This is a genomic window from Baaleninema sp. (genome assembly GCF_049974805.1).
Classification (GTDB): domain Bacteria; phylum Cyanobacteriota; class Cyanobacteriia; order Cyanobacteriales; family Geitlerinemataceae; genus Baaleninema.
Map to the genome: position 1 here is coordinate 1 of NZ_JBNGCO010000030.1, position 44,383 is coordinate 44,383.

Annotated in this window: 34 protein-coding genes and 2 tRNA genes; 18 read left to right on the forward strand and 18 right to left on the reverse strand. The window is 53.3% G+C overall.

Translation table 11 applies throughout. The annotated features are described in order from the left end of the window. Nucleotides 1-37 precede the first annotated feature (37 nt). The 4 genes from ACP5D4_RS08095 (at nt 38) to ACP5D4_RS08110 (ending at nt 4,552) form a co-directional block, all read left to right on the forward strand. Nucleotides 38-1,366, forward strand: coding sequence for an ATPase domain-containing protein (locus ACP5D4_RS08095; RefSeq protein ID WP_428011123.1), 1,329 nt, complete (start codon nt 38-40; stop codon nt 1,364-1,366). A gap of 316 nt (nt 1,367-1,682) precedes the next feature. Next, entirely contained in the window at nt 1,683-2,906 is a 1,224-nt protein-coding gene (locus ACP5D4_RS08100; protein ID WP_428011124.1) for an EAL domain-containing protein, read from the forward strand. A 119-nt stretch (nt 2,907-3,025) separates the two neighbouring features. After that, nucleotides 3,026-4,387 (forward strand): ribosome biogenesis GTPase Der, encoded by a 1,362-nt coding sequence (der, locus tag ACP5D4_RS08105; RefSeq protein WP_428011125.1) that lies wholly within the window; start codon nt 3,026-3,028, stop codon nt 4,385-4,387. 78 nt (nt 4,388-4,465) lie between these two features. After that, a tRNA-Ser gene (locus ACP5D4_RS08110) sits at nt 4,466-4,552 on the forward strand. A gap of 76 nt (nt 4,553-4,628) precedes the next feature. On the opposite strand, the gene ACP5D4_RS08115 is transcribed toward ACP5D4_RS08110, so the two are convergent. After that, nucleotides 4,629-4,850, reverse strand: coding sequence for an RNA-binding S4 domain-containing protein (locus ACP5D4_RS08115; RefSeq protein WP_428011126.1), 222 nt, complete (start codon nt 4,848-4,850; stop codon nt 4,629-4,631). A 7-nt stretch (nt 4,851-4,857) separates the two neighbouring features. Continuing rightward, entirely contained in the window at nt 4,858-5,646 is a 789-nt protein-coding gene (locus ACP5D4_RS08120; protein ID WP_428011127.1) for a carbonic anhydrase, read from the reverse strand. Nucleotides 5,647-6,181: 535 nt separating this feature from the next. Here ACP5D4_RS08120 and ACP5D4_RS08125 point away from each other — a divergent pair. From ACP5D4_RS08125 to ACP5D4_RS08140, 4 genes are all read left to right on the forward strand, one after another. After that, nucleotides 6,182-6,316, forward strand: coding sequence for a hypothetical protein (locus tag ACP5D4_RS08125; RefSeq protein WP_428011128.1), 135 nt, complete (start codon nt 6,182-6,184; stop codon nt 6,314-6,316). Between the two features lie 141 nt (nt 6,317-6,457). Next, on the forward strand, nt 6,458-10,381 hold the full coding sequence (locus ACP5D4_RS08130; RefSeq protein ID WP_428011129.1) for a response regulator: 3,924 nt from the start codon (nt 6,458-6,460) through the stop codon (nt 10,379-10,381). A 152-nt stretch (nt 10,382-10,533) separates the two neighbouring features. Then, a complete protein-coding gene (locus ACP5D4_RS08135) occupies nt 10,534-11,766 on the forward strand; it encodes an RNA-guided endonuclease InsQ/TnpB family protein (protein ID WP_428011130.1) in 1,233 nt (410 codons plus the stop codon). A 41-nt stretch (nt 11,767-11,807) separates the two neighbouring features. Further along, nucleotides 11,808-13,082, forward strand: coding sequence for a sensor histidine kinase (locus tag ACP5D4_RS08140; RefSeq protein ID WP_428011131.1), 1,275 nt, complete (start codon nt 11,808-11,810; stop codon nt 13,080-13,082). Nucleotides 13,083-13,310: 228 nt separating this feature from the next. On the opposite strand, the gene ACP5D4_RS08145 is transcribed toward ACP5D4_RS08140, so the two are convergent. After that, entirely contained in the window at nt 13,311-13,622 is a 312-nt protein-coding gene (locus ACP5D4_RS08145; RefSeq protein WP_428011132.1) for a hypothetical protein, read from the reverse strand. Between the two features lie 19 nt (nt 13,623-13,641). Then, complete coding sequence (gene hpsP / locus ACP5D4_RS08150; RefSeq protein WP_428011133.1) at nt 13,642-14,835, reverse strand: hormogonium polysaccharide biosynthesis glycosyltransferase HpsP; 1,194 nt, start codon at nt 14,833-14,835, stop codon at nt 13,642-13,644. 209 nt (nt 14,836-15,044) lie between these two features. Here hpsP and ACP5D4_RS08155 point away from each other — a divergent pair, with 209 nt between their 5' ends. Continuing rightward, entirely contained in the window at nt 15,045-16,157 is a 1,113-nt protein-coding gene (locus ACP5D4_RS08155) for a metallophosphoesterase family protein (RefSeq protein ID WP_428011155.1), read from the forward strand. Here ACP5D4_RS08155 and ACP5D4_RS08160 read toward each other — a convergent pair. Both ACP5D4_RS08160 and ACP5D4_RS08165 read right to left on the reverse strand, forming a co-directional pair. Next, nucleotides 16,154-17,116, reverse strand: a complete 963-nt coding sequence (locus ACP5D4_RS08160) for a putative 2-dehydropantoate 2-reductase (protein WP_428011134.1) — start codon at nt 17,114-17,116, stop codon at nt 16,154-16,156. The genes ACP5D4_RS08155 and ACP5D4_RS08160 overlap by 4 nt on opposite strands. A gap of 19 nt (nt 17,117-17,135) precedes the next feature. Next, nucleotides 17,136-17,747 carry a hypothetical protein gene (locus tag ACP5D4_RS08165; protein ID WP_428011135.1) on the reverse strand — a complete coding sequence of 204 codons (612 nt, stop codon included), beginning with the start codon at nt 17,745-17,747 and terminating at the stop codon, nt 17,136-17,138. A gap of 331 nt (nt 17,748-18,078) precedes the next feature. On the opposite strand from ACP5D4_RS08165, the gene ACP5D4_RS08170 reads away from it, so the two are divergent. Further along, a complete protein-coding gene (locus ACP5D4_RS08170) occupies nt 18,079-18,666 on the forward strand; it encodes a hypothetical protein (protein ID WP_428011136.1) in 588 nt (195 codons plus the stop codon). Nucleotides 18,667-19,068: 402 nt separating this feature from the next. Here the strand turns inward: ACP5D4_RS08170 and ACP5D4_RS08175 are convergent, their stop codons facing one another. Continuing rightward, nucleotides 19,069-20,013 (reverse strand): spermidine synthase, encoded by a 945-nt coding sequence (locus tag ACP5D4_RS08175; protein ID WP_428011137.1) that lies wholly within the window; start codon nt 20,011-20,013, stop codon nt 19,069-19,071. Nucleotides 20,014-20,178: 165 nt separating this feature from the next. Then, the gene (gene gatA / locus ACP5D4_RS08180) at nt 20,179-21,636 is read right to left on the reverse strand and encodes an Asp-tRNA(Asn)/Glu-tRNA(Gln) amidotransferase subunit GatA (protein ID WP_428011138.1); all 1,458 of its coding nucleotides are present in this window, start codon (nt 21,634-21,636) and stop codon (nt 20,179-20,181) included. Between gatA and ACP5D4_RS08185 the strand changes: the two genes are divergently transcribed. Then, nucleotides 21,635-21,793, forward strand: coding sequence for a hypothetical protein (locus ACP5D4_RS08185; RefSeq protein WP_428011139.1), 159 nt, complete (start codon nt 21,635-21,637; stop codon nt 21,791-21,793). The two genes, gatA and ACP5D4_RS08185, sit on opposite strands and share 2 nt — an antisense overlap. Here the strand turns inward: ACP5D4_RS08185 and ACP5D4_RS08190 are convergent. The 4 genes from ACP5D4_RS08190 to ACP5D4_RS08205 form a co-directional block, all read right to left on the reverse strand. Then, entirely contained in the window at nt 21,790-22,245 is a 456-nt protein-coding gene (locus ACP5D4_RS08190) for a response regulator (protein ID WP_428011140.1), read from the reverse strand. The genes ACP5D4_RS08185 and ACP5D4_RS08190 overlap by 4 nt on opposite strands. 65 nt (nt 22,246-22,310) lie before the next feature. Then, on the reverse strand, nt 22,311-27,602 hold the full coding sequence (locus ACP5D4_RS08195) for a PAS domain S-box protein (RefSeq protein ID WP_428011141.1): 5,292 nt from the start codon (nt 27,600-27,602) through the stop codon (nt 22,311-22,313). A 230-nt stretch (nt 27,603-27,832) separates the two neighbouring features. Then, nucleotides 27,833-30,070, reverse strand: coding sequence for a Na-K-Cl cotransporter (locus ACP5D4_RS08200; protein WP_428011142.1), 2,238 nt, complete (start codon nt 30,068-30,070; stop codon nt 27,833-27,835). Between the two features lie 42 nt (nt 30,071-30,112). Beyond that, entirely contained in the window at nt 30,113-30,403 is a 291-nt protein-coding gene (locus tag ACP5D4_RS08205; protein WP_428011143.1) for a hypothetical protein, read from the reverse strand. Between the two features lie 213 nt (nt 30,404-30,616). Between ACP5D4_RS08205 and ACP5D4_RS08210 the strand changes: the two genes are divergently transcribed. Then, nucleotides 30,617-30,841: a DUF2811 domain-containing protein gene (locus ACP5D4_RS08210; protein ID WP_428011144.1), complete on the forward strand. Its 225-nt coding sequence runs from the start codon at nt 30,617-30,619 to the stop codon at nt 30,839-30,841. Nucleotides 30,842-31,237: 396 nt separating this feature from the next. Here the strand turns inward: ACP5D4_RS08210 and ACP5D4_RS08215 are convergent, their stop codons facing one another. Continuing rightward, nucleotides 31,238-31,945: a response regulator gene (locus tag ACP5D4_RS08215; protein ID WP_428011145.1), complete on the reverse strand. Its 708-nt coding sequence runs from the start codon at nt 31,943-31,945 to the stop codon at nt 31,238-31,240. Between the two features lie 289 nt (nt 31,946-32,234). Between ACP5D4_RS08215 and ACP5D4_RS08220 the strand changes: the two genes are divergently transcribed. Continuing rightward, the gene (locus ACP5D4_RS08220; RefSeq protein WP_428011146.1) at nt 32,235-32,588 is read left to right on the forward strand and encodes a hypothetical protein; all 354 of its coding nucleotides are present in this window, start codon (nt 32,235-32,237) and stop codon (nt 32,586-32,588) included. A 209-nt stretch (nt 32,589-32,797) separates the two neighbouring features. Further along, nucleotides 32,798-32,869: transfer RNA gene (locus tag ACP5D4_RS08225), tRNA-Thr, on the forward strand. A 96-nt stretch (nt 32,870-32,965) separates the two neighbouring features. Here ACP5D4_RS08225 and ACP5D4_RS08230 read toward each other — a convergent pair. Beyond that, nucleotides 32,966-33,712, reverse strand: a complete 747-nt coding sequence (locus ACP5D4_RS08230) for a dienelactone hydrolase family protein (RefSeq protein WP_428011147.1) — start codon at nt 33,710-33,712, stop codon at nt 32,966-32,968. A gap of 126 nt (nt 33,713-33,838) precedes the next feature. After that, nucleotides 33,839-36,130, reverse strand: a complete 2,292-nt coding sequence (locus tag ACP5D4_RS08235; RefSeq protein WP_428011148.1) for a transglutaminase TgpA family protein — start codon at nt 36,128-36,130, stop codon at nt 33,839-33,841. A gap of 498 nt (nt 36,131-36,628) precedes the next feature. Here ACP5D4_RS08235 and ACP5D4_RS08240 point away from each other — a divergent pair, with 498 nt between their 5' ends. Both ACP5D4_RS08240 and ACP5D4_RS08245 read left to right on the forward strand, forming a co-directional pair. After that, a complete protein-coding gene (locus ACP5D4_RS08240; RefSeq protein WP_428011149.1) occupies nt 36,629-37,378 on the forward strand; it encodes a PEP-CTERM sorting domain-containing protein in 750 nt (249 codons plus the stop codon). A 265-nt stretch (nt 37,379-37,643) separates the two neighbouring features. Continuing rightward, on the forward strand, nt 37,644-38,489 hold the full coding sequence (locus ACP5D4_RS08245) for a 2OG-Fe(II) oxygenase (RefSeq protein ID WP_428011150.1): 846 nt from the start codon (nt 37,644-37,646) through the stop codon (nt 38,487-38,489). Nucleotides 38,490-38,638: 149 nt separating this feature from the next. Here ACP5D4_RS08245 and ACP5D4_RS08250 read toward each other — a convergent pair whose 3' ends face one another. Together ACP5D4_RS08250 and hetZ are read right to left on the reverse strand one after the other, a co-directional pair. Continuing rightward, nucleotides 38,639-39,649 (reverse strand): hypothetical protein, encoded by a 1,011-nt coding sequence (locus ACP5D4_RS08250; protein WP_428011151.1) that lies wholly within the window; start codon nt 39,647-39,649, stop codon nt 38,639-38,641. Continuing rightward, nucleotides 39,642-40,823 carry a heterocyst differentiation protein HetZ gene (gene hetZ, locus ACP5D4_RS08255; RefSeq protein WP_428011156.1) on the reverse strand — a complete coding sequence of 394 codons (1,182 nt, stop codon included), beginning with the start codon at nt 40,821-40,823 and terminating at the stop codon, nt 39,642-39,644. The genes ACP5D4_RS08250 and hetZ overlap by 8 nt, the downstream gene beginning before the upstream one ends. A 223-nt stretch (nt 40,824-41,046) precedes the next feature. On the opposite strand from hetZ, the gene ACP5D4_RS08260 reads away from it, so the two are divergent. Then, on the forward strand, nt 41,047-41,550 hold the full coding sequence (locus tag ACP5D4_RS08260) for an HNH endonuclease (RefSeq protein WP_428011152.1): 504 nt from the start codon (nt 41,047-41,049) through the stop codon (nt 41,548-41,550). Here ACP5D4_RS08260 and ACP5D4_RS08265 read toward each other — a convergent pair. Next, nucleotides 41,547-42,851: an MDR family MFS transporter gene (locus ACP5D4_RS08265; RefSeq protein WP_428011153.1), complete on the reverse strand. Its 1,305-nt coding sequence runs from the start codon at nt 42,849-42,851 to the stop codon at nt 41,547-41,549. The genes ACP5D4_RS08260 and ACP5D4_RS08265 overlap by 4 nt on opposite strands. A 233-nt stretch (nt 42,852-43,084) precedes the next feature. Here ACP5D4_RS08265 and ACP5D4_RS08270 point away from each other — a divergent pair, with 233 nt between their 5' ends. Further along, nucleotides 43,085-44,020, forward strand: a complete 936-nt coding sequence (locus ACP5D4_RS08270) for a tetratricopeptide repeat protein (RefSeq protein WP_428011154.1) — start codon at nt 43,085-43,087, stop codon at nt 44,018-44,020. The last annotated feature ends 363 nt before the right edge of the window (nt 44,021-44,383 follow it).

Sequence of the window (44,383 nt, forward strand, 5' to 3'; positions counted from 1 at the left end):
GCTTTCTCTAAGAAGCTTTCGAGACTTGCCACCTTAAGTGACCCGTACCGGCGAGCGACCCCTTTACATTACGCTTGGAGAATCGGAAGCGCAAATTCGCCGCAACGGAAGTTTGATGGGATTCGATCTCGACGGAATCGAATTTCTCGATCTCAGCCCCCGTCCAGAATTTTTTACGCAGTTTCAAACTTACGATATTTTTTCAGCGGCGGAAGTCGAACGCGATCCCATCGCGCAATTGATTATCGAACGCATTGAAACCCTGCAACCCCGTCGCGTATTTGTCGATTCCATGACGCAATTTCGCTATTTAGCCAGCGACGGATTTCAATTCCGAAAACAAGTCTTATCCTTCCTGCGATTTTTACAAGAACGCGGGGCTACGGTGCTGTTCGTTTCCGAAACCAGCGCGGAGTTTCCCGACAACGACTTACAGTTTATGAGCGACGGAATTTTTAATTTCGATTTGCGCGGGGGAGAGCGGTTTGTCTCCGTTCAAAAATTCCGGGGATCGGACTTTTATAAAGGGCTTCATGCTATGAAAGTTAAAGCCAATTGCGGCATCGAAGTCTATCCTCGTCTCGTGTCGGGGAATTACGGCCAGGATTTCGTGTCCGAATCGATTCCCTCGGGAATTCCGGAAGTGGACGAACTGCTTCACGGTGGAATCGAACGGGGAACTGTTACCATTTTAACTGGACCCAGTGGCGTGGGAAAAACTACCCTCGCCGCTCAATTTATGAAAGAAGCCGCTGGACGCGGCGAGCGTTCGGTGGTGTATCTATTTGACGAAGCGGAAGAAACCTTTCTCAACCGTTGCGAGTCGATTAATATTCCCGTGCGGGCGATGAAAAATCGCGGTACGCTGTCGGTGGTTTCTATCGAACCGTTAATGGTATCGCCGGACGAGTTTACGGAAATCGTGCGCCGAGAAGTGGAACATTTCTCGGCCAAAATTGTCACCATCGATAGTATTTCCGGCTATCGTTTGTCGATTCCTACGGGGGATTTGGTACGGCGGTTGCACGTTCTCTGTCAGTATCTTAGAAATATGGGAATTACGGCAATTTTGGTCAACGAAACTGAAACGATTACCGGGGATTTTCGGGCAACGGAAATCGGAATTTCTTATATTGCGGATAATATTATTTTTTTGCGGTATTTTGAGTTCAAAAACGAAATTCGCAAAGCTATCGGCGTCCTGAAAAAACGCATGAGCGATTTTGAGAAAACACTGCGAGAATTTCAAATTACCCGCTATGGCATTAAAGTCGGCCTTCCTTTACGTCATTTGAAAGGGCTGTTGTCTGCTGCAATTCCTAAAAAGAAGTCGGAGCGCAGGAAATCTGAAACTCGAGATTTATAGATACCCGATTTGTGAGGATTTTAAACCGAACGGGTTTCTATCAAACTTTTGAAACTGTCTATCGGCTCGGAAAATACTTTTTTGACTGTCAATCCAGTAAGTTTTGTGCATAACAAATCAATCTATACCCAATTCAAAACAAATAAAAAAACAACTCAAACAAGGTTCGATCGAATAGTTTTTGGGTCGGTTAAATCGCTGGTTTCGCGGTGGCCTGCTATCATATTTATCCCAAACACGACATGAAAACAAAAACCCTGTAAAATAAAAGGGAGTGGCTTCGATGTCCGAAAAAGGTTAAACAAACGAGGAGCCGATGTCGAGAATTCTACTACTGGTCGATCGAAAAGAAAACCGACGCCTGTTAGCCGAATGGCTCAGTCTGAATTACGACGTTTGTGTGGCGGAAGACGACGAAGCGATCGAACAGTGGTTCGACTTGTGTATCGTAGACAGCCTCGCCTTTCAACGGTGTCAAAAACGCTTGCAAGCGCGACAAAATCGCGAATATCCAGTTTCTGTGCCGATTTTGCTGTTCTGCTCTCAACTCAAATCTTCGTTTCCGAACCGTCAATTGTGGCAGTTCGTCGATGAAATTATCGTAACGCCGATTCCCAAAACAGAACTGCAAGTCCACATCGCCAAACTACTTCGCAAACGCCAACAGTCGCTACAACTTAAACTCGGTTCGGTTGAAGGATTAGAACTCAACGGCTCGAAAGCCGATCGATGGCTGGTGTTATTAGAATTAGAAGCGGATTTGCGCCACGCCATCGAACGCAACCAACTGCAAGCTTACTATCAACCGATTATCGACTTGGGCGCCGATCGCTTGGCGGGATTTGAAGCTTTAGTGCGCTGGAACCATCCCCAACGGGGGCTAGTCTCTCCCGTGACGTTTATTCCGCTGGCGGAACGGACGAATCAAATTTTCGAGATCGATCGCTGGATGCTGAAAACCGCCTGCACACAACTACACCAGTGGCGATCGCGCTTTCCGGAAGCCCAACACCTACAAATGGGGGTCAACTTCACCAGTTGTCAGTTCGACGACGAGGCGTTATGCGCGGAGGTGGCGAGGCTTCTCGAGGACTTGGACTTACCGCCGCAGCAGCTCAAACTGGAGATTACCGAACGCAGTCTTCTCGAACCGACGGACATCACGCGATCGCAAATTACCCAACTGCGATCGATGGGGGTGGAATTTTATCTCGACGATTTCGGCATCGGCTACTCCTCCTTAAACTATCTCAATTCCTTTCCCGTCGATGGCTTAAAACTCGATCGCTCCTTCACCCAAAAAATCGGCATCAACACCAACAGTTCTGAAATCGTGAAATCCGCCATTGCCTTAGCCCGCAAACTCAACATTGCCGTGGTGGCCGAAGGCATCGAAACCACCATGCAGCAAACCCAGTTAAGACAGTGGGGATGTCGCTACGGCCAAGGCTATCTGTTTGCAAAACCCCTCGAGGCGGCGGCCATCGAACGGCAGATTCACCAATTGGGGGGCGATCGCACCGCCGGCCGCCCGTCTTAACGCCACCGCCGCCCCTTTTAAAAAACTCAAAAAAACAAGCTATAATGATGTGTTTGGTATTGCGATCGCGCAAGCCGTTAAACAAACTTTCCCTTCACAGAAATTTCTAGCTCCGCACCATGTCACTTCCTATTGTTGCCATTATCGGCCGTCCCAACGTCGGCAAATCCACCATCGTCAACCGCCTCGCCGGACGCAAAGAAGCCATCGTTCACGACGAACCCGGTATCACCCGCGATCGCACCTACAAACAAGCCTTTTGGCAAGACCGCGAGTTTCAAGTCGTCGATACCGGCGGCTTAGTCTTCGACGACGATACCGAATTTCTCCCCGAAATCCGCCAACAAGCCATGTACGCCCTGGCCGAAGCCAGCGTCGCCATTTTCGTCGTAGACGGTCAACTCGGTCCCACCCCAGCCGACGCCGAAATCGCCGACTGGTTGCGCCAGCAAAGCGTCCCGGTTCTCCTGGCCGTCAACAAATGCGAATCCCCCGACCAGGGACTCATCCAAGCGGCGCAGTTTTGGGAATTAGGACTCGGCGAACCCTATGCCATCTCCGGAATTCACGGCAGTGGACTCGGAGATCTCCTCGATGCGGCCATCGCCTATCTTCCCCCCATCGACGAAATCCCCGAAACCGCAGAAATCAAAGTGGCGATCGTCGGTCGTCCCAACGTGGGTAAATCCAGTCTCCTCAACGCCTTCGTCGGACAAACCCGGGCGATCGTCAGCCCCATTTCCGGCACCACCCGCGACACCATCGACACCCTCATCGAACGCAACGACACCCGCTATCGCCTCATCGACACCGCCGGAATCCGTAAAAAGAAAAACGTCGAATACGGGGCGGAATTCTTCAGCATTAACCGCGCCTTCAAAGCCATTCGCCGCGCCGACGTGGTGTTACTGGTTATCGACGCCATCGACGGCGTAACCGAACAAGACCAAAAACTCCTCGGCCGCGTCGTCGATGAAGGTCGCGCCTGCGTCTTAGTAGTCAACAAATGGGACGCCGTGGATAAAGACTCCCATACCATCTACGACTACGATCGCCACCTCGACGATCGCCTTTATTACATGAGTTGGGCCGAACGGGTGTACGTTAGCGCCAAAACCGGCCAGCGGGTTCACAAAATCCTCGATTTGGTGGACGTGGCCGCCTCCGAACACCAACGCCGCGTTTCCACTTCTGTCATTAACGAAGTTCTCGAAGAAGCCCTCACCTGGAAATCGCCGCCGACGAACCGCCAAGGTCGCCAAGGTAAGATTTACTACGGAACGCAAGTGCGAACCCAACCGCCGACCATTGCCTTATTTGTCAACGACCCGAAGCGGTTTAACGACAACTATCGCCGCTACATCGAACGGCAAATCCGCGAACAACTCGGGTTTACCGGGACGCCGATGCGTCTGATTTGGCGCGGGAAGAAAGCGCGAGATGTGGAAGATCGCGGTCTCAATCGCGCGGCGAAGGTTTAGGAGTTGAAATAAGGAGACGGAGTTTTGTCAAGGCCTTGAACCAGACCCCCGACTTGTGCTAGGATGGGGTTCGCACCTGGAGAGGTGGCAGAGCGGTTGAATGCGGCGGACTCGAAATCCGTTATGGGGTCAAACCCATCGGGGGTTCGAATCCCCCCCTCTCCGTTAGACCGCAATTTTACCCGTAGCGGCGTTGCTTGCAACGCCGCTACGGGTTTTCGGGCTTCTTCTCATCCCTTCGTCACATCATCACATCATCCCCTGGCAGTTCCACTTGATAGCTTTGTCCTTGGGCGAAGACGACATCGCCATCGACGAGTTTTCGTCCCCGTCGCGTTTCGACTTCTCCGTTGACGGCCACTTCCCCGTACTGAATCAGGATTTTGGCTTCGCCGCCCGTATTGACGGCGCCTACCCATTTGAGGAATTGGTCGAGTTTAATGCTTTGAACCGCCTCGGACATCGACTTTCTAACCACCGTAAATGCGAGCGGTTTGTTCGCTAGACAGCCAGGGCATTTCTGGGTCTTTGCGATAGTCTTCGACGGCTTCGAGTTGGTGCAGTTTGTGGGGCGACAAATCGTCGATGGAATCGGGAAGCGACAGGACACACTGCATCGGCGAGGCTTCTACGTTGGTGTTTTCGTCCGGGGTAACGAAGGCGTGACGCATGGCGTCGTACTCCAATACTTCGCCAGTTTCGATGTGGTAAACCCAGGCGTGAAGGTGCAGCTTCCGTTGATGTAGTTTAGCGTGAACTACGGGGTAGGTTCGTAGGTTGTCGATTTGCGTTAAGACGTTTTCGGCGATCGCTACGTCGAGGAGGGGTTCGCCTTCTAGGGTTGAATAGTTTTCTTTGAGCAGGCGGCGGGTGGCTTCGGCGTGTTTGAGCCACTCGTACACCAAGGGCATTTCGTCTTCTAAGCTACTGCGTTTGAGCAGTCCTTTCATGGCGCCGCAATGGGAATGTCCGCAGACGATGATATGTTCGATGCCCAAGGCTTGGACGGCGTATTCGACAGCCGCCCCTTCTCCACCGTTGGCGGCACCGAAGGGGGGGATGATGTTTCCGGCGTTGCGGATGACGAACAGTTCTCCTGCTTGTGCGTTCGTGATCAGGTTCGGGACGACACGCGAATCAGAGCAAGTCACGAACAAGATGCGCGGTTTTTGACCGTGAGACAGTTCTTCAAATAGCTCGCGGTGGGTGCTGAAGTAGGTCGATTGGAATTCCCGCAGACCTTTGAGGAGTTTTTTCATCGTTAGTTCGCGCGCGTGTCAGTCAGTTCGAGGGGGTCGGACGAAGGTATTTTATCATTCTTTCTTGTTCGCCCTGTTTTTGCCGATCAATTGGATTTGCTTATATTGACATTAAGCGATATTAAGCAATCGAGAGATGTATGCGATCGCTCCCTCGCGGTATCCCTTGAGAATTCTTACCAGCAGTGTTAAACTAGGTTAAGTTAAAAAAGTATTAAATTTTTAAAGTTTTTTTCAAAAATCCCCTGAGTAACCGTTGCGACGTTCGATCGCTTGGAGGGGGATTTTAACTGTTGTCAGTACTGTTGTCAGTTGCCAAAAACCGGAAATTTTGGAGAGAGCCAACCGGGTACCTCTTACCTGGTGTAAAGGGTCAGAAAGTGGGGATCGACCAGATATCAAATATCCGAAATCTAGCGTCTTCAAGCGATAGGGTTTCTGAAATCTATTGGTGGTCTTTACAATACCCATGATGGAATCGTCTAAAGTGGGGTGTTTCTCAAAAATTTCAGTCTCTCAACAAAAGAGTAAAAGAGTGAAGCTCCCGGTTTCTCGTGCGGTTCTCGAGTCTGAAATCACGGAATGCCCTCGGGCGTTCCCCAGTATCGGCATTGAAACCCAGTTTCTCAGTCTTCCTCCTCTTAACACGGCAGAAACGGAACGACATTAAGACACATTAAGACATTGAGGGTCTGCATCAGTCCAGTTGGAAACGCTGCCAAGCGATCGCATCCGATCGAGGCGTGAAAGCGTATTGAAGTCCGTTCGTAACCTGCGATTGTCAAACGCCAAAAAAGGATAGAATACAGTTTTGAGTTATTCCAAACTTTTTCAACTCAATTTCAAACAACTGTGGCATCGTTGGACGAAACGCCATCAATCGGGATGGCGCCCCCGCCATCTCCTGGTATATTTAATGCTCGGGAGTTTAGCCGTCGGAGTGAGCTTAACGGCTTGGCTGAGCTATCAAGTGGTGCGAGAACTGCTCCTCGACCATCTCAAACAAAGCGCCTCAACCGCCCTGCAAGAAGGCGTCAACGAAATCGACGATTGGTTTACCACCCAAAAAACCTATATCGAAGCGATTTCGAGTACTCCCACCGCCCGCAGTCTCGACTGGGAAACAATTCGCCCCTACCTCGAACAAGAAACCGAACGGCTCGATAACTTCCTCACCCTGTCCTTGGTACTCCCCGACGGCTCCTTTCGCAACCAACGGGGACAAACGGGAAATATCGCCGATCGCCAACACTTTCAAGGGGCGATGCAAGGGCAGATTCAAGTGAGCAAACCAGTTATCGGACGGGCGTCTAACGTTCCTATTATTGCCGTGAGCGCCCCGATCTGGAACGATCCCAACGATCCCGATCGCGAACCTCTCGGCACCCTTACCGGGGCGATCGGCATCGAGCAGTTTACCAAAGTGGTCAACCGCCTCAACTACGGGCCGGGAAGCTACGCCTTCGCCATCGACGCCGAAGGAGAACCCATCGCCTACCTCGAATCCCAAGAATTGGCTTGGGACGGCGATGACGCCGATCGATCCCAAGAGGATATCGCGGCGGTGATGGAAACCCAGATCGCCCGTCAAATCCGCCATAGCGATCACCGCATCGATCGCACCCAAATCGACGGTGAAGTGGTTTACGTGGCGCACCAACCCCTCGAAAACTGGTCGATCGTGTTGGTCATTCCGCGAGAAAACATCGAAAACCAACTGCGATCGCTCAACATCCTGGCCGGCGTTCTCGGCTTCATCCTGGCCGCCGCCACCGTCCTGGCGGGACAGCAAATCCAAGCCTCCGAACAGGCCAGGGCCCGGGCTGCCCGCGAATCCCTCCTCAACGGTCTGACGAGCCGCCTGCACGCTTCCCTCGACCTCAACAAAACCTTACCGCCAACCCTCAAAGACTTAGCCAACTTACTGGTTTTCGATTGCATCGCCTTCGCCTGGCACGATCGCCAACATCAAACCCTGCAAATCCTGTCCCAATATTGCCAAGTCGAACGGCCGCAGTGGGCCCAAGAGTTGCGATCGGCCAGTTCCAATACCGATCTCGATGTCGCCTTGCGTCAGGGCGATGCCGTCACCCTTATCGCCGAACCCTCCGGCGACACCATCGAACTAGCCCCCAACTGTTACTCCGCCTTTCCCATTCCCACGCGACTCGGGACGCCGGGTTATCTCATCTGCCGACACAGCCTCCCCTTCAAACTCAACAGCGACGAACGAGAACTGATGCGCCGAGTAGTGGGACAACTGGGTATCGCCGTCAACCAAGCGCACCTCTACGCCGAAACCCAACGGGCGATCGCCTCCCTGGAACGGGAACAGCAACAGTTACGCCAAGTGGTGACGAATGCCCCCGTAGCCATGGCCATGTTCGATACAGATATGCGTTACCTGGCCTTCAGCGTCAAATGGCTCAGCGACTACAACCTCGACGGCGAAAACCTCCTCGGACGCCATCATTACGAAGTCTTCCCCGACTTGAGCCAACAGCGCCAAGACGACCATCGTAACGCCCTCGCCGGACAAGTGATTTCCAATCCCGAATTGGTGTGGGAGCGATCGAACGGAGAGCGAATTTACCTGCGATCGGCCATTCACCCGTGGTACTGTCCCGAAGGAAATATCGGCGGCATCATTATCGTCACCGAACGTATCGACGATCTCGTAAAGGCTCGAGTGGAAGCCGAACGCGCCGCTCAGTTCAAAGCGGACTTTTTAGCCAACATGAGCCACGAAATCCGCACCCCCATGAACGGCGTATTGGGCATGACCAGTTTGTTGTCTCGTACCCCGCTCAAACAACAACAGCGGGAATACGTGCAAGCCATTCAACGCAGCGCCCAACATCTACTGACGTTGATTAACGACATCCTCGACTTTTCCAAACTCGAAGCCGGAGAAATGGAACTCGAGGCCATCGACTTCGACCTCGATCGCCTCATCGAAGACGTTCTCGACGTCATGGCTACCCAAGCCGAAGAAAAGGGGTTGGAGTTGGCCACCTTGCTCGATCGCGACGTTCCCCGCCACCTGCGGGGCGATCCCGCCCGCTTGCGACAAATTCTCTTGAATTTGGTAGGCAACGCCATCAAATTCACCGACCAAGGGGAAGTGGTGGTGCAAGCGGCGCTCAAAGCGGAAACCCCCGCCTGCGTTCGGATTCGCTTTGCCGTGCGCGATACGGGCATCGGCATTTCCAAAGAAGGCCAGCAAAAGCTGTTTCAGTCTTTTTCCCAAGTGGATACCTCCACCACCCGACAGTACGGCGGGACGGGGTTGGGACTGGCCATCGCCAAACAACTGGTGCAGTTGATGGACGGGGAAATCGGCGTGGAAAGCGTCGAAGGGATCGGGTCGATTTTCTGGTTTACCGTGCGCCTGGAACTGGCCGACTCGATTCCCTCCTCGGCGTTACCCATGTTGCCCTTGGACATGAGCCGCTTGCGGTTGCTGGTGGCTGCCGATAACGCCACTACTTGCCAGTCCGTGCAGTATTTGGTGCAGTCTTGGGGCATGGACGACATTACGAACGTTCAAACCTGCGATCTGGCGCTGGATAGGCTGCAAGAGGCGGCCGAGACCTCTCGCCCCTTCAATATTTTGATTCTCGACCTACAACTTTCGGATATCGATCTCGAACAGTTCCTCGACACCATCAACGAGAATCCGGTGCTGACTAAGACGAAGGTGGTGGTGATGAGTAATATCAAAGACCAGCAGATGGCGGAACGGCTTCTCGAACGCGGGGCGGCTAGTTATTTCCTCAAGCCCGTCCGCGCCTCGCGCTTGTTCGATGCCTTGATTGCGGCGATCGCGCCGGAAGTGCGCGATGACGAGGAACTGGCAGCGTCCCAACCGCCGAAACCCCTGTCTTCAATGGATTTTTCGGGGTTGACGTTGCTGGTTGTCGAAGACCATCCCACCAACCAGCAGGTGATTTTATCTCAACTGGAGGAACTCGGCTGTCACGCCGACTGTGCCTCGAACGGCCAGGAAGCCTTGGAGCGGACGAGCCAAAAACAGTACGATATCGTGTTGATGGACTGTCAGATGCCCGTTCTCGACGGTTACGCCGCCACGCGGGAACTGCGCCGCCGCGAAGGAAACCGCCAGCATACGACCGTCGTGGCGCTGACGGCTCACGCGATGCCCGCCGATCGCGATAAGTGTTTGGCTGCGGGGATGGACGATTACATCCCCAAACCTGTGGATTTGGACGTTTTGGTGAAAACCCTCGAACGCTGGACGGGACAAGAACCGGGGGACGATTCCACCCCGGACGAGATGTCGGCCACGGCGGACGACGAGGGCCAGGAGTCACAGCCGGAGAAGGTTTCGGCGGAAACGTCGGAGGCGTTTTCTGAAGGCTTTCCCCTCGATCTCGATCGCCTGCGAAAAGTTTCCCGAGGAAAAGTCAGCTTGCAACACCGATTGCTCGATGCGTTCGTCCGCTCGACGCAAACGGATCTCGAGGAATTCGATCGCGCCTTGCAGGAGGGCGATCGCCAGATGGTTATCGAAAAAGCCCACCGTCTCAAAGGAGCGGCGGCTAACGTGGGAGCGCAGGGAATGTCTGACGGGGCGGCGGCGTTGGAACAACTCGCACGACACGATAAGTTAAAGGACAATTTAGATCGCGTCGGCGCGATCGTCGATTCGTTAACGGCCGACCTCGATCGCATCCGTGCGTTTGTTCGCAGCCAAGACAACGACACTCCATAACGCCATCGGCTTTTAAAATCGCCTTTAGCCTGAACCGCGAGAATCCTACGTTTCTAATCTCCGATTGAAGCGTAGCCTGTACGCGGCGGTAAAGTGGCGGGTAAGCCGTTCGCTCTGTTATACTAGCCTTAGTACAAAGCTCGCCGTCTCTAATGAAAGTCGTCAAGCTAAGAATCTATCCCACCCCAGAACAGGAAGTTGCCCTGGCGAAAGCCTTTGGCTGCTGCCGTTTTGTGTGGAACCGTTCTCTGCAACTGACGACTGAAGCCTACCGCCAAACCGGGAAAGGCATCTCGGGGATGGCACTCAAAAAAATGCTTCCCCAGTGGAAGCGAGAGTTGGAGTGGCTTGGAGAAACTTATTCTCAGTGTTTACAAAGTTCGGTACTCAACCTCTCGAGAGCGTTTGTAAACTTCTTCGAGGGACGCGCTCGATATCCACGATTTAAAAGCAAGCACAAACGCCAATCCCTTCAATACCCACAAAACGTCAGACTCGAAGGCAATAAGTTGCATCTTCCCAAGATTGGAGAGGTGTACTGTCGCGTTCATCGTTGGTTTGAAGGGCAAATCAAAACTGTAACGGTTAGTCGCAATCCCGACGGTCGTTATCACGCTTCAATCCTTATCGATGACGGTTCTGAGAAACCGGAACCCAATGCCAGCGGCAAAGCCATTGGTATTGATTTGGGGTTGAAGCATTTTGCCGTGACTTCTGACGGTGAGAAATATAACAATCCCCGTCACCTCAAGAAGCACGAGCGCAACCTCAAGCGCAAACAGCGAAAACTTTCGAGAAAACAGCAAGGGTCGAACTCTCGTCGAAAAGCCAAGCGGTTAGTGGCGCGAGTTCACAGCAAGATTGCCAACTCTCGAGCGGATTTTCTCCACAAGCTATCCCGCAAGATAGTCAACGAAAACCAAGTGATTGTGGTGGAATCCCCCCTAACCCCCCTTAATAAGGGGGGAACTCAAGGGGGGATAAACATGGTTAAAAACCATAGCCTTGCCAAGGCGATAAGTGACGTGGGGTGGGGAATGTTTTCGACCCTGCTCAAATACAAGGCTGAGGGAGAAGGGAAAGTCTATTTGGAAGTGGATCGATTCTTTCCTAGCACTCACCTCTGTTCTGAAACTCTATTGCCGTTACCCAAGATGGGACTCGACGTGCGGTCGTTTGAATGTCCGCAATGTGGTCAGATTCACGACCGAGACATCAATGCGGCAATTAATCTCAAAAACGAAGGCTTGCGGATCATGGCCTCGGGAACCGGGGCAACTGCCAGTGGAGGGAATGTAAGGCTAAAGGGAGGTCGAATTCGTTCGACGCTTCCCGAGGCAATTCCCACTGAAGCTGGAAGCCACTCATCAATCGCCTCGCGATGATGAGTGGTAGTTCACACGCTGCTGCAAGGATCGACCCAGATATGACACGCATCTTAATTATTGACGACGAAATTACGACCCAACTCGTTTTACAGGATTTGCTCGAAACTGAAGGACACGAAGTGTTCGTCGCCGACGACGGACAGCAAGGCTGGGAACTGGCGTTAGAATACCGTCCGAATTTAATGATTTGTGATTGGATGATGCCGAAAATCGACGGACTCGACCTCTGCCGTCGTATTAAAGCCCAACCGGAGTTAGAAGCTGCCTTTTTTATTTTGTTGACTGCTCGAGAACATCTCGACGATCGCGTTCGCGGTTTGGATGCGGGAGCGGACGATTTTATTTCTAAACCCATCGAAACAGAGGAGTTGTTGGCCCGAGTTCGGGCGGGGTTGCGGCTCAATCAACTCAACCAAGAGTTAAGTCAATCTTTGAAAGAGTTACAAGCCGCTCAAGCTCAGTTAGTTCACGGTGAAAAAATGTCGAGCTTGGGGCGTTTGGTTGCCGGAATTGCCCACGAAATCAACAATCCTATTAGTTTTATTTACGGCAATTTAACTTATGTCCGAGAATATAGCAACACGCTATCAAGCTTAATTCAAAATGTTGCCAAAAACCCCAATTTTTCGAGAGATAGTTTTTTAGAACAACTCGAAGATCTCGATATTAATTTTATCGTAAAAGATATGAATAGCGTCGTGTCTTCAATGAAAGACGGTGCGGAACGAATTCGAGAAATTGTCATTTCTTTGCAAGAATTTTCTAGCAGCGATCGAGCGGGACTTCAAACGATCGACCTCCATCATTCCCTAGATTTATCCCTGTCAATTCTCGAACATCGCTGTCGAGACGAGGTGGGAGATTTCTCAGTTGAAATTATCAAGAATTACGGAGAAATTCCAAAAATTGAAGGTTACGCCAGCTCGCTCAATCAAGTCTTTTTAGGGGCGATCGAAAATGCGATCGATGCCTTAGAAGAAGCAGCGATCGTCCGAGAAAGGGATTGGAAACCCCAACTGGAGATACGAACCCAGAAAACACCAGAAAACGGCATTGAAGTCACCATTTCTGACAACGGAAACGGCATTCCAGACGCTATTAAAGATAAAATTTTCGACCCGTTTTTTACGACCAAACCCGTCGGAAAAGGCAAAGGAATCGGCTTGTCCATCGCCTATCAAATTGTCGTCCAACAGCATGGCGGAACGTTAGAATACCGTTCGGAACCAGAATCGGGAACTCAATTTTTTGTGCGTCTTCCGCTCAAACCGACTCCGGTGGAGGAGAAACAAATTTTAACTCAAAATATCTAAACTATCTATCTTTTTTTGGTAGATTTTAATACAAAAACATAACCTTTACAACTATATTTTGTAATGTTTTTGGTGTAAGGAACTGTAATCACGAACTGTAGGTTGTGCGGATCTCCGTGGAACCCAACAGCCACTCCATCGAGTAAGTCAGCTAGTCTCCGATGAATTTGCAGGGTTGAGATGCACCCGTTTGAGATGTAGCTATTAATCCGGCGACCCGCTCCACCCTTAAGATTTAGGCCGTTTAAAATAACAAGCGGTCATCGACTCGTCTCGATCGCGATCGGGAGCGTACAAACAAGTCACCATTTCAAATCCTAATTCTCCCAAATCTCGAATATCTTGTACGAACCGTTCGGCGCCGGGGTCAGTTTCTTCTGTCGTCGAAACCGATCGATATTCCCATTTTATCGGTCTCGTGGGTTGAGGCGACGGCGAAAACTGTGCTGAAGCCGGCCGAACCCATTGCAAAGTCACCACCAAGGCTAACACCGCCAACGTCACCAGGTTTAACAGCAAGTTCCAATTCCAACGTTTCATCACTTAATATCCTCGAGTCCTATCGACCCTTAACTCTCAACACTCCAGAATACGCCTCGATCGCCTGTTTCGCGATCGCATCCCAACTGTAATATTGAGAAGCATAGCGGCGAGCGTTGTTCCCCCGTTTCTGGCATTCTTCGAGATCCGATAACGCTTGAGACAGACGATCGAACACCGAATCCACCGTACACAACGATACCCATCCCGATTTCGACCCTTGTACCGCTTCCCAAATCTGCACGCGATCGGAAATCGCAACGGGGGTTCCCACCGCCATCGCTTCCGCCACCGCAATTCCGAAATTCTCGTAATACGACGGAAGAACGAACAAATCCGCCCCATGTAATAACGCCGCTTTCACCTCGCCGCCAACGAATCCCGTCACGATCGAGCGATTTTTCAAGGAGGAAGAGGCGATTCGATCGACAATACTTTTCTCGAATTGCGGATCTTGCGGGTTGCTTCCCGCTAAGGCAAACTGAAAGTCAAACCCCGCCGCCACCAACCGTTCTAACGCCGGAATCAATAAATCCAATCCCTTTTTCGGTTCGATGCGGGACATAAACAACAGCAGCGGACGAGTGCGATCGATTCCCAACTCCTGCAAAATCTCATCAGCATTTTCAGGATTCTCTGGCGGCGTCACCCCCAACGGAATCACCCAATCGGTGGTTTGAACGCCAAACCGTTCAGAAATCCTCGCTTCCTCAGAACTCGTAAAGTGAATCGCCGCCGCCTTGGCCAAATTTTCCCGTTCCAACAACGCCGCGTACAGCTTTTTGAGTTGCTGCTTCTTCCGTAAATCCGCCGGATCGAGGGTTCCCAGGGGACGCAACACATAGGGAAGTCCTCGCTGTCTCGCCACCCACGCCGAGACACTACTCAAGGGGGAAAACAAAGCGTGAATATGGGCGATGTCGTACTCTTGCGCGTGAGTCCACAGCCACCGCAGCAAGTCCAACGAAAACTTATAACGACGAAACGGAGAACAGCGGAAATAACGAACCGTGTAACCATCTTGGGAAATAGGTTGATTTAAAGGAACCTCTAGCGGCGGTTGTCCCGCGTCACCGTTCGAGTCAGTAGTGATTACCGTGACGTCGGCCCCCTGACGGGCTAACGCTTGCGAAAAGCCGCGAACCATCTGACTCGGACCGCCATACACCAGGGAAATCGACGGAACGATCTGCAATATTTTTAGAGGTTTCATTGATAATTAATAATTGATAGTTGACAATTGACAATGGATAAGAGACAGAGACCGGATTTCTTGAAATTCCAGAATTCCTCTCAACGATAATCGAAAATTTTCCCCTCGCACAGATAGTATCGCCGTTAGCGACAGGGTTCTCGCTACACTGTGGAAGTGGACTCGTCCGGTCAAACCGCGACAAGCCGACGTCGAGATCGAACAAAGATATAATGCGGAATTTTAGATTTGCGATCGTCAGCGATCTACATATCGCCCTACCCGAGACGGTATGGGACAACCCCAGTCGCTTTCACCTCGTGGAAATTTCCATTCCTGTTTTAGAGACGATTTTCGAGCGACTGCGAGACGCAGACCTCGATTTTCTCCTGATTCCCGGCGATCTCACCCAACACGGCGAACCGGAAAACCACCGTTGGCTGGCGTCTCGACTGGCGAAACTCCCCTATCCCGCCTTCGTTATCCCCGGAAATCACGATGTTCCCGTTCCCGTGGCCGACGATCGATCGATCGGACTGGGGGATTTCACCCGTTACTATGGCGATTTCGGCTATGACGATATCGATCGCCTCTACTATACTCGCGAACTGTTACCGGGATTGCACCTCATCGGCTTGAACTCCAACCAATTCGACGCCGAGGGAAACCAACTCGGCGTTCTCGACGACAAACAGCTTCAGTGGTTAGACGGCGTTCTGAACCAACTGAAAGACGAAACGGTGTTGGTGATGGTTCACCACAACGCCATCGAACATCTTCCCGGTCAGTCTCAAAATCCCCTCGGACGCCGCTATATTCTCGACAACGCCCCGGTTTTACAAAAGATGTTGCGATCGCACAAGGTTCAACTGGTGTTTACAGGACATCTCCACGTCCAAGATGTGGCCTGTTCAAACGGACTGTACGACATCACCACGGGTTCGACGGTCACCTATCCCCATCCTTACCGAATTTTGGAATATTACACCGACCTTCACGGGAATTCCTGGCTTCAAATCGAATCGGGACGAGTCGAAGGCGTCGAAGGCTGGCACGATTTACCGAAAATTTCGCGGACTTGGATGGGGGATCGATCGCGTCCGTTTATGCTGCGGTTGTTGACCGACGAACCGTTAAATTTATCCCAAGAAGAAGCCGAACCTCTGGTGCCTAGCTTGCGTTATTTTTGGGCAAAAATTGCCGACGGAGACGCTCAATTCGATTTCTCTCACTTTCCACCCAAACCTCGGCGTTTTTTTGAGTCTTTTAGTGCCACCTTAGACGACGGAAGTTTGGCATTAATCGACAATCATGTTGCCTTAAAATTAGGAAGTTGCTATTAACAACTATCCCCCAAACCTTCTCGATGGGGATTGTAGCGATCGCAGATCTTCAACTGATGGTAAAGCAACTCAATTTTCGGCAAACTCGCCCCAGCCTCCGCCGCCATTCTCAGCGGATTTCCCACAATCGCCTCGACTTCCAACGGGCGGCCTCCATCGTAGTCGAGTTTCATACTGGTTAAATAGGGTTTCATCTTCTCCGTCGTCACCAACATATTGGAGACAAAAGCCTCGGGAATTTCGCGATCGCACGCCGCCGCCCCCCGAACCACTTCCGCCATCAAACTTTCCACAGCTTGGCGACTGTCCCCATCGAAAATCAAGCGATCGGTTTTCGCGTCCAACACCACCGACAACCCGTTAAACGGAATATTCCAAACCAGCTTTTTCCAACGGGCTAATAACAAATCCTCGTGTAATTGAATCTCAATTCCGGCGGTTTGAAAATCCCGTTCGATCGCCTCCAGTCGCGGCGTGATTCCCAACGGTTCGTACCCTGGCGTATAATCGGCCAGGGCGATCGGTCCGTAATCGAGATGGCGAACCCGACCGGGGCCGACTTTATTCGAACAAATAAAACACATTCCCCCAACCACGCGATCGCCGCCTACAATATCGGCCACCTCGTCTTCAATTCCCAACCCGTTTTGCAACACCAACACCACCCCGTCGTCCGCTAACACCGACGGTAACAGCTTCGGTAACAGGTGGTTTTGCGTAGTTTTGAGGGCGACGACGACCCCATCGCACTTTGGCATTTCCGCCACATCGCGATAGGCGTTAACGCGGGGAAGTCGGAAATCTCCCCCCACCGACTCGATGGTGAGTCCCTCGCGGCGAACCGTCTCGTAATCGCTTCTGAGGAGGAAACGGACATCAAACCCCGCCCGTTGCAAACAAGCCCCGTAAAATCCTCCGATAGCCCCCGTTCCTAAAATGGCGTAGCGTCGTTCGGCCATATTTCTTCAGTGAAACCCGTCAGTGTAAATCGTCTTGCCAAATGCCAATATAGACACGGGTTTCATTTTCCCATGCGATCGTGCCTTCGATCGAGGGTAGGGAAAACGAGAACGCTGACGTTTGTCCCGTCCAGACGCGATCGAAGCCATCGCGAATCGAGGCGTTTAACTGACAGCCCAACATACTATCGAGGGTCGAAAGCACTAAATTCCGATCCATCGATCGCGCGAAAGCCGCTTCCGTTTGACGCAAGCGATCGGAGGTATTATCAAACAGAAATCCCAAACTCACTTTTTCGGGAATTAAGTTGTAAACTAACGCTGTCGTATTCTCCCAATATCCCGGTTGGACTTGTGCCGGAGCGCCCACCATTTCTTCAATTTGCGATCGCGGCGTTCCCGGTTGAAACCCCGGAAATCCCAACCCCGTGGGTTCTGGCGTACAAGGAGACGGTTTCTCGGACAGTTCCGGTAGGGGCAAACTAATTTTAAACGAAGATAAATTCGCGAGGCGAAGTCCTGCAATAGCAGAGTTTGCCGAGCCGAAAAATAGCGTACAAATTAGCCAAAATCGTCCGATCCAAACCGCCAAATTACGACTTTTTATAGCGGCAAAAAGTAGATGTTCCATTGGCTTTGAATGGAAAAACCCCGACAATCCAAAAATTGATGTTCGGACAAAACCTATATTTTTATTGTATTTGATTTATTTTAAATAACAGGCTTAAAAAACATAAAATTTAGAGAAGTCTCCTGAAGCCTTACTTCAAGCGAAAGTCTCTCCAATTGACTCGAGTCCAGCCTTCGACGACCGCGCGATCGCTCGGGCTACCCTTAACCCCCTCGACGTTCGACATCGATCGACCTCAGAAAAACGACGATCGCCCCCTTCGTTGTGTTCCCCAAACCTGCTAAAATCATCTTGAATTGAACTAAAAATCAACCAACGCCGCCCCCCATCCGTGTCCAAAGGAATCGTCAGCTATCTCATCGTCGATAATCTCGAAAAGCCCCCAGGGTCGCGAGAAGGGGTTATCGTGCGGTTGTTTGGCCGTCGGGACAGTCCCAGAACCCGGGAAGCGGCGATCGATCTCGTCCGCCACCTGTGGGAAGAAGACCGTCTCCCCGCCGAACGCTTTGCCAACGGAATCACAGAGGAATCGATTATGGCAGTTTCCGAACCCACCCCCAACGCCGACTTACTCCCCGTCGAACGGGGCGCCCAAGAACTCTCTCACCTATTAAATTTGCAAGTCTCGCACCAACAAGCATGTCACGACGCCCGTCCGCTCGTGTCCGTCGTGCAGGCCGTCCTCGAAGACAAGCGCCCCCTCAGCCCAGAAGAACTCGAAATCGCAGGCGATCGCAAAACCGCCAAAACCCTACAAAAAGTCGCCTCCACCTGCGCCGAACTCACGCGATTTCGCGAGTCCATGAGTGGCGACGCCAAACTCGTCCTCGACATCATCCGCGCCGACGTCGAAGGAGAAGTTGAAGTCGTCTCTCCCAAAGATGTCACCAACGGCGCAGCCAAAGCGAAATCAAAGTAACACGAAAGAGTCCGGGAGCGTGGTAGCCCCGTGATTTTAATCCGGGGCGGAAACGCGACTCGTGCGGCTTTAGCCGCAGTGATATAATTGAATTACCTTCTCGATAACCCGAATGGAAGGGGCTTAACATCCCGTGAGGGCAGACTTGCATCACGCAGAAATGTCGGTAGCAAAGTGGTTCCATCGGCGAGAGATCAAAGGCGATCGCAAACAAGTAAAGGGAAGCCTTTGGGCAACCCATAGAGGCGTATTTGACTTCGCCTATGAGTCCGACAAGTCGGAAGTTCTGAAATCCCTCCGGGGAATCCCCGTCGCTTCAGCGCGGGGAGTAGTCAAGAGGAGAGTGCGTCTCGATCGCAGAAAGAGGCGCACCGACTCCCTCATCACCTCATCATCACCTCATCACTGCTTCACGACCCCTTTCCCAAAAAACCTCGGCGGATGGGCTTTCGTGTAGACTTCCGTTTCCCGAGTAATGGCCTCGCGGAGGTGACGGGGAAGATTGCTCATTCCCAAAAGCGTCGTTCCGTCAAACATCCGCAAACCGCCCGTTGTCTTCTCCGCCAGAACGCGATCGATCGCATCGGGGTCGGGGCGCGTCGAAAGTTCCTGAGTCGAAGCCAGCGCAAAGCCCCAAGGTGCCGCGTAGGTCGGAACGTAAGAACTGTAAGACTGCACGTGAGGAAACACCGCTTTCAGGGTATTGACGATGCGGGCGTGAAGTTGCAACTCCGCAGGCGCCACCGGCCCCGCCTGTACCACAAAATGACCCCGAGGCGACAACACGCCGCGAATCTGCTCGAAATACTCCTTCGTAAACAACTCGAACGACGGCCCTTCTTCAATCGGGTCGGACAAATCGGAAATCACCACGTCCCATTCGAGGGTCGTATCGTCGAGATACTTCAACGCATCGCCGATGACCAGTTCGCTACGGGGGTCGTCAAAGGCATTTTGGTGCATTTCCGGTAGATGTTGGCGACAGGCTTCTACCACGTCCCCGTCAATGTCCACCATCACCGCCCGTTCGACCGTTTTCCACCGCAACACTTCCCGCAACGTCGCCCCTTCGCCGCCGCCGAGAATCAAGACGTTGCGGGGTGCGCCGTGACCGATGCAAGCCGGATGGACGAGCGGTTCGTGGTACAGAAACTCGTCTCCCGTGCAAGATTGCCATTTTCCATCGAGAACCAGGGCTTTTCCGTAAGCCCCGGTTTCAACGATATACATTTCCTGAAATTGCGTTTTTTGGAACGTGAGTAAGCGCGTCGCCCCATGTAAGTAAACGTCCCAAGGCGTAATGTATTCAGAAATCCAAAGGTCAGCTTTAACTTCACTTCCCGCCATGTCCGGTGTCTTCCCCTCACAAGAGTCGCAAATTGAGCAGATCGATTTCGCAGATCGATAATACTACCACCAAAGGAAACTCCAACAACCCGAAAAAAATCGGGACGTTTTCTGCCGCGTTCCGACCGTCTCGAAAAATCCAGTTCTGAACCTATCAATTCAGGATTAAATCTTCGGATGGCGTTGAGTCCAGTCCGTAGCCTTTTCGTAAGCGTTGGCCACTTCCAGCAAGCGGGCTTCTTGCAAAATGTTACCGATGAGTTGAACGCCAATCGGCAATCCTTGACTGTCGAAACCGCACGGCATACTCACCGCTGGGAGTCCTGCCAAGTTCACCGGAATCGTCATCAAATCCGACAGATACATACTTAAGGGATCGTCAGTTTTTTCTCCGGCTTTAAACGCCGTGGTGGGTGCCGTGGGCGTCACCAAAACGTCCACTTGGGCGAAAGCTTTTTGGAAGTCCTGACAAATCAAGGTGCGAACTTTTTGCGCTTTTAAATAATAAGCGTCGTAATATCCGGCCGAGAGGGCGTAGGTGCCGATGACGATGCGGCGTTTCACCTCTGGACCGAAACCCCGGGCGCGGGTTTTCGAGTACATTTCTACCAGGTCTTCGGCGTCGTCTACGCGCATTCCGTATTTCACGCCGTCGTATCGCGCCAAGTTCGACGAGGCTTCTGAGGGGGCGAGGATGTAGTAGGTGGGCAAGCCGTAGCGGAAGGTGGGACAAGAGACGACTTGGACTTCTGCCCCCAACTCTTGCAGAGTTTCGACGGCAGATTTTACAGCAGTTTCAACTTCTGGGTCGAGACCTTTCCCGAAGGTTTCTTGAATGACGCCGACGCGAAGCCGTCCTTTCGATTTTAGGTTCGGTTGAATGAACTTGGAATAGCTGGGAACTTCGGTTTTGAGACTGGTGGAATCTTTGGGGTCGTATCCAGCGATCGCTTCGAGAAGCAACGCCGTATCGTCAACGGTGCGTCCGAAGGGGCCGATTTGGTCGAGAGAGGAGGCATACGCCACCAATCCATAACGAGAGACTAAGCCGTAAGTGGGTTTCAGACCGACGACGCCGCAGAAGGAGGCCGGTTGGCGAATCGATCCCCCCGTATCGGAACCGAGAGAGACCACGCATTCCCGGGCGGCGACAGCGGCGGCCGAACCGCCCGAGGAACCGCCCGGAACCCGCGTCGTATCCCAGGGGTTGGCGGTGTGACCGAAGGCAGAGTTTTCGGTGGAACTGCCCATAGCAAACTCGTCGAGGTTTGTTTTGCCGACGATGACGGCGCCTGCGGCGTGCAGTTTGTCGATGACGGTGGCGTTGTAGGGAGGTACGTAATTTTCGAGAATGCGCGAGGCGCAGGTGGTGGGAAGGCCGCGGGTGCAAAGATTGTCTTTGATGGCGATGGGAATGCCTTCGAGGAGTTCGATCGCTTCTCCGGCGGCCAGTTTGGCATCGACCCGCCGCGCCTGTTCTAGGGCTAGGTCGGCGGTGATGTGGAGAAAGCTGTGAAGTTGCGGTTCCAACGCTTCGATACGTTCTAGGGTTTCTGTCGCCAGTTCGACGGCAGAACGTTCTTTTTCCACCAATTGTTGGTGCAACTCACGGATGGATGCCATGCACGAACCTCTACTCGACTCTCAAGGGAAGGGTAAACCGAACAAATCCCCAGTTTACTATACCCGCGATCGCGCCGCGAGATCGACTTCCGACCGGGGAACCGTCACGCACCGCCTCCATCTCCCCCTCTCCCCTTCTCCCCTTCTCCCCCTCTAATTCGGGAGTGTGGCGGCATCGAGCCATAGGGATTCGATACAGGCGATCGCGTGGCAAAATTGTTGGAAGCTGGCAGGTTTTACCAAATAGCAGTTGGCGTGGTTTTCATAACAACGCAAAACTTCCAGCTCGTCGTCTGAGGTGGTTAAGACGATAGTGGGAACGACTTTTAAGTGGGGATCGCGTTTGATTTCCGATAAAACTTCTAACCCGGATTTTCGGGGAAGATTTAAGTCGAGCAGAATTAAGTGAGGGCGAGGACAGCCAGTGTAAATTCCCTCTTGCCTGACAAAGGCTAAGGCTTCGATACCGTCTTCGACGATATGGACGTGAGGGTGAATGCGACCGCGATCGAATGCCATTTCAATTAATCTTGCATCCCCGGGAGAGTCTTCGACGACTAACACGTGGATTGGGTTGTGCGACTCCGATTCAAGCTCTCGCTCTAACATTAACAAAAGATTTAAAAAAGATTCACGAAAACTTCACAAAAAATTCCAAAAACCATTCAAAAGCTTTATGACAATCGATCGGGTGGGGACGGATAAAAACCATCCTTCGTCGCACTTTCCCCTACGCGATTAGGGGTTACGGGGTTGCACCGCCAGGTAAAGAAAAATGCAGAACCTTCTCCCAAAGAGGACTCGAGCCATATTTCTCCCCCATGTCGTTCGACGATTTTTTTACAAATGGCGAGTCCGATTCCCGTGCCAGGATATTGACGTCGCGTGTGTAAGCGTTGAAAGACTTCAAACACGCGATCGAAGAATTTCGGCTCGATCCCGATACCGTTATCGCGCACACAAAATTCCCAGCTATCCGACAGTAATCTTACCGTAACGCGAATCTGTGGAGTGCGATCGCCGCGAAATTTGATGGCATTACCGATGAGATTTTGAAACAACTGTACCATCTGAGATTCATCAGCCCAGATCCTGGGGAGGTCGTCGCGTTCGATGTCAGCTTGGCTGTCGGCGATGGCGGCGTGTAAGTTAGATAAAACGCGATCGAAAACGAGGTTGCAATCTGTGAGGGCGAAGGCTTTGCCTCGAGTTCCCACCCGCGAGAAGGCCAGTAAATCGCGAACGAGCTGCTGCATTCGCCGGGCGCCGTCGATGATGAAATCGAGATATTCTAAGGCCTCTCCGTCGAGGCGATCGCGATATTCGGCTTCGAGGAGTTCGGCGAATCCCATCACCGCTCGCAGGGGTTCCTGTAAGTCGTGAGACGCAATATAGGCAAACTGTTCCAATTCCCGATTCGATCGCGCCAGTTCTCGGGCGTAGCGCACTTCGTTCTCGAGGAGTTGGCCTTGATACAGGGCAATACTCAAGCGATCGCCCACTTGTTGCAGCAACTCCCGATCCGCATGGCTCCAAGGGCGAAAGGGGGTGGGTTCGATGGCGGCCGTTCGGCGACATTGCTGGACGCAGAGGATACCCCAAACGGCTTCGGTGGCGGGGCGACAGTGAGGATCGGAGACGGCGAACACGGGAACGAACAGATTATTACAGCAACGACCGTCTTGCATCAGTGGGGTAAAGCCGTCTTCGGCCACTTCGATCGTTTGCCCTAACACCGAAGAAACGTTCCTTTGTCGGGATTCGTGAACCACCTCGAAACCTCCGTTTCCCACATGGCGATATACCGTCACGCGGTCGGCATCGAGCAACTGTTGCACTTCCGCCACTGTCGTCTCTAAAATTTCGTCGAGATCGAGGGACTGGCGAATACGTTCTTGCACTTGCGCCAGCAAGCGTTCTCGTTCCACTTGCGATCGAAACGCCGTTTCGGCCTGTTTGCGTTTGACCAGTTCCCCCTGTAACTGCTCGATCGCTTCAGCTAAATCCCGCGTTTGTTGTTCGACAACGATGCCAAGTTCGGCGTTGGTCTGCTTCAGGGCTTCCTCAGCTTGTTTGCGTTCGCTGATATCGATCGACACCCCCACCACTCCCACCAATTTCCCATCTTCGTTGAAAATGGGCGAAGTAGTGACGAGGGCCGGAAACTCTCGTCCGTTGCGGCGTTTGACCATAAACTCTCCCGACCAACTTTCCCCGCGATTCAACCGTTCCATCAATTCCTGTCCGCGATCGCGAGAGTCCGAAGTAGAGATGATGTCGTTGGGATTGCATCCCTTGACCTCTTCCAAAGACCATCCGTAAAGCCGCTCGGCGAAACGGTTCCAATAGACGATCGCCCCCGACAAATCCGTGGCGATGACAGCATGTTCTACCACATCCAACAGTCGCGCCTGAAAATGAAGTCTCGCTTGCGCCTGTCGCCGTTGCGCCACTTCCTCTTGTAAACGATGGTTGGCCGCTTGCAGTTGTGCCGTTCGCTGTGCCACTAACGCTTCGAGTTGCGTGCGATAGCCTTCCAATTCCGCTTCCGTGCGCTTGCGATCGGTCACGTCTTCGGCAACCCCCGCCGTTCGTACCACTTCCCCCCGTTCGTTGTAAATGGGAAAGGTGCGCGAGGCAATCCAGCGCAACTCGCCGTTCGGTCGGACGATACGATACTCACAGCGGCCGCACTGACCTTGTGACTCGAGAGCGAGGGACAGGCGAACGCGATCGAGATCCTCGGGATACACCGTATCCAGCCAGGATTGAGGCATTGCGTACAGCTCTTCGAGCGATCGCTGCCAGATACTTTCGTAGGCGGGACTGACATAGAGCAGTTCCCCGGTTTGCGGGGCAAACAACCAAAAGACATCTTGAATGTTCTCCGCCATCTGCCGGAATTTCGTTTCGCTGTCCCGCAGGGCTTCTTCGGCCTGTCGCCGTTCGGTGATGTCCCGCAACGAAACCACGTACACGGCCTCGCCGTCCCAGTGGGTTTCGGCGACGTTCATTTCTGCGATGCCCAAGTTGCCCCCCGGCCGAATCACGTGCAGTTCGCTGGCACTTCCGACAACGATGGGTTGTCCGAACTCCAAGCCGACGAGTCGGGAGAGGGGCCGGCCAAACAGTCGGGCAGCCGAGGGGTTGGCAAACTGCACGATACCTTGGCGATCGACGATGACGATGCTGTCGGAAGTACTGTTAATAATGGTTTGTAGGCGAGCTTCGCTGCGGCGAAGTTCCAATTGTGCCTGTTGGTGTTCGGTGATGTCGGTGGCAGTTCCTAGAATGGCTCGCGTTACGCCGCTGTCGTCGTGACTGTAGGCGACATTGCGGGAACGCAGCCAGCGATCGCCTCCGTCGCGATGTTGGATTTGAAAGGTCCATTCCAAAACTTCTCCTTCTTGGAGGTGCTGTAGGCGATCGCACAGGGGAGTTAAGGCAGGTAAATCTTCCCCCCGAACACAGTTTCGCAGAAGGTCGTATCCCCGTTCGAGAACGACTTCGGGAGCGTATCCCAGCACGGACAGACTTTGTTGGTTGACGTAGGTACAGCGTCGCCCTTCGAGATCGAAAATGTACAGCAGTTGGGGGGAAGCGTCGGCGATGCGTTCGACGAAACGTTTGCTTTCTTCGAGTTTTTCTTCGTACCGCTTGCGATCGGTAATATCGAGAACGGTTCCAAACAGGCGCATCGGTTCGCCATCGTCGGCGTAAATGGGATGGCCTTTGACGTAAATGTGGCGCAGGTTGCCGTCAGGACGCCACACTGAGATTTCCAAGTCGAAGGAACGGCGTTCGTGGAGTCCTCGGTGAATTTCAGCTCTCCAACGGTCGAGATGGGCCTCCTGAAACTGTTGAAGGTGTTCGTCTAACGTCGGTTCCCGATGTCGCTGGGGATCGAAGCCGAAAATCCGAAAGGTTTCTTCGGACCAAGACAGCTCGCGCGTGAGGAAGTCGTACTCCCAACTTCCCACGTGGGCGAGTTTTTGGGCTTCGGCCAGGCGGTTGCGCTCCCGTTCGAGGGCTTCGGTGGTGGCTTTGCGATCGCTGATGTCCCGGTAGGCACTCAGAAACCACTCGCGATCGTCGAACTGCATGACGGTGGTGGAGACTAGGAGCGTTTTACGGGTTCCGTCTTTGGCGCGAATTTGGGTTTCTCGGTTGCGAGACTGACCGTTTTGGACGACGAGATCGAGGTGGGCTTCGGCTTCTTGAAAAGCTTGGGGTTCGGGATAGAGCAGTTTTAAGAAGTTTTGGCAGCGATTGGCTTCTTCGAGGCTGTACCCGGTCATCTCCTGCATGGGCGGGTTGAAAATCACGAAGCTTCCCTGGCGATCGCTGAGGGTAATGCCTTCGTCCACAGTGTTGATGACGGCGATGAGACGTTCGGCCAGTTGTTCGATGGCGGCTTCGGCCTGTTTGCGATCGCTGATGTCAGTCGTTACGGACATCACGAAGCGCACGGAACCGTCTTCGTCGTATTCGGGAACCAGTCGGGATTGAAAAAATCGAACGCGATCGGGGGACGGCCAGGCAAATTCGATTTCCTGAGTCTGTTGGGTTTCAAATACTGTTTCGATCGACTGCTCCCATTGCGTTACGAGAGATTCGGGCATCTTCAGTTCCCGATTGGTTTTGCCGATAAAGGTTTCGACGGGCAGTCCGGTGAGCCGTTCGATGGTGGGACTGACGTAGACGTGACGCAGTTGGCGATCGAACCGGGAAATGACGTCGGGAAAGTTTTCGGCTAAGGTGCGAAATTCCCGTTCTCGTTCTTGGAGAGCGGCTTCGACTTGTTTGCGATCGTTGATGTCTTCAAAAACGCCGATGTACGAGGCGGGATTGCCCGCCGCGTCCCGTAATAAGGTCATGAAAATTTGCGCCCAAACCACGGTTCCGTCGCGGCGTAGAAATCGTTTTTCCAGGCTGTAGCGATCGATCTGACCTGCGTACAGTTGTCGGACCCATTGAAGATCCGCCGCAAGATCGTCAGGATGGGTTAACGCCTGCCAGGTGGTCTGTTGTAACTCGGCGGGAGCGTAACCCAGGAAATCCGCGAGTTTGCGATTGACAAAAATCCAGCGTCCTTCAAAATTCGTTTGTCCGATGCCGACCCCAGCACATTCTACGATCCCGCGAAATTTGGCTTCGCTCTCGAGCCGAGCCGCTTCCATCTGCTTGCGGTGGCGGATTTCTCGGGTGAGCGTGTTGTTGAGTCGTTGGAGTTGGGCGGTGCGGTGTCGAACTCGCCGTTCTAAATTCTGGTGTAAGGCGTCAATTTCCTGCTGAGCTTTTTGCTGTTCGGTAATGTCTCGACAAATATAGGAGAGGCGATCGCCCTCGAGTTGTTTGACCTGAACGATTAACCAGTGTTTGACGCCGCTGCGATCGAAAATGCTGCATCCGAGATGGCAGAGTTCGCCGTTTTTGGCCAAATCCTCGAAATCGAACAAATTTTTCGGCAGCAAACCCCCTACGGTTTTCATCGACATCACTTCCTCGGCGGTATATCCGAAAATTCGCGCCACGTTGGGACAAACCCACAGCAAGTTTCCCTCGTTGTCGGTGACGAGGACAGTTTCGGCCAAATCGCCGAAAATCGTTTCGTAGAGGTGGTTGCGATCGCGCGATCGCAGCAAGCGCAGGCTTTTTTCCAAACTCCCCAAATCCAGGCGATCGCGCAGCCAATAATCCCCCGCCCCCGCCTCTAACGCCGCCAGTCCCGCCTCTACCCTGTCCACGAGGGCGATCGCTTTCCGTTGCTGCAACGGAGACAGTTCCCCTAGACGGTCTTCTTTAACCAGATATATATCTGACGGGGTTGCGGTGGCCGGGTTTTCGCCGGGATGCCACACCAGCTCGTAACGGACGTGGGGGATCGATGGCAACAGACCGCGTAACGCCTCCGCCAACCCTCCATCGTCCTCGGACAACAACACGCTGTAAGCCCGATCCGTCATGGTATATCCAATATTTCACGACAGGCGATTCTCGTTCCGAGACGCTTCGCGAACGTGGGAAAACCCGCCCAACTTCGCCTTGCGTACCTTCCCTCATTATCATATTTTGGTATTTTTGTCAAAAAAACATCCGAGGGGCGGCGATTCTCGTTCCAAGACCCTTGGCAAAAGCACAGCATCGAACCCCTCTGTATCCTCTGTGTCTCAGCGGTGCAAAGACCCCAAAATCGCTACTCTTTCCCCTGCAACACTTCCTCAAAGGCAAAATCCGACGCCGCCAGCACAAAGAGCGTCGTCGGAAGTCCCGACGCCATCCCCTGCAAGCGGCTGTAATACTCGCTGAAATCTTGCCCTTCCCGAGGTTGAGCCATCCCCAAACAGACCAAATCCGCCGCCCGAGACGACTCCCGTAAAATCTCCGGAAACGGTCGTCCGTCGGAGACCAACACCTGAGACAGCGCCCCCATACGAAGTTGTTGCGCCAAATTCTCCAAATTAGCGCGAGCCGCCTGCGCCGCCGTTTCGTTGGGGACCACCAACTTCAGATAAATCGTCGCACCGCGCCATCGATCGCTCGTGCGGAGCAGATACGCCAACAACAGCATCAACCCACCGTTCGACTGCAACCCGCCCCACCACACATCAATACGGCGGCGGTTGCGGAACCCCAACTCCGGATTTTCCCGAAAAACGATCACGCTGCGGCGCGATCGATGCAACGTAGCGATCGACTTACAATAATCCCGCCGCAAATCTTCCCGTTCGCTATCCCCCAACAACACCGTATTCGGCACCAAAGGCCCCAAACCGTAAGCCTCCACCAACCGTTCCGCCCCCACAAACGGATCGGGAGCCGTCACAATGCGAACCAACGCTTGCACCCCCCGTTTCGCCACGTATTCCCGAATCTTGCTTTCGAGGGACGCTTGCTGCGCCAAATCCCGAGAACCACTCGGTAAAACACTCGCCACCGTAATCAAACCTCGGTTGTGAGTAAACGCAGCCGCCAACTCGATGAGCGGCCAGCGGCGCATCGGCGCCCCCGAAAGCACCAAAATATTCGGCCGCCAGTTTTTCGTATCCGGCGTATCCCCCAAATTGAGAATCGCCAACCGCGCCAGTTCCACCCACAAGCCCCGGCGCACGTCCCCCCAAGCCGATTGCAGTTCCCGCCGTTCCAGCCAAACATAAATCCCCGCCACCAAAATCGCCGCCACCACAGCGGCCACAGCATTGATGAGAACCATCACGGACAAACAGCCCAGAGCGCCCACCAGAGACAAAAACCAAGGCACCCGAAACGTCGGACGGAACGAGGGACTTTGCAAAAATCCTTCCACCGCCGCCGCCACGTTCAAAACCATGTACGTCGAGAGGAAAAACATGGTCAACACCGGGGCGATGAGATTCAAATCCCCCACGCAAACCGCCGCCACCGCCACACCCAACGTGACGAAGGTACCGTAGCGCGGCTCGTCGTCGGGGCCGTGGCCCTGTCCCAACCAGCGGAGCGATCGCGGCAAAACCCCATCTCGCGCCAGCGCTTGCAACACCCGAGGCGCTCCCAGGATACTACCCAACGCACTCGAAAGAGTCGCTCCCCAAACCCCCAATAAAATCGCATCGCCCCAAAGGGCGATATCGCGCATGACCAGGGGGTTTTCCGTCAGCGCCGTAAAATCGGCGCGGGTGGCTAAAAAGACCGGCAGCACCATATAAATCAAGTAGCCGACGCCAATAGCCGAAAGCGTACCGATGGGAATCGATTTCGAGGGATCGCGCAAGTCCCCAGACATATTCACACCGGACATAATCCCCGTTACGGCGGGGAAGAACACTGCAAACACCACCCAGAACGGCTCGCCGACGCGCCCGGAAACGTTCCACGCACCGATATCGCTTTCGGCGGTGATGGGATGGCCGAAGGCAAAGGACAGCAGCGACAGGACGATGGCTGCCATGATGAAGTATTGAGCGCGGATGGCCAGGTTCGCCGATTTAACGGCAAGGGCGGCCACGGCGATGGTGGTGATGAGGGCGACGAGGGTTTGGGTGTTGCTGAGGGCGGGAAAGCTGTTGCTGAGACTTTCGGCAAAACCCAAGGTGTAGAGCGCCACCGAGAGGGCTTGGGCGAAGTAGAGGGGAATGCCCACCGCGCCACCGGTTTCGATGCCCAGGGAGCGACTGATCATGTAGTAGGCACCGCCGACACGCACCACGCGATCGGTGGCGATCGCCGAAATCGACAAGCCGGTTAAAAACGTAATAGAGGTGGAAAGGGTGACGATGGCCAGACTTCCGCCCCAACCGACGTTGGCCACCACCCAGCCAAACCGCAGATACATAATGACCCCCAAAATCGTGAGGATTGAGGGGGTGAAGACGCCGCCGAAGGTACCTAGACCGCTGGGGGACTCTGAAGGATTGGGATCGGGCTGTGGCGGACGACGCCAGGGAAAGCGAACCATAAACGATCGGTGTTGGCTGCATCTGTCATATTACGGCAATTTTCAAGTTTTGCAGCCCTTTGCAATTCTTATCATTCCTGGGGATTTTCCCCACAGATTCCACAGACTTTCCACAGGTTCTTCTCCTGTTTTCCACAGCTTGGAGCAAGTTTTCCACAGGCGACGACGATAGACCGGGACTCGGTGGAATTGTTGGGGATTTCTCCGCCGCTCTCCTTCCGCTCTCAGATTCGGCGTTTTTTTGTAAAGCAATGTAACAAAAACAGCCTTGAAACCCGCATTATTTCGTAAATCCAAAGGCTTGGTTGCGGCGTTTTTAATATTTTGCAACATTGACAACCCCACCCCTTCTCAGATCACAATAATGCGACGGGTCATAAAACCAGACCCTTTTACAGCGACCCCTCACCAGCGCGATCGATCGGCAGTTATCAAGTCGCTCGTTTTCAGCGATCGGAGTGTTAAATCGGTTCTTTCGACCGTCCCTTCACTGCTCGCGGTTTCCTGTTCGCGGTTCCCTGTAATCCCCCAGCTTAGGAGGCAGCTATGAATACAAGCGTCAGCATACTGGCAGAAATTCCCGAAGACTTACATCAATCGCTCAAGAGTTACCTGGACAGCCATCCCGACTGGGATCAAGATCGGGTATTTTCCGCCGCGCTGTCTCTGTTTCTCCTGCAAAATGGAGATAGCAGTACTCCTGAAGCGTCTCAAAATTACCGCCGTGCCGCACGGGTTTATTTGGAAACTTTATTCCAAAGTTCTGTTTGAGATGGAATAGGGTTTTCGGGGTAAATTCGCTATTTTCCGGTTGGATTTAGCCAATTTACCTCGATAAAATCTTGGATTAAATAACCCTTGAAAGCGGCAGTTTGTTTCGATATTATTTTCGGTTTTTGAGTACCTTTGGGTACATCTTCAACTCAAAAATCCCCCCAAAATCGACATCCTGATGATGTCGATTTTGGGGTTAAAAGTTACCAACAACAGGGCGATAGAAGCCGACCGAAAAATGCCGGAAGCCTTGAAATTAACCGGGTTTCTTCCCCTCGTTCTTTCCCCTCAAAAATACCCAAAAATCAATCGAAAACAGGATAGGGACGTTGCAGACAACGTCCCTATCAAAGGTTCGACGAGAGGCGAACTCCCCTCAAATAAACTCTCAAATCAACTGGCCGAGGACGAAGGCGCCTCGAATTTATAGCCCACACCGCGCACCGTTTGAATCATAGAAGGTTTGTTGGAGTTTCCTTCGATTTTGCGGCGAATTTGGCCGATATGAACGTCTACAACCCGTTGGTCGCCCACATAATCGTAATCCCACACTTCTTGTAACAACTCCGAGCGACGCCACACGCGACCGGGATGGCTGGCCAGGAAATGGAGTAAATCGAATTCCAACGCCGTTAGCGGAACAGGTTCGTTATTGAGGGTGACTTCCCGACTTCCCGGGTCGATGAGTAAGTCACCGAGGACGATTCCCTGTTGTTGAGCGGGGGTGATAGTTCGCTGTCGTTTCAACACGGCGGCGACGCGGGCGCCTAATTCCGCGAGACTGAAAGGTTTTGTAAGATAGTCGTCCGCTCCCTTTTCAAACCCTCTGACTACATCTTCTTCGTCGTTCCGACTCGTGAGCATCATGATAAATACCCCCGTGCGACCCTGCATTTCTTGACAGAGTTGATACCCGGTCGTGTCGGGTAAGTTTACATCTAAGATTACTAAGTTCGGGTTGAGTTGCTCGAATAGAGCGAGGGCTGTTTTACCATCCTCGGCCGATTCGACGACGTAGTCATCTTGCTTGCTTAAGAAGCGGTGGATTAAATTCCGAACTGCGATGTCGTCATCGACGACCAGAATTTTGGCAGGGGCCATGACCACACTTTCGTTCTAAAATTTAGGTGAAATTGAGTGCGCGAGACGCTCGGGAAACTGGGTCGATGGAGCGAGCGAGACTGCCGAAGGCGGTCGGAATAGCCCACTCGAGTCTATTATCGGACGAAATTTCGCTTGCCGCACAACTCACCTGAAACCGCTATCGCTCTCCTCCGCCCGGACGGTTCGATCGCCATCGATCGACACATCAATTCAGAGACAGGAGCCTAGCGAGCGACCCAATCGTAGGTAACATGATATAGCACATCGTTCCAGAGGCGATCGCGCTATGTCTAGTTCCCAACTGACTCTGAACTTCACCGAAGGGTCTGTGTCCTTTAACTTCACACCGGAAGCGGCTCGCGAGTTGAAAGTCACTCTCGTGCAGCTTGCGGAACGGTTAAAAGCCGTCGCCGCTCGTCCGGCTGGAGGTTCCCAACGCCCGACACCGCAAAAACCGATCGAGTATCAGTATACCGGTGAGGTTTTCCTCGAGGTGTTTTGCAATCCCAATATCTGGCCGACGCCGTTTTCGGCCAAAATTTTGTTAACTTTGCGCGACGAACGCCTCCGAGTGAGTACCGAGGTCGAACTGACGCGCACCCTCGAAGATGTCGATCGATATCTCGAACAGGTGGGGTAGTTCCCCGGCTCGGGCGCAAAACCGCTCCAAAATTTCCCAACTCGCACGCATGAATGACTTGAGTTGGGAAAACGGCCGAACGTCTCGACGCTGCGGGTAGAACGCACTCCAATTGTACTCGATTCAGTTCGCCGTGCCATGCACTCAGGGCGATTTGGGTTCCCCAAGACGATCGCATCTGAGTCGAAGTTTGTTATATTAAATAACGTGCTGGTGTAGCTCAGTGGTAGAGCAGCTGATTTGTAATCAGCCGGTCGCAAGTTCAAATCTTGTCACCAGCTTTTTGTTGAGCTTTTTACCGTCACTTGAGGCTCGGCGTTTGAAACTCGGCGTTCAAAAGTCAAGCGCCTCCGGGGACGCTGGCTCAGCGCGATCGCCTATCCTTTTAAGTGGGTGTGATAGAGCTGCAACACCTCCTCCCACGCCTGACTCGCGGCCTCTTCGTTATAGCTGTCTCGCCGATTACAGAAAAAGCCGTGAGTCGCCCCCTCGTATCGGAAAATTTGGTGGGAAACCCCCTCTTCGGTTAACGCCGCTTCAATGCGATCGACCTCCTCAAGGGGAATTAACGGATCTTCAGTGCCGAAAAAGGCGTACACCGTCCCCGAAATCTCCTTCGTCCGATCGATCGTGGCGCCGTTCTCTTCCCCCGGACACATCGTCGCAATTCCCGCCCCATAAAACGACGCCACCGCCTCGAAATCCTCCAGCGTCGCCGTCAAATAGGCCACGTGACCCCCAAAGCAAAACCCAATATTACCGAATTTATCAGTGGTGTTCGACAAACCCTTGAGATAGTCCAAAGACGCTTGAGTATCGCTCAACAACTCCGACGCCTTCGTTTGCACCTTATACTCCCGTCCTTTTTTCAAATCCTCCTCGCCGTAGCCCACTTCAAACCCCGGTTCAAAGCGTTGGTACAACGCCGGCGCCAACACCACATATCCCTCTCTGGCAATGCGTTCCGTTACGTCGCGAATATGGGCGTTGACGCCGAAGACTTCCTGAAATACCACAATCCCGGGAAAGGTTCCGTCTCCTTTCGGTTGCGCCAAATAGGCATCGATTTCTAACTCCCCGTTAGCCACTTTGACCCACTGGGTTTCGATTTCAAACGCTGCCACGATCGATTCCTCAACTCTCTACAGGGCGATTTTGTCGCGATCGAGTCATGCCGTCAAGACGGAGTTTCCGGAGATGGTGCGATCGCTGCGATCGCAGAGGAACTGTTCCCCGTTCCCTGTTCCCTATCAATTATCAGTTGTTTTTTTCCGTTTCGGACGCCATGTTTGATGAGTTTTCCAGCGTTGGCGTAGGGATTTTACGTCGGCGACTTCTCCGCCGTAACGCCAGCGAACGTAAGCGTTAACGATGGCGTCGATGGTATCGGCGAGGTCGAGGGGAGCGCGATCGCGCACGACACCGACAAACTCTATCGGGGTTTGGGCGGGATGTTTGCCAAGTCCGCGATCGTTGAGGGTTCGCAACATTTGCCGATACAACCGCTCGATTTCGGGAAGTTTGGAAAGGCGGCGGCGGTAAGTCCATTCGCGCCATCCTTGCCAACTCAACCATCCCAGGAAGCCAAAACAGGCGAAGAGGAGCAACCCCGAGAGAATGCCGAACCAGCCTTTGAGGAACAGCCGCAACACCCATTCGATGGCCTTTCCAATGAGTTGGAACAGGCCGCCGATAAATCCAGTGACGGGAGAGGGTAACCAGCCGGCCACCCAATCCCAAAACTGACGCAATACGCCGAAGGCTTGGTATTCAGAGACCGAGGGAGGGACGACATCGTGGCCGGGGATGGGGTCGAAAGCGAACCAACCGTACCGGGGAAAGTAGACTTCCGTCAGGGCGAAGGCGTGGGTGTTTTTGACTTCGTAGAGTCCGGTAAAGGGGTTGAACTCTCCGGGGGCGAATCCTGTGGTTAAACGGGCGGGAATGCCGATCGATCTCAAGAGGACGGTTAAGACGGTGGAGAAGTGGTCGGGATAGCCCCCAGGGGAACAGAGTTCGGGATCTACGGCGGTTTCGCAGCGAAATAGGAAGTTCGTTACTAGGTCTTCTCCTTCTTCGAGGTAGGGCAATCCGAAGGGATTTTGCGGGATGCGGTAGTTTTGTTTGAGGTATTGGGCGAGATAGAGGGATTTTTCGTAGGGGTTGGTGAGGGGGTTGGGGGCGTCGGCGAGGATGTTTTCGGTAAACGCCTGCAGTCGATCGCGCAGGTCGTCGGGTACTTGGAAATAGTTGGCTTCAATACGTTCGGGATAGTCGGTGGGGGCTTGTCCGAGGAGGGTTCGATCGCGTTGGGAGACTTGGGAAATGACGGTATAGGTCAAGCCGTCGGCGAGGAACACCGGCGATCGAAGCGATCCTTCGGGTCCCACGGCAATTTCTTCGGTGGGAAAGTAGATAAATTGCGGTTGGTCGAGGGCGGGAATCAAACCGGGTAAGTCGGAGACGATACTGTAGGTTTGGATGACTTCTTGGGTGTTACGGCGAACTTCGATAAACGGCAAGGTAAATCGAAACGTCCAGGGGGAACGCTCGACTTGGCGAACGTCGTCGTTGCGGGAAATGCGCCATCCCTGGCCGGTGTATTCGTCGAAGGCGGTGACGCGCCAGAATCCGGGGGCTTGCGATCGAACTCGCATGACCACTTTCGGCGTCATGGTGCCTCGAAGGTTTTGGTTGATGCGGTTGCTAAAGCCGTAATAATAAGTATCGTCCAGTTCGCCGGCCCCTTCGGTGGCGTTGCCCATGCCGTCGGTGTCGGCGTCTTCGCTTCCCACACCGCCGTCGGGAGTGACGATGTTCCGTCCCTCGAACCGCCCTTGAAAGTCAATGGTGGCACTGACGGGAAAGCTGCGAAGTTGGTAGCCGGGGACCCGGGGCATGAGGGCGAACAGGATTAGGCCTAACCCCAATACCGCCGCGATCGAAATCAGGCTGGCTTTCCAGGGAAAAGATTGACCGAAACCCTTTTTGGATTGTCGAGGAGAGCGTTTTTCGCCTTGACGGGTCAGCCCCAGGCGCGATCGATAGTCGAAAATCAGGGCGGGTACGGCAAAGGACAGAAATAGAATTAAAAACGGCCCGAAGGCCATGGTTTGGCTGATGGTTCCGGCAACCCCCAGTAAAATCAAGCCGATCACCATCGAATAGCCCAAGTCTTTACGTCGGGGCAGGTCGAAGCTGTGTAAAACTTGAACTTGAATGAGGAGTTCCGCTAAGATCAGACGAGTATCGTTGAGCGTTGTGACGAGATTGCTCAAAAACGCCACTAATGCCACGAGCAAGGCAATGGCGAGGATAAATTTGCTTAATGTATTGCGGTGGCGCCGTCTATACCAACTCCAGGTTGCCCCTAAGAGACTCAACGGTATTGCCCACAGGCTCATTTGGGTGTCTGCGGCGACATCGGTGGCGACGATGCCCACGATGACCATCCCTTGAACGAGAACTCGCAGGGCGATGGAGTCTTCGGGAACTGGACGGGGGATCGATCGTAGATGCTCCCACAGGGGCCGTAACCGCACGATGTCAGTGACTCTCCAACTCCGAGATTCAGACATTTCAACTATCCTAGAGATATGCAGGCGACAGGGGGTCTCCTTTTCACTGTGACATATTTTTCAGTCAGCGAGTTCACGGGAGCGCCGAGAGCGCTGACCCACCTCAAGGGTACGACCACCGAGGCCCTTTACCCTACAGCCTTGAATTGCCATTCTTTGGGCAGTTAATATCCGCAAAAATACGCAGACAAAAACTAGAAAACACCTAAGAATTACGTAATTTCACTTCAAAAAATCGTTGAAATCTCGGAAAAAAAAGACCCGATCGAAACTCGAGAAGAATTGCATGATTCTTGAGTTATAAAGGGTTACAGCTCTCTCGATCGAATCTCAAAAAGGCTCTAGCATACAAAAAATTCACATAGCTTGTCCGAAACTTTACAGAAAGTTTTCAGTTCCCTTGAAAAATTGTGCTTACATTAAAAATAGAAGAGGTATTTCCTGTTTAGGGTTAGGAAGGCAATGCAGCGATATTTAACACTCATACTCAGCGCCGCCCTATCACCGGTCGTCCTCCTTGCGGCAACCCCGGCTAGGGCAGGTTCTTTAAACTTTTCAATCACTCCGTTTACGGGGAGCGACGCTAAAGTTGATATCGATCTCAGCGATCTCGACGACGGTGGCGTTCAATTCGACTTTATGGTGGATGAATCCGTAAATATAGCCGATTTGCGCGGTATTTTCTTCGATATCGACGATTATACTCTCGTAGACGGCTTAAACTTCACGGCAAACAGCAATCCGTTCGCCGATCTCGACGACAACAACTTCTATAACTTGAAGAGTAGCGACATCTACAGAAGTTCGGCGGGAGATCTGCTAAAAGCAGATAAAGCCTCTCTCAACGGTGGCGTCGATGCCAACTATCCCGACGCGACGGCTCCTTCTGATGGTTTCAACTTCGCCCTCGAAATCGGGCAGCAAGGTACCAAAGGGGGAAAAGACGACTTCCAAGGAACGTCGTTTATCGTCAGACACGCTCAGCAAGCGCTTTCGATCGAAAACTTCGCCAATCGAGGCGTTGGTGTTCGGATGCAAAGCGTCGGTGCCAGTCGCAACGGTAGTACGAAAATGTACACCACGGTTCCGACACCGATTCCCACCCCCACGCCGACACCGCCACCGAAAGAAGTTCCCGAACCGTCGGCTATCTTGGGCTTGATGGCAGTGGGCGCAGCGTTCAAATACTCTCGCCGCCGTCAACTCAGCTAATCGCCGTACTGTCTGAAGGGTCTGCATCTACTGTTTTCGGCATTTTCTAAACTGAAAAGTTCGAGACCCGACAGAACGACGGTTTTTTTATGAAAACATTGAGGCATTGTACCGTTAAGAGTATCGATTTTGACTCTGACTCGGGCAATGGCGCGATCGCGGGCGCTCGCTTCTCGAACTTTGCATTCTGGACGAATTCCACGCTCTTTCGAGGGAAAACAGAAGCGAGCGATCGCCCCCCAAGGCGCCACAACAACCATTCGTTTTGCAATCTCCCCCACAAACCTTGTTGGCAAATAACTTCCAAGAAGCTTGGCAGCGACTCGTCTCGAAGTCTGTGCGCACGCTCGACGAAATTTTAGACGATACGACCCTGTCCGTGGGCGATCGCGCAGAGATTGCCCTGCAAGTTATCGCGCTTCACCAACAAACCGGACGCGAAAGCTCGTTGGCAGAGACCGAGGCGATCGCGCCCTCCTGCCAAGTTAAAGAGAACGTTAATCGTCCTAACCCTAAAACCCACCCCCTCGATGGCTACGTTCTCCTCGAGAACTTCCTCTCTCCCGAGGAGAACCAACAAGCCCTCGAAATCGCCTTAACCAACCGCGAGAACTTCATCTCGTCCAGTACGACTAACCAAGCCACAGACTACCGCCGGTCTTTGGTACTTTACGCCACCTTTTACTGCGAGTTTTACCAACTTCTCAAACGGCGCATCCTGCAAGTCTTGCCCGAAGTTTGCGATCGACTCGATCGCGTTCCGTTCAACGTCACCGAACTGGAAATGCAGCTAACCGCCCACAACGACGGCTGTTATTACAAAGTTCACAACGATTCTGGCTCTCCGGAAACTGCCACCCGAGAACTCACCTACGTTTACTATTTCCACTGCCCTCCCAAAGCTTACTCGGGCGGCGAATTGCGGATGTACGAAACCGATTCCACCTTGGGAAAAGTCGTCGAGGGCGATCGCTTCACCCCCGTCGAACCGCAAAACAACAGCATTATCTTCTTCGACAGTCGCTGTCAGCACGAAGTCAGACCAGTTCGCTGTCCCTCAAAACAGTTCGAGGACAGTCGCTTTACCCTGAACGGATGGCTGCGGCGATAATTGATAATCAATAACAGACAGGGCAGTGCGCGACGCGGTCGTAACTCCATTAACCGGACTGTACCCAGGTTTTCTGGCCGCGTCACGTACCCTTGGATGTCGTGACAACCCGCAAACCGTTAACGGTTCGCCGTTTAAGGTTCGCTGTTCTAGACGCCGGGGCAAATGGCGAACACCAGAGGCGACTGTTCCGAAGAATCGAGACGGACTTCTAACGTATAAGTGCCGTCGAGTCGCACGTCGGGGAGTTCGACACAGAGATCTCCCGGGTCCGAACGTTGAGCCGTGGCGAGTTTGGCGTCGCCGCACAGTTGCACCCGGCCGCCTTCAGGAAGCTGACAGAGGGCGGTAAGCCTCGGACGATCGCTGTCGTTGCGGTAGTCCGCTTCCACCGTCAGCCAACCCCGGCTGGTGAGCCATTGGCGTCGTTCCGGAGCGTCCGGCGAAACGTGCAGCGACAGGGTTTCGACGATTTCTTTTGCTGCTAACAGCGACAGCAACATTTGTTGAGTGGGCGTAGCCGCGTCGTAAGACGGCGGGAAGTTGTCGGCGGCGTCGGAGGATTCGAGCAGTTTGTCGCCGCCGCGACTGGCAGACCAAATTAACAGGCGTTCCGTCCAGAGGTTGAGTTCCTCTTCGCGCTCGGGAAACAGGCTTTCCACAGCAGCCATGAGCCGCTCGCCCTGGCGCAACGAAGACCCCACGAGTTGCTGACAGCGAGCCAGCAGTTCCGATAACACCTCTTCAGGAAGGGTAACGGGAAGTTCGATCGTTTGTAGTTGTTTCAACCACAAGAGGCTGGGAACTCTTACCCCAGTTCGCTCGTCAACGGGATCTGTATCGTACTCCAACACTTCCGTCTCCCAGGGAAAGAGCGGTAAGTTATCTTGGAGTTGGTTTTGGAATCGGCGCTTGAGTAGCGCTTGAAAGCGGTCTTGCACGGTTGGTTCGTCTCCTATAGCGATCGATTGATAGTCCAGTCGGGCTTCGGCATCCAGCCCGAGGGTATCCGGAACGTCGAGATGGGTCGTGTCGAGATTTGCCTCGTCGTCTCCGGGGGGCGATGCCATATCGTCCGTCGGATCTCGTAGAAGCCACGCAAAGAAACGATCTTCGACCGTCTCTTCGTCCCTGTTGGGGTAATTCGTATCATTATTCATCGGTGGGTTCGTCTCCTCCGGACACTCGTTCGTTGCGAATTTCCCAAGCGAGTTTGAGCAGTTGAAACCAACGTCGTCGGATTTGGTTGGGCGTGCGTCCGAGATGTTGTGCGATATCTTCTTCGGACTGGCCGCGACGCTTGCGTTGCAGTAATTCTACTTCTTCGGGACTACAGCGATTCAGGAAAAATTGCCACTGACTCGGGGTCATTCCCAGGTCTCGATCGAGATCGGCGTCGAGCCATTCGTGAACTAATTCCCAACGATGGGATAATGCAAAGCGAATTAAGTGATATTTAAACCGTTGCTGGAGATAATCTCGCTGTCGCGGCGTCAGACCGAGAAGGGCTTCGATTTCGTGGGTGGGAAGGTCTTGTAAACGTAAGACGAAATAGTCGGCGCACTGGCTTTGATTGTTAGCTTCGAGATAGGCGATCAGTTCGTCGATGACTCGCGATCGCAGTAAGTCATCGGTGGGATCGGGGGTCATGTCCACCATGCGATCGCGGACTTGATTGGTGGAGGAATCGCTCCAGGTGGAATCGGTATCGTTGGGTTTTCCTTCCCCGGCGCGATCGAGATCGACGGCGAACTCTGGCGGTTGTTGCTGGGCGAAGGTTTGCGCCCTCAAAATCACCAGTTGTTGGCTGCGACCCCGTTTTAAGGTAATTCGCCGTTTGGCGTAGCGTTCGCTAAACGCCATGTATTCGGACAGTTCCAACAACGTCCGGGGGGAATAGGTGGCATCGAGTCCCAATTCCCGCCGCAAAGCGTTGAGGGATTCAACGTAAAATCCCTGTAAGAAATCTTCAATGAGTTGCAACCGTCCGTAATAACTCGACTGTACCGACGGCGGCGTAATATATCGGTAGACGATGGCGCTGAGAGTGCTGTGGAGTTCGACTCGTCCGCCGCGAGACCCGAGACGGTAGTACCGCAAACATTGCTGCACCCGATGGCGAGCGAGTTTTTCAGCCCAGGCGGCCACTTCACCGGATGCCTGGATGCGTTCGCTTTGCGTACAGGTTCGTTCGACTTCTTCGACAATACGAGCGGCCACCGCTTGACAGTTTCCTTGACTGGCGCGTGTGGACTGTTGGAAATCGCGAGCGACTCTCTCGAGGAGCGTTTCCGTATGTTGGCGATCTGCTTCTTGCTGACTACCCGTCACCATGACCCTCTCAAGTTTACGGCGAGATTGACTTCTGGCGAAATTCACCTGAAATTCACCCCAAGTTCGGCGGCGGTAGATGCAAGGTTTACTCAACCCAGTCTGACAAATCGAGTTAGATAGAATACGGTGCGATCGCGACGATCGACCCAGGGGGCGACTTCGAGCCATCTCGAAGCGAATATGCTACCCTTTGGTAAAGGAATTCGACACCATCGACACATCAATGGGTAAGGTTCTCGTTTTGAACGCCTCTTACGAGCCACTGAACGTCACCAATTGGCAACGGGCGATCGTGTTGGTTCTCAAAGGGAAAGCGGAACAACTCGAACATAACGGCAAGTTTGTTTATCCGGAGTTTCCCCTCCCTACGGTCATTCGACTGCGTTACTACGTGCGAGTTCCTTATAAAGAGATTCCCTTAACTCGTCGAAACATCTTTTATCGAGACGCACACACTTGTCAATATTGTAACTACACGGGAGATGAGTTAACCCTCGATCACGTGATTCCCCGCTCTCGCGGCGGTGGCGATACTTGGGAAAATTTGGTGACGGCTTGCGTGCGCTGTAACGTCAAAAAGGGCAATCGCACGCCCCAAGAGGCGAAAATGTTGCTGAAACACCCGCCGCGACGACCGCACAGCAGTTTGTATTTTGAAGTTCGCAAATATTTGAAAAGTGGTACTCATCCCGAATGGCACAAGTACGCCATCGGGATTGATTTTTAATGGGGGGGTTTGACCAGCAATCGCTCGAGCTGTTGTAACACGCCCAAAACCACAACGATACTGGCGGCTAACGCCAGCCAGAAACCGTCGGCGAAGGCTTCGGTGCGATCGAGCGCAAATCCCCCCAACGGCGGTCCGACAGCGTAACCGACTGCCCAACAGAGGGAGTTAATCGAGAGGTACACGCCCCGCAGTTTGTCCGGTGCCAGTTCTGCCACCAACGCCGAGGCGGAAGGGGTATAAGAGACTGTGGCAATGGCCATCACCCCCAATGCAATTACCGCCACCACTAAGGGAGAGCCGAAATTCACGCTACTGTCGAGGGCTTGCAGCGGGGCTTCTAGGGTGTCGGCGATGGGTTGAATCACGCCTCGGATGGGTCCGGCGTCGGCGTTTCCCGTCGCCCAAACCCCCACGAAACTCAAGGCCCAAATCACCGCCGACACCATCAAGGCTCGGGCGTGGTTGAATCGGTTGAGGAGTTTGGCTACTGGAAGCTGTAACAATACGGAAACCGCCACGTGCCAGGTAAACAAGCCGCTGATGATTTTGGGGGAAAACCCGCTTCCGTCTTCGACGGGAACGAAGTTTGTCAGGTAGACGGGTAAGGCGGTGTGGGATTGGGAAATGTAGGTGGTAAAGAGGATGTTGACGGCGACGTAGACGAGAAGGGTTCGATCGCGCAAGGCTACCGCCCAGTTCTCGAAGGGGTTTTCCGAACGTTCGAGATGCTGTCCGGTTTCGACGATGGCCAGCGCCAAAACCACCATAAACAGCAAATAAGAAAGTCCGTCAACGACGAACAACAGGCGATAGTTGCCCGTCATTTCTACCCAGGCGCCCCCTAAAATAATGCCGAATTCTAGCCCCAAGCTGTCGGCGAGACGGTTGAGGGCGTAGGTTTCCCGGCGTTTGTCGGGGGTGGTGAGGTCGGCGACGACGGTTTCGGAGGCGGGCCAGTACAAGCCGATTCCGATTCCGTTGAGGAGGTTTCCCGCGACGAGAGTGGCGAAGTCTTGGGTTCCGGCCAGGACGAAGGAACCGGCCGCCGATAAAATCGCCGAGAGGAGCAGGGTTCGTTTTCGTCCCCAGTTGGGAGAGTCGCACAGGGAACCGCTGAGGATGCGGCCGGCGACGCCGGAAACGGAGGCACTTCCTAATCCGATACCGACGGCGGTGGCGGACAGTCCGACTTGGTTGACGAAGAAAATGGAGGCGTAGAACAGGGTAAATCCGGTTCCGATTTGGGAAATAAATCGCCCGATGATGAGAATCCAAATTTGTTTTCGCGCGTCGTTCACGTCTCGAACCGCCCGGAATGCCGAACGGATAACAGCAACAGTCCAGAGTCATGATATCGAGAACCCTGTCGATAGGGGTTTTTTGGGGATGTTCTGTTTGGCGGACAGTGTTCGGGCAGACTGCGTTAAGGTGGATAGGACGAGGGGGACGGGTTGGGCTGTTGCTGTCAGGTTGAGTGGGGGGGCGTCCCGCCGCGCAATGGTTTGCAGATAGGATTGAGATTTCAAAGGATATGAAAAGAACGCTTCAAAGAACGTTTCAAAAGGGTTTGGCAACGCTGGCGTTGATGGTTTTGGGAGCGTTTGGGGTTCCTGCTGTGGCCGTCGGCGTGGAAACGGAAACCATTGAAACGCTTTCGCCGGAAGCAGACGGACTGTTTCGTGAAGGGGTGAGTCAGTTCGAGGCGGAAGATTATGCGGCGGCGGTGGAGACGTTTTCGGAATTGATCGATCGCGCTTCGGATTTGCCCGAAGCCTATTTTAACCGGGCGCGATCGCGAGAAGTTCTCGGAGAACTCGAGGGGGCGATCGAAGATTATACGGAAGCGATCGCCCTGCGTCCGGATTACGTCGATGCCTATATCAATCGCGGTAACGTTTACGTGACGGGAGCGACGCAAGCCTCGGATTTGGAAGAGGCGTTGGCGGATTTCGATCGCGCCATCGAACTCGAACCGGACAATCCGATTCCCTATCTCAATCGCGGCAATATCGACGCGGCTTTGGGAGAAATCGAAGCGGCGTTGGACAATTACGATCGCGCCATCGCACTCGATCCCGATTATATTGAAGCCCACTATAACCGCGCTCTGACTTTAGGGGAAATCGGACAGGTGGACGAGGCGTTGGCGGGATACGAAAACGCCCTCAGTGCCATTCCTGCGGAACAGTCGCGGTTGCGAATTCCGGTCTATCTCAATCGGGGGATGCTATGGTTGCAACAGTCAGACCCTCAAGCGGCCATCGAGGATTTCGAGCGGGTTCTCGACATCGATGGTGAAACCCCGGAAGCCTTTGGCAATCGCGGTTTGGCCTACGCCTCTCTCGGACAGTTCGATCGCGCCATCGATGATTTGCAACAGGCGGCGCAGTTGTTCGATCGCCAGGGACGCAACGAGGCGGCGCAACAAGCTCGGGAAGCGGTTCGCTATCTGCAACAACAGCAATAATTTGATAATCGTTCCATCGGTTCGGAGTCGTTTGTCGTCAGCACCCCCGGCTGAAGCACGGGGGCTTCATGCCTCCAGCTTCAGGTAGCTGACCAGCCTAAGCCCTTTGGGGGCTACGTTTTTAGGGTCATGGCACCGACAAATGCTTTCCAGTTTATCGCCCTGCCGCTAACGGTTAAACAGCCCTAGAAGGGGTAAGGCAGTGCCGTTAGCCTAACAAGCCCTGAAAACATTGGCGAGGAAAACATTACCCGTTTAACGGAGATTCAATGTCAAATTTTGTTTTTGTCTTAGACACCAACAAGCGGCCTAAGTACAGGACAAAAAAGCTGAAAGCCTGAGCTTAAGCGGGATAGAGCAACA

Coding starts and splice junctions, on each gene's coding strand:
- ACP5D4_RS08100 (WP_428011124.1), top strand. CDS start 1,683: ATGTCGAGAATTCTACTACTGGTCGATCGAAAAGAAAACCGACGCCTG.
- der (WP_428011125.1), top strand. CDS start 3,026: ATGTCACTTCCTATTGTTGCCATTATCGGCCGTCCCAACGTCGGCAAA.
- ACP5D4_RS08115 (WP_428011126.1), bottom strand. CDS start 4,850: ATGTCCGAGGCGGTTCAAAGCATTAAACTCGACCAATTCCTCAAATGG.
- ACP5D4_RS08120 (WP_428011127.1), bottom strand. CDS start 5,646: ATGAAAAAACTCCTCAAAGGTCTGCGGGAATTCCAATCGACCTACTTC.
- ACP5D4_RS08135 (WP_428011130.1), top strand. CDS start 10,534: ATGAAAGTCGTCAAGCTAAGAATCTATCCCACCCCAGAACAGGAAGTT.
- ACP5D4_RS08140 (WP_428011131.1), top strand. CDS start 11,808: ATGACACGCATCTTAATTATTGACGACGAAATTACGACCCAACTCGTT.
- ACP5D4_RS08145 (WP_428011132.1), bottom strand. CDS start 13,622: ATGAAACGTTGGAATTGGAACTTGCTGTTAAACCTGGTGACGTTGGCG.
- hpsP (WP_428011133.1), bottom strand. CDS start 14,835: ATGAAACCTCTAAAAATATTGCAGATCGTTCCGTCGATTTCCCTGGTG.
- ACP5D4_RS08160 (WP_428011134.1), bottom strand. CDS start 17,116: ATGGCCGAACGACGCTACGCCATTTTAGGAACGGGGGCTATCGGAGGA.
- ACP5D4_RS08165 (WP_428011135.1), bottom strand. CDS start 17,747: ATGGAACATCTACTTTTTGCCGCTATAAAAAGTCGTAATTTGGCGGTT.
- ACP5D4_RS08175 (WP_428011137.1), bottom strand. CDS start 20,013: ATGGCGGGAAGTGAAGTTAAAGCTGACCTTTGGATTTCTGAATACATT.
- ACP5D4_RS08185 (WP_428011139.1), top strand. CDS start 21,635: ATGCACGAACCTCTACTCGACTCTCAAGGGAAGGGTAAACCGAACAAA.
- gatA (WP_428011138.1), bottom strand. CDS start 21,636: ATGGCATCCATCCGTGAGTTGCACCAACAATTGGTGGAAAAAGAACGT.
- ACP5D4_RS08190 (WP_428011140.1), bottom strand. CDS start 22,245: ATGTTAGAGCGAGAGCTTGAATCGGAGTCGCACAACCCAATCCACGTG.
- ACP5D4_RS08195 (WP_428011141.1), bottom strand. CDS start 27,602: ATGACGGATCGGGCTTACAGCGTGTTGTTGTCCGAGGACGATGGAGGG.
- ACP5D4_RS08200 (WP_428011142.1), bottom strand. CDS start 30,070: ATGGTTCGCTTTCCCTGGCGTCGTCCGCCACAGCCCGATCCCAATCCT.
- ACP5D4_RS08205 (WP_428011143.1), bottom strand. CDS start 30,403: ATGTTGCAAAATATTAAAAACGCCGCAACCAAGCCTTTGGATTTACGA.
- ACP5D4_RS08210 (WP_428011144.1), top strand. CDS start 30,617: ATGAATACAAGCGTCAGCATACTGGCAGAAATTCCCGAAGACTTACAT.
- ACP5D4_RS08215 (WP_428011145.1), bottom strand. CDS start 31,945: ATGGCCCCTGCCAAAATTCTGGTCGTCGATGACGACATCGCAGTTCGG.
- ACP5D4_RS08220 (WP_428011146.1), top strand. CDS start 32,235: ATGTCTAGTTCCCAACTGACTCTGAACTTCACCGAAGGGTCTGTGTCC.
- ACP5D4_RS08240 (WP_428011149.1), top strand. CDS start 36,629: ATGCAGCGATATTTAACACTCATACTCAGCGCCGCCCTATCACCGGTC.
- ACP5D4_RS08250 (WP_428011151.1), bottom strand. CDS start 39,649: ATGAATAATGATACGAATTACCCCAACAGGGACGAAGAGACGGTCGAA.
- hetZ (WP_428011156.1), bottom strand. CDS start 40,823: ATGGTGACGGGTAGTCAGCAAGAAGCAGATCGCCAACATACGGAAACG.
- ACP5D4_RS08260 (WP_428011152.1), top strand. CDS start 41,047: ATGGGTAAGGTTCTCGTTTTGAACGCCTCTTACGAGCCACTGAACGTC.
- ACP5D4_RS08270 (WP_428011154.1), top strand. CDS start 43,085: ATGAAAAGAACGCTTCAAAGAACGTTTCAAAAGGGTTTGGCAACGCTG.